Here is a 56976-nt window from a genome sequence, read left to right as displayed (position 1 = left end):
GCTGGGCGCCATGGCACCGCTGGCCTCGCCAGGGACGCCGGCATTGAAGCCATCGCTGGCGCTCAAGGCATTTTCCGGCGAGTCACCGACGTATTCATCAAAGCGCTCGCTCAGGGCCTCGGCCTTGATCTTGTCGAACTCGCCGGACAAACCCAGCAGCGCATGGCGCAGGCTCGGTGTCTTCAAGATGCCCAGCACCAGATAACCGGTGCGAACCTGGCTTTCGCCGAACATCAGGCTGCCATACACCCAGCCGCGTTCTACGGCTTCTTCCACGTGGGACGACAGGTCGGTGATCGACGTCGAGCCACGCGGCAGGCGATCCAGGGCTTCGGTGAGGTCGCGGGCCAGGCGCGCCGGCTCCACGTTGAACTGGCGGATGATGCGGTGCAGATCCGAGTCCTGCAGTTGCAGCAACTGGTGAAACCAGTGGGCCAGTTCCACATACGGATTGCCCCGCAACTTGCAGAACACGGTGGCGGCTTCGATGGCTTTGTAGGCCACGCTGTTGAGTTTGCCGAACAGTGCGGCGCGACTGATTTCACCCATGCTCTGGATTCCTTGAGGTGGTGGCGTGGTCGGCGTAATGCCGGGCCAGGATTAGGTCGTTGGCGTCATGCGCAGGTTGGCCGAGCCAGGTGTTGAAGCCCAGGCGGAACTGGCCGTTGAGTTGCAGCGCCGGAACTTCGGGTTGTTGCAAAACCAGGTTCAAATCCCAGTCCAATTCATGGCCCAGGTACTCGGCCACCCACGCCACCAGCTCGTTGAACGGCTGTTGGCCGGGCAGCATGCCCATGTAGTCATCCAGCGTGAGCGGGCCCAGGCGGATGCGGAATTTGTGCTGGCGGTCCCACACGTGGCTGCCCAGGCAGAAGTCCACGCCCAACTGGTTGGCGCTGACCCCCACGCGGCTGCGTTCGGGCAGCTCCAGCCATTGGCCGACGTATTCCTCGATCTCTACCGGCAGGCCGAAGTACTCGCTGAGGATCGCTTTCAAACCATCCGGGTAGCGGGTTTGCGCCGACAGATGGCCGCTGTAATGCAGCTTCGCGGTATCGGGGATCAGCCCTTGATTGAGCAGGCTCGGCATCCCACGGCCACTCAGGGCGGCGAGGCGGGCGGACCAGTAGTCATCGTCCGGGCGGTCGTGGCTGACCGTTGGCCGCGCCTCGGCCCAGGCCCGATAGAACAGGGTCAGCAGGCGATGGTGGAACACATCCAGGAACTGCTTGCTGGTGCTGTCGGCGTTGTTGCGTTGGCGCTCGCGCACGTACTCGGTGATGTGCAGCGGCAGCGGCCCGTTGGGGCCGCCGAGGCCGAAAAAGAACTGCTCCAACCGCGCCGGCTTGCCGTCGCCACCGGGGTCGACCGAGGCAAGGGTGGCGGGTGCGAAGGTGCAATCGGCCTGCTGCCCCAGGCGCAGCGGATCATCGGCCAGGCGCAGGGAATGGCCCAGGCGTGGCAGCTCGGGTGTTTCGCACTCGATGCGCCGCAATGCCTGGAAGAAGTCATATTCCCAGGGCTCCTGGTGCATCGCGTCCAGGGTTCTCACAGGGTCGGACGCCGTCCGGGCTTGGCTTTCCATCGCATGATCTCGCCGCGTTCGGTGGTACGGATCACCGTCTCGGTAAAGCTGTTGATCGACACGTAGCGTGCCAGGAAGCGCTCCAGCACTGCACCGAGCAGGAACACGCCGGTGCCGCGAAACGCGTTTTCATCGAACTCCAAGGTGATTTCCAGGCCGCGGCCAAACACAATCGGGCCAGGCATCGGCAGGCGTCGGGTCACCGCCTTGCTGCTGACTTCGCGCAGGCCTTCGATCTGCAATTGCAGGGCGGCGTCATTGCTGTCGCCGTACAGGCGCAGCAGTTCGCGCAAGGCGCCGGCGCCCTGGCCCTCTTCGCTCAAGGACAGGTAGTTGAGCGACAACTGGCTGATCAGGCGCCAAGCCTTGGCGTCATGCGCATGGCTGGCACGCGGGCGGCTTGGCCCGGCGACGCACCGCACGGCCAGTACCGGCGCACTGTCGGCCAGGGTGAAGTCGGTCTTGCCGTTGCCCACGCTCATGAACAGCGGCAGGTCCCGGTTGGTGCACAGTGCCGTCACGCCCAACTGGCGCAGGTCATGGCGATACGGCGCCTGGCGGCTGTCCACCAGGCTGACGAAGGTTTCACTGCCTACATAAGTGGAGCGCGGGCCATTGCGGCGCTGATCGCTGGACAGCACCCGCGGCTCGCGGCGCACGCTGTAATACGCCTGGTCGCGGCCATAGCGCGACGGATCGCGCACTGCATAGAACGGCAAGAACGGCTGCTCCGGTCCGGTGCCATGGCCAGTAATGCCGCTCAAGGAGTGAATCTCGAAATCCATCGGCCGCGTACGGTCGGCGATCACGTGGTGTTCATTGACCCGGTCGGACAAATGGATACGATCCACGCGCTTGGGGAACAGGTTGATGGCGGGCGTGCAGAACGGCAAGAACTGCGCCGCGCCGACACTGCCTTCCAGGCTCGGTTCGTGGCGGTCGAACAGCACGATCAGTTCCAGCTCCTGGCCGTCACACCGTTTGACCGCACGGCTCAACTCGGCGAACTCAACGAACAGGAAGCGATGGGGCAGGGCGAAGTACTCCTGCAACAGGCGATAGCCCTGGAACGCCCGCGCTACCACCGGCATGGCCGCATCGGCATCATCGAACCCCCGCGAGCGCAACGCGCCCTGGGGCAGGCGCTCGACCCAATCGCCACCGGGCTGGCGCGCAAACACCGCGCAGGCGTTGCCCAGCAGTTGTTCGTAGAGGCGAAACGGTTGTTCATCAGCGCCGCTCAGGTACAGCGGCAAGGTATCCAGGTCGAGGCTGTTGAACGGCAGCTCGGCACCGGTGCGCAGGGTCAGGCGCAGGCCGGCCTTGGCTTTCGGTTCGCTGGCGGCCAGGCGCCCGAGCACGGCGGCGGGGTTGCCGAAATATTCGGCGTTGCTGACCTGCAAAGGCCACAGCGTCACCGGGTGCGCGGTGCGGTACTCGCAGCAGGTCTGGGTTTCACGGCCCAGGGCGGCACGCAGCACCGTGTCACGGGGCAGCGGGAAACCGCCGGCCAGGGAGCCTTCATCGGGGTCGGTCTGCAGTTGCACTACGGTCATCGACGGCGTCGGTGCCAGGTAGTGCGGGTAGGCGATTTCTAGCAAGTTGTGGGTGAAGGTCGGGTACTCGGCGTCGAGCTTGAGCTGCACACGGGCCGTGAGATAGGCGAAGCCTTCAAGCAAACGTTCGACGTACGGGTCGGCGCAGTCCATACCGGACAGGGTCAGCCGACTGGCGATCTTCGGGTATTCCTTGGCGAACTCAGCGGCGCTTTCGCGCACGTGGTGCAGTTCCTGGTTGTACAGCTCCAGCAGGCGCGGGTTCATGGGCGTCTCCGCTGGTCGGCATTGAGCACGCGCACATGGCCGGACTCCAGGTCCACGTCGGTCTGCAACAGCAAACGCAACGGCACCGGCTGTGCCCACAGGTCGCCTTCAATTTCGAAACTCAGGGCGTTGTGATTCATCTCGCCATGGCCCATGCGCGCCTTGACTCGCAATGTGTGGCGCAAAATACGCGGCTCGAAAGTGGCGATGGCCTGGTAAATCAAGGCTTCCAGGGCTTTGATATCGACGCTCGAAGCGCTGTTGCCCGCCAGTGCCGGCAGGCCGTAATTGACCACCGAAGTGCCGGCCGGGGTGTGCAGCGTGGCATCGGTATCGAGTAACGAGGTGGTGTTAAGCAACCACGCCAGGTCACGCAGCACCGAGGCCTTCAATTGGGTCAGGGACAGCACGCGTTTGTCGGCGCTTTCCTTGGGGTTGGTCGGGTCGTCGTCGGTCAACCGGTCCAGCAGGGACGGTTGCAGACGGTCGCGGGAAGCGATTTCAGTTACCACCAAAGCAGCTCCACGGACGGGTTGCGAGAGGGACACAATGGCCGTGGCACCGGGCCACGGCCACACGGGCTATCAGCGTTTGGTGTTGGAGCGGATGTTCCAGCCAAACTTGATGGCGCCGCCGTCTTTGGTGCCGTCGGCTTTCTGCGGCTGGTAGTCGACCATCACTTGGGCAAAGTTCAGGGTGACGTTTTCGGTCAGGCGATCATCGCTGCCCGAACCGCCGGTGCTCAAGGAGGTGACCAGCACTTCTTCCAGGTTGATCACCATGTACTCGACCTGGCTCTCGCCACCGGCCTTGCGCACGGTCAGCTTGACCTTGTCGATGTGCTTGCCGCTGGCGCAGTGCATCATCAGGTTGGGCGAAGCCTTGTCGACGTATTTGGTCAGCGACAGGTCCTGGATATTCACCTTGCCCGCGCCACCGCCACCGCCGACGTGCATGTTGCCGGACTGGGACATGCCCCAGCTCCAGTTCAACACATCGATTTCGTCCTTGTGGGCCTTGTCCATGGACTCGCCCTTGATGTCGCCGATCTTGATGAAAATATCAACAGCCATGTTTTCTCCCTGTGTGGCTCAGGCCACTGAATGGGTTATGCCCAAAGGGCAGTGCTTTTCTGTGGGAGCTGGCTTGCCTGCGATTGCATCAACGCGGTCTGACTGGCAGACCGCATCGCCCGCATCGCGGGCAAGCCCGGCTCCCACAGAAGAGCTAGCTCAATCGTTACTTATGCGCTTTTTGCCGAAGGCAGTTTCGATACCAGGCGCAGCGACACCGTCAGCCCTTCAAGCTGATAGTGCGGGCGCAGGTAGAACTTGGAGTTGTAATACCCCGGGTTGCCTTCGACTTCTTCCACGATCACTTCGGCCGCCGCCAACGGGTGCTGGGCCTTGGTGGTTTCGGTGGAGTGCGCCGGGTCGCCGTCGACGTAGTTGAGGATCCAGTCCTGCAACCAGCGCTGCATTTCGTCCTTCTCTTTGAAGGAGCCGACCTTGTCGCGCACGATGCACTTCAAGTAGTGGGCGAAACGGCAGGTGGCGAACAGGTATGGCAGGCGTGCGGCCAGGTTGGCGTTGGCGGTGGCGTCCGGGTCGTCGTATTCGGCAGGTTTCTGCAGCGACTGGGCGCCGATGAACGCGGCGAAGTCGGTGTTTTTCTTGTGGAGCAGCGGCATGAAACCGTTCTTCGCCAGTTCCGCTTCACGGCGGTCACTGATGGCGATTTCGGTCGGGCACTTCATGTCCACGCCACCGTCATCGGTAGGGAACGTGTGGGCCGGCAGGTTTTCCACTTCGCCGCCAGACTCGATGCCGCGGATGCGCGAGCACCAGCCGTAGTGCTTGAACGAACGGTTGATGTTCACTGCCATGGCGTAGGCGGCGTTGGCCCAGGTGTACTTGGAGCTGTCGGCGCCGTCGGTGTTTTCTTCGAAAGCGAAGGCTTCCACCGGATCGGTCTTGGCGCCGTACGGCAGGCGTGCCAGGAAGCGCGGCATGGTCAGGCCGATGTAGCGCGAGTCTTCCGATTCACGCAGCGAGCGCCAGCCGGCGTATTCCGGGGTGGTGAAGATCTTGGTCAGGTCGCGTGGGTTCGACAGTTCCTGCCACGAACCCATGCCCATCACGGTCGGCGAGGCCGCAGCGATGAAAGGCGAGTGCATGGCGGCGCAGACTTTCGACAGCTCGCCCAGCAGTTCCACGTCGGGCGGCGACTGGTCGAAGTAGTAGTCACCCACCAGGCAGCCGTAAGGTTCGCCACCGAACTGGCCGTATTCTTCTTCGTACATCTTCTTGAAGATCGGGCTCTGGTCCCACGCGGTGCCCTTGAATTTCTTCAGGGTCTTGTGCAGGTCTGGCTTGGAGATGTTGAGCACGCGAATCTTCAGTTGCTCATCGCTCTCGGTGTTATTGACCAGGTAATGCAGGCCACGCCAGGCGCTTTCCAGTTGTTGGAAATCCTGGTGGTGGATGATCTGGTTGACCTGGGCGGTGAGCTTGGCGTCGATGGCGGCGATGATCGATTCGATCGACTTGATCGCGTCGTTGGACACCAGGTCGGTTTGCGCCAGGGCCTGTTCAGCCAGGGTGCGCACCGCGGTTTCAACGGCTTCGCGGGCACGCTCGGTCTTGGGCTTGAATTCTTGCAGCAGCAGGTTCGCGAACTCGCTGGCTTCTTCGGTGGTACCCAGGATCTGGCTGCCTTCGCGGGCGGTATTGTCCGTCATGATTACTGCTCCCCTGCAGGCTTGGGCGCGCTGGCAAGTGCCTGAAGCAATGCCGGGTCCTTGATCGCCTTCATGATGATTTCTTCAGCGCCAGTCTTGCCGTCCATGTAGGTCAGCAGGTTGGCCAATTGGGTGCGGGCTTCGAGCAACTGGTTCAGGGAGTCGACCTTGCGGGCCACGGCGGCCGGGCTGAAGTCGTCCATGCTCTCGAAGGTGATGTCCAGGCTCAGGTTGCCTTCGCCTGTCAGCTCATTGGGTACGTGGAACGCGACGCGTGGCTGCATGGCCTTGAGGCGTGAGTCGAAGTTGTCGACGTCCACTTCAAGGAACTTGCGGTCGGCCACGGGTGCCAGCGGCTCGGCAGGCTTGCCGGCGAGGTCGGCCATCACGCCCATCACGAAGGGCAGCTGGACCTTTTTCTCGGCGCCGTAAAGCTCGACGTCGTACTCGATCTGCACTCGAGGCGCACGGTTGCGCGCGATGAATTTCTGAGAACTTTGCTTCGCCACGTTGCTGCTCCTGGTCGCTTGAGCGACGGTGTTGTTACTGCACGGTCCGGCGGCTTACTCGCTGTCGGGGCCGCGCAGGTTTTCAAATTGGGACATGCCATCGGGAATCAGATTGCGCACGATGGCCGCAAAGTCGGCATGCACCAGATTCTTGGCTCGGTTCAACAACACCGGCAGCGGGCTCGAAGGCTCGTGGCGGGTGTAGTACGCGAGGATTTTGTCGAGGCTGCGCAGCACATCGTCGCGGGTGGCGATGTCGCCCGTCGGGCGAGGGGCTGCGGGCGCGGCGGCGTCGACCGAGGGGGCATTGTCTTCACTGACGGCCTCGGGATCGCTGCTGCTGTCGGTGCCTGGCACCGCTTGATTGAGAAGTTGCAGGGCCTGTTTGAGCGGCTGCTTCAAGGCGCTTAGGTCCACGCCCTGGGCGGAACCGACTTGGTCATTGACCTGTTGCTCAATGGCCTCGCACGCCGCACGCGCCGCGCTCAAGGCGTCACGGGTGGCTTGCAGTTGTTCGGGGTCGCTGTCCAGGAACGCGGCGTTGAGTTGCTGGTTGCCCAACTGCTCATCGGCAAAACTCTGCAGGCCGCTGGCGTTGAGTGCTGCGCGCAAGGTCACGGGCCCGAAGGTGCGCGAGCGCGTCAGGATGCTTTCGCGCAGCAGACGAATATTGGTGTCGCAGGTCAGGCCGGTAAGGGCGTTGATGCGCACGGTGGGGTCGTTGTCATCGTCGGCATCCAGGCGCGGGTGCAGATCGGCCCAGTATTGGCGCAGCAAGGCGTCGATCAGCGTGAGGACTTCGGCCAGCCCGGCCACACCCTGGAGGGCGAGGGTGCTTTGCAGCAGAAAGTGGGTGATGCGCAGGTCTTTGCTGCGCTGCAACAGGTCGAGGCTTTGCTGCTGGATGCTGCGCCACTCGGGCGGCTCAGCGGGCAGGATCGAGTCGCCCATGCTGCGTTCGGGTTGGCCCTTGGCATCACGTTCCAACTGCAGAAATTGCGCGTCATATTCCATGTCCTCGCCACAGGGCGACGTCGCGGAAACGGCGGTGAGCAGCAACGGCACATCCACTGAATTCGATCTCCTTATCGGCCCGCTGGATGGCGGGCAATTCATGCACTAGTTGCGTAATGAACTTTGCATGTTTTCTTGGTCATACACTCAGCGCGCCACTACTGTGCCATCACTGATGTTCAAGAAGTTGTGCATTTTTGGTGTAGTACTTATGGCTTGTCAAGGTAAGCTATTCGCCCTCTGTGACAGATGTGCGGTGTTTAACAACCTGCGCGACTGGCGAGTCGAAAGGCGCGCCCAGAGCGGATTTTTGTCATGGAAGCCAGTTAAGATCAGCGATCATGCTGGTAAAAGCAGATTTTGGCGGTCGTTTGTACGACAGGACGGGACTCTCCAGGGCGGTGCTGCCTCCTGGGTAGACTGCGCGCGATGTATCAGCAAGGAGGCAAGATGTCGCTGTGTTTGACTATCACTAGTTATCACAAGATCACCCCTGGGCAATGCCCCGAAAAGTCCATGGATCAGGGCGTGATGGCTATTGGCCGTAGTTCTGACAATGACTGGGTATTGCCCGATCCTGAGCGTCTCGTCTCTTCGCAACATTGCGTTATTCAATACAAAGATGGCCGTTATTATTTGACCGATAACAGCACCAATGGTGTGGAGTTGGTCAAGGCGGGTATTCGTATGCGTCGGGGTAACAGCGAGCCGTTGCAAGATGGCGAGTTGATCCGCATCGGCGATTACGAAATCCAGGCGCGCATCGACTTTAACGTGCAGGCCATCGACAGCCAGCCATTTGCCGGTGACTCACCCAACAGCTTTGAAGCGCTGATGGGCGCCGTGGCGAGCCAACCTGTGCCCACGCCGATGATCGCGCCGCAGTTCCAGGGCGCCTCGTCCATGGAAACCTTGCCAGACCTATTCGATTTCCTCAGCCCCACCGCCGTGCCGCCGCCCACCGTGGCGGACCATGTGCCGTCCGAGCAACACGATTTTCGCCCCCCGGCTCCAGTGGCCGTACCGGCGCCCGAAAAGCCATTGGTGCAAGGCTCGGTGATTCCCGAAGACTGGGACCTGTTCAGCGACGCGCCCGCACCCGCCGTCAATGCTGCGCCCGCCCCAGCACCGATCATCCCGCCGCCGCCCGTGGTCGAGCCTGTTGCGCTCCCCGTGGCCAATGCCGAGCCACCACCGGACCTCCTGCAAGCCTTCCTGCGCGGTGCGGGCCTGGACCAGTTGCGCCTGGACAAAGCCGACGCCTGCGCGCAGATGGAAAGCATCGGCCGCAGCTACCGGCTGATGGTCGAGGGCCTGATCGACGTGTTGCGCGCCCGTGCCAGCCTCAAGGGCGAGTTCCGCATGCAGCAGACGATGATCCGCCCCGCCGAAAACAACCCATTGAAATTCGCCCCGAATGCCGATGAAGCGTTACTGCTGTTGCTACGTCATGGCAACCAGGCGTTCATGGCGCCGGACCTTGCCGTACGTGACAGTTTCGACGACCTGCGCGCCCACCAATTGGCCGTGATGGCTGGCGTGGAAGCGGCGATCAAGCACCTGCTCACGCGATTTGAACCGGCGCAATTGGAGGAGCGCATGGGCAAACCCGGCGGCCTCTCCAGTCTGTTCAACGGTTCGCGCCAGGCCCAGTACTGGCAGCAGTTCACCGAGCTCTACAGCAACATTTCCCGTGAGGCCCAGGAAGATTTCCAGGACCTGTTCGGTCGCGAATTCAGCCGGGCCTACGAAGAGCACAGTGCACGACAGCGACGCTGAAAACGCCTCGCACTAATGGATAAAACGGATAGCTAAATACGTCATTGAGGACGCAGGATGATTCCCAGGTTTTTACTCGCAGCCGCCACCGCGCTGCTGCTGACGGCGTGTGCCAACGACACTGCCAAACCCCAGGTGGCCGCCGAGGCCGAAGCCGACACGGCCGCCATCGAGTTGCACTTTCACGCGATTGCCGGGCTTAACCCCGGTGCCAACGGCCAGGCCGCGCCGGTGCGAGTGCGCATTTTCGAATTGAAAAACGCCGCGACCTTTTCACGCTCCGATTACTTCGCCCTGGCTGACCGTGCGCAATCCACCCTCGGCCTCGACCTGCTGGACCAGGACGAAGTGATGGTGCAGCCCGGCCAACAACTGAGTCTGCAGCGCGATCTTGACCCGTCAACGCGCCATATCGGCTTGCTGGTGGGCTACCGCGAGTTGGACCGTGCGCAATGGCGCACGGTCATCAACGTGCCGCCGCGCCAATACAGCGAATACCAGATCAGCCTCGACGTGCATGCCGTGCGTGCCGACGTCGTGGCTTCCCCATCCAGCCCAGCCCAATAACAAGCAATCGGAGCCCCCATGTCCTGGAACAATCGCGTGGTCTGGTCGGAAGGCATGTTCATCGGAACGCAGCACTTCCAGCAGCATGACCGTTACCTGGAAAACCTGATCGACGCCCGCAGCCGCCCGTTGTCGGCGGGTGCCTGGGGGTTCTCCGAGCTGCTGATCGACCAGGGCCTGCTGGCCCAGGGCAAGCTGGCGATCGTGTCGGCCCGCGGCCTGTTGCCCGATGGCACGCCGTTCAATATTCCCCAGGACGACCTGGCGCCGAGCCCGTTGAACATCGACGACAACCTGCGCGACGGCCTGGTGTACCTGGCCCTGCCGCTCAAGCGCGCCGGCGCCCGTGACACGGTGGACGAGGGCGAGGCCCTGGAAGCCGCGCGCTACGTGAGCCAGGTGCGTGAAGTGCGCGACGACAACGCCCCGTTCGAAAACCGTGCACCGGTGGCCGTGGGGTCGCGGGCGTTGCGCCTGCTGACGGCGCAGGACGGCATCAGCGACTACGCCGCCATCGGCCTGGTACGCATCAAGGAAAAGCGTGCCGACCGTGCGTTGGTGCTCGATGACACTTACATCCCGCCCGTGCTGGACGTGGCCGCGAGCAAACCGCTGACGGCCTTTCGCAGCGAACTGCTGGGCCTGTTGCACCAGCGTGGCGAAGCCCTGGCCGGCCGCGTGGTGGCCTCGGGTGCCGGTGGTGCCTCGGAGATCGCCGACTTCATGCTGCTGCAACTGGTCAACCGCGCCCAGCCGCTGATCCAGCACTTCAGCCAGTTGAGCCCGTTGCACCCGGAGCGCTTCTTCAGCGAACTGGTCAGCCTGGCCGGTGAGTTTTCCACCTTCTCAACCTCCAGCCGTCGCCCCCAGGAATACCCGCAGTACCAGCACGATGACCTGGCCCTGAGCTTCATGCCGGTGATGGCGGCCTTGCGTGAGGCGCTGTCGATGCTCATCGACAGCAAGGCCACGCCGATCCCGATTGTGGAGAAAGCCTACGGCATCCATGTGGCGATGTTGGCCGACAAGACCCTGCTCGACAACGCCAGTTTCATCCTCGTGGTACGCGCCGATGTGCCCGGCGAAACCCTGCGTGCGCGTTTCGGCCAGCAGAGCAAGGTCGGCTCGGTGGAGCACATCCGCGACATGGTCAACCTGCAACTGCCGGGCATCGGCCTGCTGCCGTTGCCGGTGGCGCCGCGCCAATTGCCTTACCACGCCGGCAGCACCTACTACGAGCTGGACCGTGGCAGCGAGCACTGGCAGCAGCTGAATAATTCCGGCGGTTTCGCTTTCCATATCGCCGGGCAGTTCCCGGGCTTGAACCTGGCCTTCTGGGCGATCCGAGGATAATTGGCGATGCATCCCAATGATGATGACCGCACCCAGTTCATGCCGCGCCCGGGTGGCCGAGAGCCTGCACCCGCGCGTGCCGAACCTGCGCCGCTGTCGATGCCGGCTGCGCCGATCCTTACCGGCAAGAGCCAGGGCCTCAACCCGCTGGAAAGTGCCGCCGGCCCGTTGCTGGCGTTGTTGACGCGGTTGCGCAACACCATCGCCCATCCCGCGCCGGCCAGCCTGCGTGCGCAGTTGCTGGCGTACCTGCGCCAGTTCGAAGAACGCGCCGAAGCCGCCGGTGTGGCACGCAATGAAGTGCTGTTGGCCCGTTACGCGCTGTGCACTGCCTTGGATGAAGCGGTGCTGAGCACGCCGTGGGGCAGCACCAGTGACTGGGGTAAGCAGAGCCTGCTGATCACCGTGCACAACGAAGCCTGGGGTGGCGAAAAGGTTTTCCAGTTGCTTGACCACTGTCTGCAAAGCCCACGGGAACGCCTGTACCTGCTGGAGCTGTTGTACCTGTGCATGTGCCTGGGTTTTGAAGGGCGTTACCGCGTGATGACCGACGGGCGCAGCCAGTTGGAAGCCTTGCGTGAACGCACCGCCGCAGCGATACGCAGCGCCCGTGGCGAGCACGAGCGTGAGCTGTCGCCGCACTGGCGCGGTGTGACCGTGGCCCGTGATCGCCTGGCGCAATTCATGCCGCCATGGATTGCCGTGGCGATTGGCTTGGCGCTGCTGTTGGCGTTGCTGTTCGGCCTGCGCATGAAGCTGGCCTCGGACGCAGAGCCGGTGTTCAAGAATATTCATGCCCTGGGCGAGATCCCGGTGCAGGCCATCGACCGTCCGGTGGCGCAGCCCAAAGTGATTGAGCGCCCGCGCCTGGCCGGGTTCCTGGCCGATGACATCAAGGCCGGCCGCGTGGCCGTGGAAGACAAGGTTGACCGCTCTGTGGTGACCATTCGTGGCGATGAGCTGTTCGCCTCGGCCAGCTCCAGCATCGTCGATGACTACCAACCGCTGATGCTGCGCATCGCTGACGCCATTCGCAAGGTCAAGGGCCAGGTGCGTGTCACCGGGCACAGCGACAACCGCCCGATTGCCACGTTGCGCTTCCCGTCCAACTGGGCGTTGTCCGAAGCCCGGGCCAAGTCAGTGCTGGAAATTCTCGCGGCCAAGACCGGCCAGGCCGAGCGCTTCAGTGCCGAAGGCCGCAGCGACACCGAGCCGTTGGCCACCAACAGTACTGCCGAAGGCCGTGCCCGCAATCGTCGGGTTGAAATCACCGTATTGGCGGAGGGCGTCGAGTGAAGGCGTTTTTCAGTTTCATGATTCGCTGGGTGATCCCCGTGCTGGGCCTGATTGCCCTGAGCCTGATCATCTGGTTTGTTGGCCCGCTGCTGGACGTGCTGGTGCCCGAAGGGCGCCGTTGGGCGCTGATCGTGCTGGTGTTTGCGCTGTGGGTGGCCTACCGCGTGTTCCGCATTATCCAGGCCAGTCGCCAGGCCGCCGAAGTGATGCGCAGCCTGGCCGCAGAAACCCCGGTCGACCCCAACAGCGTTGCGACCGCCGAAGAGCTGTCCACGCTGCGCCAGCGCATGGACGAAGCCCTGGCACTGCTGAAAAAGGCCAAGCTGGGCGGCGATGAGCGCCGCAACCTCTACGAGTTGCCGTGGTATGTGATCATCGGTCCGCCGGGCTCGGGCAAGACTACCGCGCTGGTCAATTCCGGGCTGCATTTCCCGCTGGCGGCGCAATTGGGCGCCGGTGCGGTGCGGGGCGTGGGTGGTACGCGCAACTGCGACTGGTGGTTTACCGACCAGGCCGTATTGCTCGACACCGCTGGCCGCTATACCACCCAGGACAGCAACTCCACGGTGGACAAAGCCGCCTGGCTGGGCTTTCTCGATTTGCTGAAAAAGCAGCGTTCGCGCCGTCCGATCGACGGGGCGTTTATCGCCATCAGCCTCTCGGATCTGCTGCTGGGCACCGACGCCGAGCGCGCAGCCCATGCCGCCGCGATTCGCCTGCGCATCCAGGAGCTGTATACGCAGCTGGGCGTGCGTTTCCCGATCTACCTGATGCTCACCAAGCTCGACCTGGTGCCGGGCTTCATGGAGTTCTTCGACAACCTGAGCAAGGAAGAGCGCGCCCAGGTGTGGGGCATGACCTTTGCCCTGGACGACGGCAAAAACAGCGACAGCCCGCTGGCGCACCTGCAAAGCGAGTTCGCGGGCTTGGAGCAGCGTCTCAACGAACGCCTGGTCGAGCGCTTGCAGCAGGAACGCGACCCGGCACGACGCGATCTGATCTACGGCTTCCCGCAGCAGTTCGGCGCGCTGAAAGATTGCCTGCAAAGCTTCCTCGAAGGCGTGTTCAAACCCAACGCTTTTGAAGAGCGCGTGTTGCTGCGTGGCGTGTACTTCACCAGCGGCACCCAGGAAGGCAGCCCGATTGACCGCCTGATCGGTGCCATGGCCCAGAGTATGAACCTGGACCGCCAGCACCTGGCGCGCCAGAGCGGCACCGGGCGCAGTTACTTCATCGAAAGACTCTTCACCACCGTGGCCTTTGCCGAGCGTGGTTTGGTGGGTGTGAACCCGAAGGTCGAACGGCGTCGCAAGTGGATTGCGCGTGGCGTACTGGCGGCCACCGTCGCGCTGGTGGTGGTGGTCAGCAGCCTGTGGTGGGTGAGCTATCGCGCCAACCAAGCGTATATCGCCCAGGTCGATCAGAAGGTCGCGCCACTGGGCCAGACCGTACAGAACCTGAGCCCGGCACAACGGGAAGTGCTCGCCGTGCTGCCGTTGCTCAACGCGGTGAAGAACCTGGCGGGGGACTCACCGAGCTGGTCCGAAGGGCTGGGGCTGTACCAGGGCGATATGCTCGAAGCCGAGTCCGCCAGCGTGTACCGCAAACTCTTGATCGCCGTGTTCGCGCCACGCCTGGTGACGCGTATCGAAGAGCAACTGCACGGCGGCGGCAACTCGGACTTTCTCTATGAGGGCCTCAAGGCTTACCTGATGCTCGCCGACACCGAGCATTACGACCCGGACTTCATCAAGGCCTGGATCGCCCTGGACTGGGACCGCAACCTGCCCCGCGACCTGCCGGCCGACCAGCGCCAGGCCCTGGCTGGGCACTTGCAAGCGCTGTTCGAACGTCACCCGCCGAGCGCGCGCCTGGACCCACGCCTGATCGACGACCTGCGTCGCCAATTGCAGCAATTGCCGGTAGCCCAGCGCGTGTACGACCGCGTCAAGCGCCAGAAGCTGCCCGAGGGTATCCCGGACTTTCGTCTCAATGAGGCCGCCGGTCGCGATGCCGCACTGGTGTTCAGCCGCAAGAGCGGCAAGCCGTTGGGCGAGCCGTTGAGTGGTTTCTTCACTGCCAAGGGCTATCGCCAGGCGTTCTTGCTCAGCAGCCTGAACCAGGCCGGCACCCTGGCCGAAGAGCAATGGGTGCTGGGCCATGAACAGGCCGACCAGCAGAACGTGGTGAGCCTGGCCGCCGACGTGCGCCGCTTGTACTTCCAGGATTACCAGCGCCAGTGGGACGCGTTGCTCGCCGACATCGACTTTGTGCCGATCACCAGCGTGGCACAGGCCGCCGATGTGCTGCGGGTGATTTCCGGGCCGACTTCGCCGCTGAAAAAGCTGTTGGTGGCGGTCGCCAGGGAAACCGACCTGCAAGCCGAAGAACGCCAACTGGCCGCCAAAGGCGTGCCGGTGGAAGGCGGCGTGGACAAGCTCAAGGAGCGCCTCGGCAGTTTGCTGGGCGAGGCACAACCGACGGCGAATGCCCCGGCACCGGCGGATGATCCGGTGACCGCGCACTTTGCCGAACTCAACAGCATCGTCAGCAAAAACGAAGGCGAACTGGCGGCCATCGACGGCCTGCTGTCGGATATGAATGCGCTGTATGTGCAGGTCAGCGCCATGGTCGGTGCCAGCGGCGATGCCTTGCTCGGCGAGGCCAAGAACCAGGCGGCGGCTGCCGCCACGCGGGTCAGCCTGAACGCCGAGCGCCAGCCGCCGCTGGTGCAGGGCATGGTCAAGTCGGTGGTCAATTCCACCACCAACAGCATGATGGGCGGGGTGCGTAACCAGCTGAACGCGGCCTGGGTCAGTGAAGTGGTCAACGTGTATCGCCAGTCGTTGGCCGGGCGCTACCCGATGTCGCCGGGCAGTGCGCGGGACGCCACCCTGGATGACTTCGGCCAGTTTTTCGGTGTGGGCGGGGTGATGGACAACTACTTCCGCAAATACCTGCAGCCCTATGTGGACACGTCGGCACAGACCTGGCGCTGGCAACCGGGGGCGGCGCAGAAGCTGGGAATTGCTCCTGGCGTGCTGCAAACCTTCCAGCGGGCGGCGACGATTCGGGACGCGTTCTTCCGCTCCGGTGGCACCCAACCCATCGTGCGTTTCGAACTCAAGCCGGTGTCGATGGACCCCACCATCACCCAGTTCCTGCTTGATCTGGACGGCCAGCAATTGAGCTACGACCACGGCCCGAGCCGGCCGGTGGCGATGCAATGGCCGAACCCCGGCAGCATTGGCGTGGTGCGTATTTCCATCATGCCGCCGTCGGCCAGTGGTCGCTCCGGTATCACCCTGGACGGCCCGTGGGCCTGGTTCCGTCTGCTGGAGCAATCAGACCTCACGGCAGGCAACTCGCCGGACCGTTTCAACCTGCGCCTGCGGGTCGATGGTTCGAGCATCGCCTACGAGTTGCGCGCCAACAGTGCGTTCAACCCATTCAAGAGCCGCGTGCTCAGCGGCTTCAGCCTGCCGGAGCGGCTATGACGGCCCTGGGTTTCTACGGCAAGTTGGCCAGCCGCGGGGACTTCGTCAGCCGCGCCTTGCCCCAGAGCTTTATCGGCCCGTGGGACAGCTGGCTGGCAGCGGGTTTGCTCGCCAGCCAGAACAGCCTCGGCGCTGACTGGCTGAATGCGTACCTGGTCAGCCCGTTGTGGCGTTTTGTGCTGGCGCCGGGCGTGTGCGGGCCGGATGCGGCAGCGGGCGTGGTGATGCCGAGCATTGACCGGGTTGGGCGGTATTTTCCGCTGGCGGTGGTGACCTTGCTGGATCACGACACCAACCCGGCGTCGCTGGTGGGCGGTTCGGACGCCTGGTTCGAGCAGGCTGAAACCTTGTTGCTCAGCACCCTCGACAGCGGCGCGACCTTCGAAAGCTTCAACGCCGGGCTCGACGAGTTGGGCGTGCCGACCAGCGAGCCGCGGGCGGTGGACAGCCGTTTCGCCGGCCTGCAAAGGGTGGCAGCCACCGTGCCGCACCAGCGTATGACCGCGCTGGCCGAACAGGCGTGCGAGGGTGCAAGCCTGTGGTGGGGGCGAGGTTCGCAGCGTATCTCCCCCGGTTTATTACGGTGCCAGGGCTTGCCTGCCGCCAGCGATTTTGCGCAGTTTTTGCTCGGACAAGAAGGTGTGGTGTAGATGGGCGTGACGTACAAATCCGCGAGCAAAAGCCATGTGGGCATGGTTCGCCAAGTCAACGAAGATGCCTTTCTGGACCTGCCGGAAAACCGCCTGTGGGTGGTGGCCGATGGCATGGGCGGGCACGCGGCGGGGGACTATGTCAGCAGCTTGATCGTCGATAGCCTGCGCCATGTGCCGCTGGGCCGCTCCCTGGACGAATACTCGGCGGCGCTGCGCAATGACCTGCTGCGCATCAACGCGGCCGTGCGCGAAGAAACCGCCAACCGTGGCGTGACCATGATGGGCAGCACCGTGGTGGTGTTCGCCGCGCGCGGCTTGCGCGGGGTGTGCCTGTGGGCGGGCGACAGTCGCCTGTATCGCTTGCGCGACGGCGTGCTGGAAAGCATTTCCCGCGACCACAGCTACGTACAAGACCTGCAAGACAGCGGCCTGCTCAGCGAAGCCGACGCCCGCACCCACCCGCGCTCCAATATCGTCACCCGCGCCATTGGCGTTGAGGCCCAGTTGAACGTCGCCTCGGTGGACCTGTTGATCGCTCCCGGCGACAGCTATTTGCTGTGCAGTGATGGCCTCAACAAAACCGTCGAAGACCACGAAATCCGCGACGTGCTCAGCCATGACGCGCCGGATGAAATCGTGCGCAGCCTGGTGCACCTGGGCCTCAACCGAGGCGCACCGGACAACATCACCACCCTCGTTGTGAAGGTCTCGTCATGAACATCGTCATTCCGGGTTATGACATCGAAGGCGAGATTGGCGAAGGCGCCATGGCCAGCGTGTACCTGGCGACCCAGCGCTCGCTGGAGCGCAAGGTGGCGCTGAAGGTGATGGCGGCGGCGCTGGCGGCCGACCCGAGTTTCTGCGAACGCTTCCTGCGCGAGGGCAAGACCCTGGCGCGCTTGTCACACCCGCACACGGTGACCATCCATGACATCGGCAACGTCGGTGAGCTTTATTACATGGCCATGGAATACCTGCCCAACGGCACGCTCAAGGAGCGCATTGCTGCTGGGCTGACCCCGGAGCAGGGCGTGACGCTCATCCGCCAGATTGCCTCGGCCCTGGGCTATGCCCATGCCCAAGGGCTGGTGCACCGCGACGTCAAGCCGGCGAACATTCTGTTCCGGGCCGATGGCACGGCGGTGTTGTCGGACTTCGGGATTGCCAAGTCGCTGGACGATCGCACCCAATTCACCCAGGCCGGGTTTGCCGTGGGCACGCCGAGCTACATGAGCCCCGAGCAGGCGCGGGGCCAGGAGATTGATGGCCGCGCCGACCTCTACGCGCTGGGCGTGGTGCTGTATGAAATCCTCGTCGGCAAGCTGCCTTACAACGGCACCGATGCGCTTTCCACCGCTCTGGCGCACTTGACTGAACCCTTGCCGGAATTGCCGGTGCATCACGGGCGCTACCAGGGTGTGCTGCGCAAGTTGTTGGCCAAGGACCCGGCGGAGCGTTATCCGGATGCGGCAGCGTTGTTGTTGGCGCTGGATCAACTGCCGGCTGATGAATCGGATGCCACGCTGGTACGGCCGCTGCCGATTCCACTGAGCGTTGATCTGGCGGGCATCACGCCTGTCACCATCGATATCCCGACGGATACACCGCAGCCGCAGCCAATAGTGCGTCAGCCGGTGGTCACGCCGACACAGCACAATGCCCCGTCCGAGCAGCGCCGAGGGCCGGTATTGGCCTTGGCCGCCGTGGCGGTCGCCGTCGCGTTGGCCATCGGTGTCGCCAGCTACTGGTGGTTGAGCGGCGGCGATGAACCGGCCCAGCCGCCAGCAGCCGTGGTGCCCAAGGTGACGCCGCCCGTGGCTGTCGCTGAAGTGGATGGCGGTCAGCGCCCGTTGCTGATGGCAGGCAAGAAAACCTTGTTCCAGCGTGTACTCAGCAAACCCGGCGCCCAGCTTTCAGTGGACGCTGGGAGCCCGCCGGGTAAAGCGCTGCCGGCGTTTTCCGTGCTCTACGTGTATCAGCGCAAAGAGGTCGATGGCAGCCAGTGGGTACGCGTCGGCGCCGCTACCGATGGTCGCAGCGACGGTTGGCTGCCGGCCTCCCAGGTCAGCGACTGGAAACAAAGCCTGGTGCTCAAGTTCACCGAGCGTTCGGGGCGTGCGCCCGTGATGTTCCTGCGCCAGCCCGGTGAGGTGGAAAAACTGCTGGCCGACCCTGCCGCAGCGAAAAGCGCCTTGGCCAAGGCGCAGAACAACCGTGAAGACAACCAGCAAGTTCTGGCCCTGGAACCCACTGCCAGCGCGGTGCCGCAGAACCAGTTCTACCTGTTGCCGATCTTCGATTCCAAGGAGAGCTTCGACGACAACGGCCAGCCGGTGCAGTTGCTCAACGTGGCCTCCATCGACCCAGGCAGCCGCGCCGCTGCCAAACCGGCCAGCCCGACGCTCAGCGCCAATGCCGACGCGTTCCGCACGGCGGTGGTGCTGGTGGTGGACACCACCGTGTCGATGCAGCCCTACATCGACCAGATTCGCGACGTGGTGCATGAGCTGCAAACCCGCATTGCCGAGCGTGGCGAGTTGGACAGCGTCAGCTTCGGCATGGTCGGCTTTCGCAGCAGCATCCAGAAAACCCCGGGCCTTGAGTATGTCGCCAAGACCCTGATCAGCCTCGACCAAGGCCGCGACCCGCAGCGCTTTCTGGATATGGCGCGCCAGGTCAAAGCGTCGACGGTGTCCAGCCACTCGTTCAACGAAGATGCGTTTGCCGGGGTGATGCAGGCAGTGGACGGCATGGATTGGTCCGGCTACGGCGGGCGCATCATCCTGCTGGTCTCCGATGCCGGCGCGCTGCGCAAGAACGACCCGTTCGCCGCCACCCAGATGAACGAAGCGGAAGTGCGCCAGGCGGCGCTGGGCAAGCAGATCAAGATCTACGCGCTGCACCTGCGCACCGACGCTGGCAAGAAAACCCATGCCGGCGCCGAGAGCCAGTATCGCGTTCTCACCGCCGACGCCAACCCGCAGATCGGCGACCTGTACACGCCAGTGCCAGGGGGCGATGTGCGCAAGCTGGGTGAGCGCGTCGATGAGATCGGCACGGTGTTCGCCAACCTGGTGCATCAGGTGCGCAGCAACACGCCGCAGCCAGTGCCGTTGCTCAGTGCCGCGCCGAGTCTGACGGACAAGTCCGCCGCTGTCGGCTATGCCATGCACATGGACTTTCTCGGGCGCAAAACCGCGAGCCAAGCACCGCAATTAGTCAGCGCCTGGACGGCGGACCGCGACCTGACCAACCCGGCGCTGCCAGCGTTCCAGGTGTGCGTGATGCTGACCAAGCTGCAACTCAACGACCTGCAACAATCGTTGAAGTTGATCGTGGATGCGGCGCGCAAGACCCAAAGCTCGCCCAAGGATTTCTTCCAGGAAATCGCCAGCGCCTCGGCCTATATGAGCCGCGACCCGCAGGCCCTGCGCAAGGGCGGCAACCTGGCTGACGGCGGCCTGCTCGGTGAATACTTGGAGGGCCTGCCGTACCGCAGCAAGTCGCTGAACATGACCCAGGACCTGTGGTTGTCATTGAGCGTGGCCGAGCAGGAAGACTTTATCGACGAGCTGGATTCGAAAATCCGTCTGTATGAAACCTTCCATAACGACGTGACCAACTGGGTCCGTTTCGGCGATGCCGAACCGGGCGATGCGTTGTACCGCGTGCCACTGTCGACGCTGCCGTAATGCTGAACCTGAGTGCGGTGCACAAGAGCCGGGGCGTCGGTAGCCAGCGCTACAGCCTGGTGATCCCTGCGTTGCAGCTGGGCGCGGGTGAGCAACTGGCAATTGTCGGTCCCAGCGGTTGCGGCAAGAGCACCTTGCTCGACGTGCTGGCGCTGGTGTTGGCGCCGGATCAGGTGGGGCAGTTTGCATTCAACCAACACGACATCGGCGCGCTGTGGCGTGCCGACCGGCAATCGGCGCTGGCTGCGTTGCGCAGCCAGCATCTGGGCTATGTGCCGCAGACCGGGGGGTTGCTGGGGTTTCTGGATGTGCGCGGCAATATCGCGCTGTCGCGCCAACTGCTGGGCTTGCAGGACGACGGCCGCGTGGCGCGCCTGGCTGAGCAGTTGCAGATCAGCGATCAGTTGGCCAAGCGCCCGGCCGCGTTGTCGGTGGGCCAACGCCAGCGGGTCAGCTGTGCGCGGGCTCTGGCCCATGGGCCGCAACTGGTGCTGGCCGATGAGCCGACGGCGTCCCTGGACCCGCTCAACGCCGAGCGCGTGATGCAGGCGCTGCTGGCCCAGGCGCGCGAACACCGTACGGCCTGTGTGATCGCCACCCATGACGAACCGCTGGCCCGCGCCAGTGGCTTGCAGGTACGACGTATCAGTTGCCAGCGCGACCCAGACGGCGGCGTCACCGCAACCCTCGGGGAGGCGTGCTGATGCGCATCGGCCTGGTTGCTTCGCTTGCGTGGCAGGACTACCGCAACGATGGGTGGCTGTCGGCCTGTTCGGTGTTGGCATTGGTGGCGGTTATCGCGCCATTGCTGGTGTTATTCGGGCTGAAATTTGGACTGGTTAGCAGTTTGACCGAACGCTTGGAGACCGACCCCGCCAGCAGTGAAGTCATCCCGTTGGGCGGTGGTCGATTCAGCGCGGCGTTTATCGCGCAGCTGGGTGAGCGCAGCGATGTCGCGTTTGCTGTGCCGCGCACACGGCAGATTGCGGCCACGGCGCAGGTGGGCACCTTGACCCTGGAAATGCTGCCGACTGCCGCAGGCGACCCGTTGTTGGCAGGCTTGCCGATGCCCCACGGCCTGGACCAGATCGTGCTCAGCCATACCGCCGCCGAAAAGCTCGCGGCAAGGCCCGGTGACTGGCTGGAAACCAGCTTTGCGCGGCAAGTGGCGGGGCGCGTTGAGGCCCAGCGCACGCGGTTGCAGGTGCTGGCGGTGTTGCCGCTGGAGGCGTTCGCTCGCGAGGGTCTGTTTGCCGATCTGGCGTTGCTTGAGGCAGCGGAAGATTACCGCGATGGCCGTGCGGTGCCGGCGTTGGGTTGGGCCGGTGAAGCGGCAAGCGTGAGTGAACAGCGTATCTACCCGGCGTTTCGCCTGTATGCGCGCAGCCTCAGTGATGTGGAACCGTTGCGGGTGTATTTCGCCGGGCAGAACCTGTTGGTTTCAACCCAGGCGCACACCATCGCTCAAGTGCAATCGTTGAGCCGCAACCTGTCGATTGTGTTCTGGATCATCGCCGGGTTGGCGTTGGCCGGGGCGTTTGCGGCGATTTTCGCGGGCACCCTGGCGGCGGTGGCGCGCAAGCATCGGGAACTCTCGGTGTTGCGCCTGCTGGGGTTTTCCACCGCCGCGTTGTTGCTGTTTGTGCTGCTGCAAGCGCTATACAGCGCGGGTTTTGCCGCTGTGCTCAGTGTTGGGTTGTATGGCCTGGCTGAGGCGGCGTTGAACAAGCTTTTTGTGCAGGTGCCAGGCGAGTACGCCAGCCATCTGTTGGCGCGCCATTACGGCCTGGCCCTGGTGGCGGTGCTCGGCGTCAGCGCCGTGGCGGCCGCATGTGGTGGTTGGCGGGTGGCCCGTATCCAGGCTTCTGAAGGAATCAGAGATGTATAAATTATTGGGCGCCTGCGTGGCGCTGAGCGTGGCCTCGCTGGCCTGGGCCGATGAGGCAAGTGACAAGCTCGACAACCCCAAGCCGTTGCCGGACGACGTGAGCCTGCCGCTGCCCTGCGAAGGCAACATGGTATTCCGCTACGCCTACATTCTGGCCCAGGGCACCCTGGATGACCGTGAAATCAACCTGGGCTACCCCTTTGCCGAAGGCGAGGCGGGTTATCAGCAGTCGTTTATTTCCGGCTACCGCCGCGACTTCATCAACGGCCAGTTCACCCTCAAAGACTTGCCCAAAGACTGGAGCAAGGTCATCGCGCCGCAGATGCCGAAGACCGACGCCAAGACCCCGCTCAAGCCCATGCTGTACTTCATTGGCAAATACGAAGTGACTGCTCGCCAATACGCCCAGGTGATGGCCCAGGCGCAGTCCCTGGCCAGCGGCGAACCGGCGCCGGCGTGTGAGGCGCCCACCGGTATGGCCGGACGTTTGCCCAAGGTGAAACTGTCGCGCTTTGAAGCCGAGCGTTTTTCGGCGGTGTACAGCGCCTGGCTGATGAAATACCACCGCGAACTGCTGCCGGTGAGCGGGCGCGGTGCGTCGGCCGAAGACGGTGGCCTGGGCTTTGTGCGCCTGCCCACCGAAGTGGAGTGGGAGTACGCCGCGCGCGGCGGCCAGGCGGTGAGCCGCCAGGACCTGGAAGGCCGCCTGTATCCACGGCGCGCCGAGGGCAGTGAAAGCGATGGCCCGCTGGCCGATTACGCGGTGTTCAACCAAGTGGCCGGCGGCACCGGCCAGGCGGCGCGGTTGATGCCCATCGGCACCAAATTGCCTAACCCCATCGGCATGTTCGACGTGATCGGCAACGCCGCGGAAATGGTCCAGGAATCCTTCCAACTGGTACACGCCGGCCGCCGCCAGGGCACCTACGGCGGCTTTGTGGTCAAGGGCGGCAACTACCTGGAAGGCGAGGGCACGTTGTTCACCGGCATGCGCCGCGAATACCCGCTGTTTGCTGCTGATGGCACCGAGCAAAGCAACGAGACCACCGGTTTTCGCGTGGCGATTGGCGCGTTGTCGGCGCCGCGCTCGCGCTACAAGGAGCTGTTCGCCCAGTGGCAGAAGGAGGGCCGCCTGGCCGCGCTGACCGATGCCATCGACGACGCCCAGGACCCGACCAAACGCCTGGACAGCATCATCGCCGCCAGTGTCGATCCCAAGCTGCAAGCCGAACTGGGCCTGGTTAACGAAGAGCTCAAGCGCAACGTGTCGCTGATCGCCCAGCAACGCGAAGAAGCGGCGGGCAATTTGATCCAGTCGGCGGCGTTGGTGGCCGAGACCATCAGCAACTACAACATCCGCCTGGCCAACCTGCGGAAGAGTCGCCAGCAGGCGGTGGACAGCAAGGACGAGGCCAGCACGCAGCTGTTCGACATGGCCATCACCAATGGACGCAGCGCGTTGGATGGCGCGGTGGCGATTTACATCGACAACCTGGCCACCGGCACGCGCTACACCGATGCGGTGATCCAGGCGCAGTTTCAACGGATCAAGGAAGAGTTGGATCGCAAGCCAGTGCTCGGCAAGAGCCTGGTGACGCGCGCGACACTGTTCGTTCGCCATGTCGGCAACTACCGCAAGCAACAGCGGGCCGACCCGGCAACGATCTTGAAGGAATTGCTCGCAGCGAGCGGTCAGCGGTCTTGATCGTTGGCTGTCTAGCGAGCTTGGAAGGGACTCAGGCGGCGGTGGGCCGTGCTGGGCAAGTCAAACTTAACAGAGATCACATCTATGCTTTTTTCCCGTAAGGCGGTTTCCAAGCGTCACCTGCTGCTGATCGCAGCTGGTTTCAGCACCGTGTTGACTGGTTGCGCTACGTCGCCTGCGTCCAAGGTGGCGTCGAGCACCAAGGTCGAGTACTACCCCAACTGCTACGAGCCGGTGCAGCACCTGCGCGCCACCGATTCGGACATGACCAAGTCGGTCGTCACCGGTGCTGCGATCGGCGCGGCCGGCGGTGCCCTGCTGGGCGCGCTGACCGGCGACAAGGACAGCCGTGGCCGCAATGCCGCGATCGGTGCCGCAGGCGGCGCTCTGGCTGGCGGTGCGGCGGGTTACTACACCGAGCGCCAGAAACAGATCACCGATGACAACCAGCGCATCGCGTCCTACTCCACTGACTTCAACAAAAGCGCCTCGGACATCGACCGCAGCACCGCCTATGCCAAGGCGTCGCAGCAGTGCTACCAGAGCGCATTCACCAAGCTGGTGGCTGATCGCAAGGCCAAGACCGTCAACGACACCGAAGGCCGCAAGCGCCTGGCGGAAATCGTCGCGGGCCTGAAGGAGTCCAATGACCTGATCGTGACGGTCAACGGCAAAGCCAGCGAAGACCTGAACAACTACACCCAGGCCTACGAGAAAGACCTGCAACAGGTCGGCGTACAGCGCAGCGATGTGGTGACCGTGGCCACCGCCGATACCACGCCAGTGGTCGCTCCGGCCAAGGGCAAGAAAGCCGTCAAGCCAGCCAAGAAGCCGGTTCTGCCGACAGTGCCGAAAGAAGCGGTCACCACCGAGCGCAGCATCCAGACCGTGCAGGCCAAGCAAGCTGAAAGCAAGCAGGTCGCCAGTGCGGGCAAGACCCAGATCGAAGCAACCTGCCGCAATCCAAACCTGGCCGACTGGGCGCCAGTGCCTTGCCCTAACGTTTAAGTACTTGTTGCTATAAGCGTTAAACGCCAACCGATCTGCGCCTAAAGCGCGAGATCGGTGGCGTTCCTTTTGCAAATCGTTACACTGCTGCGGCCACTCCAATAAATACACCGAGGCCGTGTGCATGAAATTTCGTCTTCTCCTGTGGGTGCTGGGCCTGATGATGGGCAAAGCCAGCCGCACCAACCCCGCCTTCCAGCAGCAACTGGGTGACAAAGACCTGGCCTTCCAGCTGCAGACCCTCGACGGCAAGGTTGCCCGTCACTTCATCGTCAAAGACCAGCGCATCACCAGCCGCTCAGGTGTCCACCCGGCGCCGGCCTTCGCGATTGCCTTCAAGGATGCCGCCTACGGCTTCGCCACGATGCAGGCAAAGAACAAGCAACTGGCGTTCATGACGGGGATTCAGGACAAGTCGATCCAGATCAAGGGCAACCCGGCACTGGTGATCTGGTTCCAGGGCCTGACCAAGTATTTGAAGCCGAAGAAAAAGAAGTAGGTGGTCAGGTAGACCGAGTTGACTTCATCGCAGGCAAGCCAGCTCCCACAGTTGACCGTATTTCAACGTTGGAACGCGGTCACTGTGGGAGCTGGCTTGCCTGCGATAGCGGTGCAACAGGCGCCAGATTTACCCCTGGCTGAACTGCGAAGCCAATTCGCGCAACAGCACTTCGGCATCCAGCACTTTACCCACCACGTCCTCGGCCTTCTCGCGGCTCAGGCCCAGGCGCTCCAGCAATGCGTCCGGAATGGATTCATCCGGCCCGGAGCCGATCCCCCGGCTGCGCAACAGGCGCACCGCCAGGCACACCAGGTTTGGGTACTCGGCGTATTGCCCGTCATACGTGGGGTCGTGCTGGAAGCGCAGGGCGGTGCACAGTTCGTCCGGCATGTCCCAGTAGCGCATCAGCCAGGCGCCGATCTGTTCGCGGCTGATGCCCAGCAAATGTTGCTCGACGTAGCTGTGGCACAGGTGCGGGTTGACCTCCAGGTGGCGGCAGATCAGCGAGAAGTGCGGCGGAAACACGTGGGCCAGCAGCAGGTAGCCGAAGTTGTGCAGCAAACCTGCCAGGTAGGTCAGGCCGGCTTCCGGGCGTTGGGCGCGGGGCATGGCGCGGGTCAGGCCCTCGATCACGGCGGCGGTGTAGATCGACTGGTGCCAGTACGGCGTGGACAGGTGCGGGCGGTCCTTGGGCAGACTCAGGGTTTTGCCCAGGGCCAGGCCCAGCGCCAGGTTGATCACAAGATCAAAGCCCAGCACGCGCACGATGGCGTCTTCGACTGAGCGGATCTTGCCCGGCGAGGCGTAGTAGGGCGACGCGGCCCAGCTTACGACCTGGGCGGCAAGGGCCGGGTCGGTTTCCACCACGCCAGTAATGTCGTCGATGGTGGCGTTGGGATCCACGCGCAGCTTGATGATCTTCTGCGCCGTGTCGGCCAGCGGCGGAATTTCGATGGTCGCTTCCAGGCGTTGCTGGATACGGCGAGCGGTGAAGGCTTGCATCGCCTGGGTGATTTCCTCGCGGTCATCATTGGGGCGGTCGAGGTTCGGACGGATGTTGCTCAAGGGCTCACCGAACTGCGCGGCGCTGGCCTTGGTGAGCAGGCTCTTGAAGGCGTCGGTGGGGATTTCCAGCAACAGCCCGGCTTCGCCCGAATGCACCAGCAGGCTCGGCTCATTGAGCAAGCGGCCTTCGTACAGGCACGGCGAACTGGTCAGGGGCGGCAAGCCCGGCAGCAGGCTCAGGTCATGCTTGCCCAGCATGCGCTCGACCCGCTCGGGGGCGACGGCCGTGAGGCGGCGACCGGTGAGTTCGGCGAGGCGGTTGAGGTCCAGCAATTGGCTTTGGGGGAACAGCACCATGAGCGCGCCAACCGCATCTTCAAGCAACACCGCCTGGACCTTTCGGGCAGGGTTCAGGCCAGGCTGTTCGATAACTTCCGTGTAGGGGATGGCGAGCTTTGCGAGCAGCGCCCGAATGACCGGCGGGGCGGTCAGTGGGGCTGTGGCGAGGGCAACTTCTGACATGGCCTGATCCAATTTCTTACATTCATTGGAGTATAACCAGCTTGATACGGGTGTTGGTCGGATAAGTGCGTCAGGCGTCACACTTGGCCGTATTGCTGGCCGTGGCGCAGCCAGCGGTTGAGCAAGGGGCTGACGTGATCGGGCCAACGTTCGAGCAATGCTTGCGCAGCATCGCGCACGGCGGGCAGCAGGTCGGCATCGCGCATCAGGTCGGCGACCTTGAATTGCAGCAGGCCGGTCTGGCGGGTGCCGAGCATTTCACCGGGGCCGCGCAGTTCGAGGTCTTTTTCGGCAATGACAAAACCGTCGTTGGTTTCGCGCATGATGCCCAGGCGCTGTCGACCGATCTGCGACAGCGGCGGATGATAGAGCAGCACGCAGTGGCTGGCTGCACTGCCCCGGCCAACCCGCCCGCGCAACTGGTGCAGTTGCGCCAGGCCCAGGCGCTCGGGGTTTTCGATGATCATCAGGCTGGCGTTGGGGACGTCCACGCCCACTTCAATCACGGTGGTAGCCACCAGCAATTGCAGGTTGCCGGCCTTGAACTCGGCCATTACCGCGGCTTTTTCCGCCGGTTTCATACGGCCATGGATCAACCCCACCTTGAGCTCACCCAAGGCACTGGTGAGGTCTTCATAAGTGGTTTCGGCGGCCTGGCAGGTCAGTTCTTCGGACTCTTCGATCAGGGTGCACACCCAGTACGCCTGGCGGCCTTCGGCGCAGGCACCGCGCACGCGCTCGATCACTTCGACGCGCCGGGTGTCGGTGACCAGCACGGTGTTGACCGGGGTACGCCCCGGCGGCAGTTCGTCGAGGATCGAGGTGTCGAGGTCGGCGTAGGCGCTCATGGCCAGGGTGCGTGGGATCGGCGTGGCGGTCATGATCAACTGGTGCGGGTTCATGCGCCCGCCCACGCCTTTCTGGCGCAGGGCCAGGCGCTGTTGCACGCCAAATCGGTGCTGTTCGTCGATGATCACTAGCGCAAGGTTCTTGAACTGCACTTCGTCCTGGAACAGCGCATGGGTGCCCACCACCATCGGTGCGCCGGCGGCGATCTGCTCCAGGGCGGCCACGCGGTTCTTGCCTTTGAGCTTGCCAGCCAGCCACGCCACCTCCAGGCCCAGCGGTTCGAGCCAGCGCTTGAAGGTGATGAAGTGTTGTTCGGCGAGGATTTCCGTCGGTGCCATCAGCGCCACTTGATAGCCAGCTTCCAGGGCTTGCAGGGCGGCCAGGGCAGCGACCACGGTTTTGCCTGCCCCTACGTCACCCTGGATCAACCGCAGCATCGGTTCTTGCTGGCTGAGGTCGTAGGCGATCTCATTGCCCACGCGCTGTTGCGCGCCGGTGGGCGCAAAGCCGAGGTTGGCCAGGTATTGTGCGGGCAGCCGCGTGGCCCTGGGCATCGCCGGGGCGCGCAGGGAACGCATGCTTTCGCGCAGGCGTTGCTGGGACAGCTGGTGCGTGAGCAGTTCTTCAAAGGCCAGGCGATGTTGGGCCCAATGATGACCGAGGGCGAGTTCGTCCACATCGGCATCGGCGGGTGGGTGATGCAAATACCGAATCGCATCGGCCAGGGGCGCCAGCTGATAATCGCGGGCCAACTCCAGGGGCAGCCAATCGGGCAGGCTTTGCGGGCCGAGCATCGTCAGGGTTTGCATGCACAACTGGCGCAGGCGTTGCTGGGTCAGGCCCTCGGTCAGCGGGTAGATCGGCGTGAGCGTGGTGTCCACCGGTGGCGGCTCATCGCCGGTAATGGCGCGGTATTCCGGGTGGTAGATTTCCAGGCCCGATGCGCCAGGGCGTGCCTCGCCGTAGCAGCGCACGCGGGTGCCACGCTTGAGGCCTTCCTTCTGCGCGTTGCTGAAGTGGTAGAAGCGCAGGCTCAAGCCGCCAGTGCCGTCCTGCAGGCGCACCACCAGGCTGCGGCGCTTGCCCATCACCACGTCGGCGCCACTGACGGTGCCTTCGATCACCGCGTCTTGCCCAGGGCGCAAATGGCCGATGGGCACCACGCGGGTGCGGTCCTGGTAGCGCAGGGGCAGGTGGAACAGCACGTCCTGAAGGTTCTCCAGGCCGACCTTGGCCAGCTTCTCGGCCATGGCCTCACCGACACCCTTGAGTGCCGTCACCGACACCTGCGACAGCTCAGTCATACCGTGGCTTAGCTCGCAACGGGCGGCTTGGCCACCGAACACAGGCGGATCGAGTCCGCGAGGATCTCAATCGCTTTGGGGCGCGGGAAGCTGGCGCGCCAGGCAATCGCTACGGTACGGAACGGCACCGGCGGCGTGAGTGGGCGCACTTCGATCACGCCCTGGGCGTAGTGATGGCTGTCTACCGCAGACAGCGGCAGGATCGAGATACCCAGGCCGGAAGCGACCATATGGCGAATGGTTTCCAGGGAGCTGGATTCCACCGTGGTGTGCTTGGCGCCGTCGTTGCCCTTGGTCAGGGTCGGGCAGGCTTCCAGCACCTGGTCGCGGAAGCAGTGGCCTTCACCGAGCAGCAGCAGGCTCTTGTCATTGAGCAGGCCGGCGTCGATGGTGTCCTTCTTGGTCCACGGGTGGGAGGCTGGCATCAGCACGTAGAACGGCTCGTCGTAGAGCGGCAGGGTCAGCACGTCCGCTTCGTTGAAGGGCAGGGCGATGATGATCGCGTCCAGCTCGCCGTTGCGCAGTTTATCGCGCAGCACGTGGGTGAAGTTTTCTTCGATATACAGCGGCATCTGCGGTGCGACGCGATGCAGTTGCGGGATCAGGTGCGGGAACAGGTAGGGGCCGACCGTGTAGATCGCGCCGACCTTGAGCGGCGCGGTCAGCTGGTTCTTGCCGGCCTGGGCCAGTTCGCGAATGCTTTGCGCCTGTTCCAGGACCTTCTGGGCCTGGGCAACGATGCCTTCGCCCACCGGGGTGAGGCGCACGGCGCTCTTGCTGCGCTCGAAAATCAGCACACCGAGTTCGTCTTCAAGCTTTTTCACACCCACCGACAGCGTCGGCTGGCTCACGTGGCAACGCTCGGCTGCATGGCCGAAGTGCTGTTCTTGGGCGAGGGTCACGATGTAGCGTAATTCTGTAAGAGTCATAGCGGGCGTCCATGAGGTTGCGGGCCAAGCATACCGGCTGCAATCGATAGACGCACGTTATCAGAACTTTGCTGGGGATTGAGTGGGGAGTGTCGGAATTTTACTGAAGTAATAAAGCGAATGTGGGAGGGCACCAGTCCCTCCCACAGTGCTCTGTCAGCGGCGACGCTTGTCGATGTTGTAAACGAACGGCGCGACCAGTTCGACGCTGCCGTTTTTCAGCAGATCGGCGGGTGGCTTGGGTAGCGGCTGAGCCTTGCGGATCATCTCCAGGGTTGCACGGTCCAGGTCGGCGTTGCCGGAGCGGCCTTCCAGTTCGTAGGACAGCACATTACCTTCGCCATCGACCACGAAGCGCAAGCGGTTCATACCTTCCTTGCCACTGCGTTGGGCGCCGGGCGGGTACTTCTTGTACTTCTGCAGATGCGCCAACAACGTGCTTTGCCAGGATGCCTGGGCGGCCAGCTGCTGTGCCGACGGGCCTGGCGTAGGCTGGGCGGACTTCTGCGCAGGTGCGTTGCTCGGCGGCGTTTCGCTCGGCGGCTCCTCGGAAGGTTTCTCCTTGGGTGGCTCGGGCTTCTTCTCCACCGGCTTTGGCGGTTGTGGCTTGGGTTTGGGCTTGACCGGCTTGGGCACCTGGATCGTTGGCTTGGGCGCCTCGGCCAGCTTCGGCAGGGGCAGCTCTTCGACCGGTGGTGGCGGCGGCGCAACGACCTTGGGCGGTGCTGGAGGCGGCGGCGGTGCTGGCAGCGGCGCCAGGTCGATGACCATGGCGGCGGGTGGCAGCTGGATCGCCTGCGGCGCGGACCATTGGAGCGCGATGATGATCGCGACGGCATGCACGCCCAGCACGACGGCGAGGCTGGTGCCATAACGCGTCAGTTTGTGGCGCGTCGTGATCATTTCTTGGCTGCCGTCTCAAGTCCGACCAGGCCTACCTTGAGGTAGCCGGCTGCCCGCAGGGCATCCATCACGCTCATCAGGTCGCCATAGTCCACGCCTTTGTCGGCCTGGAAGAAGATGGTCGTGTCTTTCTTGCCTTGGGTTTTGGCATCCAGCACCGGGCCCAGGGTTTCGGCTTTGACTTCTTCTTCGCCCAGGAACAGGCGTTGGTCCGCCTTGACGCTGAGGAAAATCGGCTTCTCCGGCCGCGGCGCCGGCTTGGCGCTGGACGCGGGCAGGTCCACCTTGATGTCCACGGTCGCCAGCGGTGCCGCCACCATGAAGATGATCAGCAGCACCAGCATCACGTCGATAAACGGCGTGACGTTGATTTCGTGGTTCTCGACGAGTTCGTCGTCGCCTTGATTCAAATGCAGGCCCATGGCCGATTACCCCACTTTCACCATGTGCGGTTGCGAGCTGCGCTCGGTAGGCAGGTGATCGAGGTCACGGCTGACGAGCAACAGGACTTCTGCCGACGCATCCGACACCTGGGCCTTGTAGCCGGCAATCGAACGGGCGAAGACGTTGTAGATGACCACCGCAGGAATTGCGGCAACCAGGCCCAGGGCGGTAGCCAGCAGGGCTTCGGCGATGCCGGGGGCAACGACGGCGAGGTTGGTGGTCTGGGTTTTGGCGATGCCGATGAAGCTGTTCATGATGCCCCACACGGTACCGAACAGGCCGACGAAGGGTGCGGTGGAACCGATGGTAGCGAGTACGCCGGTGCCGCTGCTCATGTTACGGCCACAGGCGGCTACCAGGCGCTCAAGGCGGAAGCTGACGCGCTCCTTGATGCCTTCTTTTTCACGGGTGTTGGCCGACAGGCGCATTTCTTCCAGTGCGTCGTGCACCAGCAGGTTGGCCAGGGTGCCCTTCTTGGTCGCGGTTTCGCTCGCTTCCTTGAGGGTGGTGGCTTTTTTCAGATGGACGATTTCAGCGCGCAGACGACGCTTGGCGCCCAACAGCTCGAAGCCTTTGGCAATCCAGATGGTCCAGGTGATGATCGAGGCAATGGCCAGGCCGATCATTACGGCTTTCACCACCACGTCAGCATTCTGGTACATGCCCCATGGCGACAAGTCGTGGGCCATGCCCAGGGTGTTGTCTTCTTCCAGCACCACGCCGGTTTCGTCGGCAGGTGCGGCGGCGCCGGCGGCCTGGGCCGGGTCGGTGGCCACTGGCGCGACGGCAGGCGTTGCCGCAGTAGCGGCATTTTGCTCGGCAGCTGCCGGAGCGGCTGGGGCAGTGGCGTCAGCGAATGCGGCGGTCGGTGCCAGCAGTACGCTGAACAGCATCGCAGCAATCGCACGCCAGGCGCGGGAGGGGCTGTGAAGCTTGGTTGGCGAAGCGGGGGTTGTAAGACGTGTCATGCTGGCCGGACCTGAGAGAAAAAATGGGTGATCGTCCTTCCAGACCATTTAGGGTCGAGGACAAATGGGCGGTTATTATTGCAAGTAATTCTTGTTAACTAAAGTGGCACTGTTACTTTATTTCGCTTTTTACTGGCCGTTGATCCACTCGCGCGGCTAATCTGCGCCTTTGAGAATGGAGTTTTATGATGTCTGCGCCTTCTGTTGTGATTGCCGGTTGCGGTGATGTGGGTAGTCGGCTGGCTAGCCAATTGCTGGCCTCGGAATGGGAGGTCCACGGCCTGCGCCGCGATATTTCACGCTTGCCCGACGGCGTGATCGGCATTGCCGGCGATCTGTTCAAAAAGGACTGCCCGGACACCTGGCCGATCGGCGGGGTGGATTATCTGGTGTACTGCGCCGCTGCCACCGACCACGACGAGGCCGGCTATCGCGCCGCCTACGTGCAAGGGTTGCAGCATGTGTTGGAGTGGTTGGAAGACTACGGCCAGACGCCCAAGCATTTGCTGTTTGTCTCCAGCAGCAGTGTGTATGGGCAGCAAAACGGCGAGTGGGTCGACGAAACGTCCGAGACGCAAGCGAAGGGCTATTCCGGGCAGGTGATGCTGGAAGCTGAACAGGTGGCGCTCAACAGCGGTATTCCAGCGACCATCGTGCGACTGACCGGGATTTACGGCCCGGGTCGGGAATGGCTGCTCACTCAAGTTCGCCAAGGCTATCGCGTAGCGGTTGACCCGCCGTTGTATGGCAACCGTATCCACGCCGATGACGCCGCGGGCCTGCTCGCCTTCTTGCTGCGACATGTGGAAAAGGGCGGTTCGCTGGACAAGGTCTATATCGGCGTTGACGATGCACCGGCACCGCTGGCCGAGGTGGTGGCCTGGTTGCGCGAGTACCTGGGTGTGACCGAATGGGCCGAGGACGCCAGTGTGCGGCGTGCGGGGAGCAAGCAGTGCAGTAATGCACGTATCAAGGCGCTTGGCTGGACGCCGACATACCCGACTTACCGGGAAGGCTATGCGGCGATTCTGAAAGGCTGAAGCGCGGCAAAAAATGTGGGGGCTGGCTTGCCTGCGATAGCGGTATATCAATCACATCTTTGTTGGATGTAATACCGTCATCGCAGGCAAGCCAGCTCCCACATTTGGATTTGGGCGAGGCTTTTATTACTTCTCAAGCAACCATTGGCGAGGGCCTGGCGTAAACGAAGGTACTTCATCGGCCTGCGCGGTATTGATCGCCTGGAAGATCTCCAGTTGTTTACCCTTGCGCGTGAAGATCCATGGGTTGCCCTGGCCGTCCAGTTGCAGCCAGATGCTGTCGTAGCCGCCGCTCATGGAGGCGCAATCGCCTGCCAGGCAGAGTGAGTAGCGATCAACCCCCGGCAGGCCGGCGACCTTGCCGTCTGCCTGGAACTGCACCGTGGCACCGCTGCCGGTGCCGTCGCTGATCTTCCAGTCGCCGCCCATATAGGCCGCATACAGCGCGCGCTCGAAGGTGGCGCCCAGTGGCGCGCCTTCCGGTGCGGGTTCTTTGGCGCGAGCAAACAGCTGTTCGGGCTCATTGTCGTTGGCCACTTGCAGCAGTTGCCTGCCTTTGCGCTTGAGTTCGGTGGCTGAGCTGCCATAGAAGTCCACGCTCCACGCGCCGGGTTTTTCACCCGACAACTTGCCTTCCGCCACTTCAAAACCGTTGTAGTAGCGCGCCTGCAAGGCCTTGGTGTTGACCTCCCACTCGAGGTTGGGGCCATAGGACTGCAGGGCTTCACGCAAAGGGCCGCCCTTGGCTGCCGCGTCGATGGCGGCCTGGTTGATCCAGGTACCGCTTACATCCAGGTCGGCGGGGTTGCTGGCACAGCCGCCGAGCAACAGGGCGAGCAACGAGGAGGCTACAAGCGCTTTGCGCATTACGAAATCCTTCTGAAACGAAGTCGGCGCAGCCTGTTTGGGCTGCGCCGGGTGTTTTACTCGATGACCAGAATGGCGTCCATCTCAACCTGTGCGCCCTTTGGCAGGGCGGCGACGCCGATGGCGGCGCGGGCTGGGTAAGGTTGTTCGAAGTACTTGCCCATGATCTCGTTGACCTTGGCAAAGTGGCTGAGGTCGGTGAGGAAGATGTTCAGCTTGACGATGTCCTTGAACGAACCACCGGCAGCTTCAGCCACGGACTTGAGGTTTTCAAAGACCTGCACGGTCTGGGCTTCGAAGCCTTCAACCAGTTCCATGGTCTTTGGGTCCAACGGGATCTGGCCGGACATGTAGACGGTGTTGCCCGCCTTGATCGCCTGGGAATAAGTGCCGATGGCGGCTGGAGCTTTATCGCTGGTGATAACTGTCTTGGTCATGAATGACTCCTTGTAATGGATCGGTTATGCACGCATGCGGGTGATGCGGATCACACCGGTCAAGGCGCGCAACTTTTTGATCACGCGGGCCAGGTGCACGCGGTCGTGCACGCTGACCACCAGTTGGACCACGCTGATGCGACCATCGCGTTCGTCCATGCTGATTTTCTCGATATTGCCGTCGGCTGCGTTGACACTGCTGGCCAGCAGGGCGATGAGGCCGCGCTGGTGTTCCAGCTCAACCCGCAGTTCGACGTTGAATTCGCCGGTGACATCTTTGGCCCACGAGAGCTGGATGCATTTTTCCGGGTTGTGGCGGATTTCGGTGATGTTGCGGCAGTTGTCCAGGTGCACCACCATGCCTTTGCCTGCGGACAAGTGGCCAACAATCGGGTCGCCCGGGATCGGCGTGCAACATTTGGCGTAGCTGAGCACCAGGCCCTCGGTGCCGCGAATCGCCAGTGGGCCTTCGGGGCTCGGCAACTGTTCGCCTTCGCCCAGCAGGCGGCGTGCAACCACGTAGGCCATGCGGTTGCCCAGGCCGATATCTTCCAACAGGTCTTCGATGGTTTCCTGGCGGTACTCGTGGAGCATCGCTTGCACGCGCTCTTGCGGGATCTTGTCCAGGGCGCTGTCGAAGCCGTTGAGCACCTTGTTCAGCAGGCGTTCGCCCAGGCTGATGGACTCGGAGCGGCGCTGCAATTTCAGTGCGTGGCGAATATGCGTACGCGCCTTGCCGGTGACCACAAAGTTGAGCCAGGCCGGGTTCGGGCGAGCGCCCGGTGCGCTGACGATCTCTACCGTGGAACCGCTTTGCAGCGGTTCGGACAGCGGGGCCAGGCGCCGGTTGATGCGACAGGCGATGCAGCTGTTACCGACATCGGTGTGCACCGCGTAGGCAAAGTCGACCGCCGTGGAGCCTTTGGGCAGCTCCATGATCCGGCCTTTGGGCGTGAATACGTAGACCTCGTCCGGGAACAGGTCGATCTTCACGCTTTCGATAAATTCCAGGGAGTTGCCGGCACGTTGCTGCATTTCCAGCACGCCCTTGACCCATTGGCGCGCGCGAGCATGGGTGCCTTTGGGCTGCTCGTCGCCGCTGGACTTGTACAGCCAGTGGGCGGCGATGCCGTTGTTGGCCATCTCTTCCATTTCGCGGGTGCGGATCTGGATCTCGATCGGCACGCCGTGCATGCCAAACAGGGTGGTATGCAGCGACTGGTAGCCGTTGGCCTTGGGAATTGCGATGTAGTCCTTGAAGCGGCCCGGCAGGGGCTTGTACAAATTATGTACAGCGCCCAGTACGCGGTAGCAGGTATCGACTTTGTCGACGATGATCCGGAACGCATAGACGTCCATGATCTCGTTGAAGGCCCGACGCTTGCCGCGCATCTTTTTATAGATGCCGTAGATGTGCTTCTGCCGACCGCTGACCTCGCCCTCGATCTCGTCGATCGCCAGGCAATGGCTCAGGGACTCTTCGATCTTGTTGACGATTTCCTTGCGGTTGCCCCGTGCGCGCTTGACCGCCTGGTAGATGCGCGCCGAACGCATGGGGTGCATGGCTTTAAAGCCCAGGTCTTCGAATTCGATACGAATGGCGTGCATGCCCAGCCGGTTGGCGATGGGTGCATAGATTTCCAGGGTTTCCTTGGCGATGCGCCGGCGCTTTTCGCCAGACAGCACTTCCAGCGTGCGCATGTTGTGCAGCCGATCGGCCAGCTTGACCAGGATCACCCGAATGTCTCGGGCCATGGCCATGGCCATCTTCTGGAAGTTTTCCGCCTGGGCTTCGGCCTTGGTCTCGAAGTTCATCTGGGTCAGCTTGCTGACCCCATCGACCAGTTCGGCCACGGTTTCGCCAAATTGCGCACTGAGCGCTTCCTTGGCAATGCCGGTGTCTTCGATCACGTCATGCAGCATCGCGGCCATCAGGCTCTGATGGTCCATGTGCATGTCGGCAAGAATATTGGCCACCGCAAGAGGATGGGTGACATACGCCTCGCCGCTACGTCGGCGTTGGCCGTCGTGGGCTTGTTCGGCGTAGAAATACGCTCGGCGAACCAGGTTGACCTGGTCTGCGCCGAGGTAGGCCGATAAGCGATCGGCGAGGGCGTCTATGCTCGGCAAAGTGTGAACTCCTGCCGATGGCTGTGACCCCGCGCCGTGCTACGTCGACCAGGCATAGGCTTAGACGTCCTCGTTGGACTCGCCTTCGAACGCTGCAAACAGCGGTTCGTCTTCAACGATTTCGGCGTTGGCGATGAACTCGTAGCTCATCAGGCCTTCAGCGATTTCACGCAGGGCTACAACGGTAGGCTTGTCGTTTTCCCACTGGACCAGAGGCTCTTTGCCGCCAGTGGCCAGTTGACGGGCACGCTTGGTAGAGAGCATGACCAGCTCAAAGCGGTTATCCACGTGTTCTAGGCAGTCTTCAACGGTTACGCGGGCCATGGTATTCCTCGGAGCGAATGCAAGATGCGCGCTGCCCGGTTGGGCGAGCGGACTGAGCAGTTTAAAAAATCACCAGCGTTTAGGGAAGCGCTGATTTTTCGCAGGCCTTCGCAAAACCGCTACAAGTGCCAATGTAAGGCCCTTGCAGCTGTTTTGGGAAGAGTCAATCAGCCGAGCAATTCGGCGAGTAATTTGCCGAAACGCTGCTGTTGGCGCTTTTGCTGCAGTTGGTTGGCGCGGAAAATCGCCTTCAAATCATCCAGGGCGTGGGTAAAGTCGTCATTGATGATCAGGTAGTCGTAGTCGACGTAGTGGCTCATCTCGCTGACGGCTTCACGCATGCGGCCCTCGATGATCTCATCGCTGTCCTGGCCGCGGTTGGTCAGGCGTTGGTGCAGGGCTTGGAGCGATGGCGGCAGGATGAAGATGGAGCGCGCCTTGGGCATCAGCTGGCGCACTTGTTCGGCGCCCTGCCAGTCGATCTCCAGAATCAGGTCGTGGCCTTCGTCCAGGGTCTGTTGCAGGTGGCTCTGCGAGGTGCCGTAGAGGTTGCCGAACACTTCGGCGCGCTCCAGGAAATCCCCGTGTTCGATCATCTTGACGAATTCGGTACGCTCGACAAAGTGATAGTGCACGCCGTCCACTTCGCCCGGGCGCATGGCGCGGGTGGTATGCGAGACCGAAATGCGGATCTGCTCGTCAGCGTCGGTCAAGGCCTTGACCAAGCTGCTCTTGCCCGCGCCCGAAGGGGCGGAAATGATGTAAAGGGTGCCGGTGCTATGGGTCATGGAGGGTGCCTTACTCAATATTCTGTACTTGTTCGCGCATTTGCTCGATCAACACTTTGAGGTTGACCGCCGCCGTGGTGCTGCGCGGGTCGAACGCCTTGGAGCCCAGTGTATTGGCTTCGCGGTTGAGTTCCTGCATCAGGAAGTCCAGGCGCCGACCGGCGGCACCGCCGGACTTGAGTACGCGGCGCACTTCAAGGATGTGGGTGCTCAGGCGGTCGAGTTCTTCGGCCACGTCGCTCTTCTGCGCGAGCAGGACCATTTCCTGTTCCAGGCGCGTCGGATCGAGGTCGGCCTTCATGTCGGTGAAGCGGTCGAGGACCTTCTGGCGCTGCGTGGCGAGCATCTGCGGTACCAATTCGCGCAGGGTCACTACGTCGGCTTCGATCGATGTCAGCCGCTCGTTGATCAGGCGCGCCAGTTCGGCGCCTTCGCGTTCACGGCCGGCCTTGAGCTCCTTCAGGCCCTGGTTGAACAGGGCGAGGGCTTCGGCATTCAAGGCCTGTGGGTCTGCCGCGTCGGCCACCAGCACGCCGGGCCAGGCCAATACTTCCAGAGGGTTCAATGCGGCTGGCTGTTTGATCAGGCCGGCGATGGTTTCGGCCGCGGCCACCAGTTGGGCGGCGCGGTCTCGGTCGACCTGCAGCGGCTTGCCGGTGGTTTCTTCGGTAAAGCGCAGAGTGCATTCCAGCTTGCCACGGGAAATGCCCTGGCGCAGCGCTTCACGAACCGCGCCTTCAAGGTCGCGGAATGACTCTGGCAGGCGCAGGTGCGGCTCCAGGTAACGGCTGTTGACCGAGCGCAGTTCCCAGCTGAGGGTGCCTTGAACCCCGGCTTTTTCGACACGGGCGAAGGCGGTCATGCTGTGCACCATGGAGGTACCTCGCGATGCAGTCCCGCAAATACGGGCTGATGGGTAAATTGAAGCCGACAGGCTGCGAAGGCGCAGGAGTGTAGCGCAGTGGGGCGGGTGCGCCAAAACAATGGCCGAGCGCCTGACCATTCGTAACCGAATTTTTTAGAAGTGCCTCGAACCGGCTTGCGGCTCTATAATGCTCGGCAGTTTTTCGTCCTCAGTACAGGTATCCCCTATGAAACGTCCAAGTGGTCGCGCTGCCGATCAGCTCCGCTCGATCCGCATCACCCGCAACTACACCAAACACGCCGAGGGATCCGTACTGGTCGAGTTTGGCGATACCAAGGTCATCTGCACTGTCAGCGTCGAAAACGGCGTGCCGCGCTTCCTCAAGGGCCAGGGCCAGGGTTGGTTGACCGCTGAATACGGCATGCTGCCGCGCGCCACTGGCGAGCGTAACCAGCGTGAAGCCAGCCGTGGCAAGCAAGGCGGGCGTACCCTGGAAATCCAGCGCCTGATCGGCCGTTCCCTGCGTGCCGCCCTGGATATGTCCAAGCTGGGTGACGTCACCCTCTACGTCGACTGCGACGTGATCCAGGCTGACGGCGGTACCCGCACGGCGTCCATCACCGGCGCCATGGTGGCCCTGGTCGACGCTTTGAAAGTCATCAAGAAGCGTGGCGGCCTGAAAGCGGGTGACCCGCTCAAGCAGATGATCGCCGCTGTGTCGGTTGGCATGTACCAGGGCGAGCCTGTGCTGGACCTGGACTACCTGGAAGACTCGGCCGCCGAGACCGACCTCAACGTGGTCATGACCAGCACCGGTGGTTTCATCGAAGTGCAGGGCACTGCTGAAGGCGCGCCATTCCAGCCGGCTGAGCTCAACGCCATGCTGGCCTTGGCCCAGAAAGGCATGACCGAAATTTTTGAATTGCAGAACGCCGCGCTGGGTGACTGAGTCGGCCCAAGGAGAAACGCCATGAATGACAGCCAGTTGCCGGTTCCGGCACCGTCCAAGGAAGTACGCCAGTGGGCAATGTTGTGTCATTTTGCGGCATTTCTGGGGTTGGTATTCCCCTTCGGCAGCTTGCTGGGGCCGTTGATCCTGTGGCAGTTCAAGAAGGACATGGACCCGCTCATCGATGACCAAGGCAAGGAGGCGCTGAATTTCCAGATCACCGTGGCGATCGCCTGGCTGGTGTGCCTGTTGCTGGGCTTCGTGGTCGTTGGCTTCTTGCTGATGACCGTGCTGGTGATTGGTGCATTGATACTGACGATCATCGCCGGTATCAAGGCCAACAAAGGCATTGCCTATCGCTATCCGTGGACCTGGCGTCTGGTCAAGTAACCGAGCGGCCACAAAAAAACCGACATCACTGTCGGTTTTTTTGTGCCTGGAAAACGACCTCAGATGGTCAATGTCCAGTCGTAGTCCACGATCAGCGGCGCGTGCTGCGAGAAGCGCGGCTGGCGCGGCAGGCGTGCACTGCGTACGAACCGGCGCAGACCTGGGGTCAGCAGCTGGTAGTCGAAACGCCAGCCCAGGTTGAGCATCTCAGCCTGTTCGTTATCTGGCCACCAGCTGTACTGGTCGCCTTCGCGGCTGACTTCGCGCAGGGCATCGACATAGCCCATGTTGCCGACAATCTCGTCCATCCAGGCGCGTTCTGGCGCCAGGAAGCCCGGGGATTGCTGGCTGTCGCGCCAGTTCTTGATATCCAGCTTCTGTTGCGCCACGTACAGCGAGCCACAATAAATGTACTCGCGACGTTTGCGTCGCTGTTTATCCAGGTAACGGGCGAAATCGTCCATTAGCTTGAATTTCTGGTTCAAGTCTTCATCGCCGTTCTGCCCGGAAGGAAGCAGCAAGGTCGCGATGCTGACCTTGTCGAAATCGGCTTGCAGGTAACGCCCGTAGCGGTCGGCTGTCTCGAAGCCGAGGCCGCTGATGACCGCCTTGGGTTGCAACCGCGAGTACAAAGCCACGCCACCTTGGGTGGGCACTTCGGCATCGCAGGCATAAAGGAAGTAGCCATCCAGTTGGAAGGCTGGGTCGTCCAGTTCAAAGGCGGAGGCACGGGTGTCCTGCAGGCAGATGACGTCGGCATTCTGTGCTTGCAGCCAACTGAGCAAACCACGCTCGACTGCAGCCTGAATACCATTAACGTTCACACTGATGATCCGCATAAATGGCCCCAAAAATCGCGTGCGTGTATGATACACGCCGTCCACCCAATTAGCTAAATCCGTGGTATCTGAGGCTTTTTTCATGCAGGCGTATCAGCGCGATTTCATTCGTTTTGCCATCGATCGCGGCGTTTTACGCTTCGGTGAGTTCACCCTCAAGTCCGGGCGCACCAGCCCGTACTTCTTCAATGCGGGCCTGTTCAACTCAGGTTCGGCCCTGGCTCAGCTGGGCCGTTTCTATGCGGCAGCCATCGTTGAGAGCGGTATTTCCTTCGACGTACTCTTTGGCCCGGCCTACAAGGGTATTCCCCTGGCAGCGGCGACGGCGGTAGCCCTGGCGGAGCATCACGGGCAGGACTTGCCGTGGTGTTTCAACCGTAAGGAAGCCAAGGCCCATGGTGAAGGTGGCAGCCTGGTCGGCGCGCCATTGGCCGGCGATGTGCTGATCATCGATGACGTGATCACCGCGGGTACTGCTATCCGTGAAGTGATGCAGATCATCGCTTCCCAGGACGGCGCCAAGGCTGCCGGTGTGCTGATCGCCTTGAACCGCCAGGAGCGCGGCAACGGTGAGTTGTCGGCGATCCAGGAAGTGGAGCGTGACTTCGGCATTCCGGTGGTGAGCATCGTGTCGTTGAACCAGGTGTTGCAGTTCCTGGAAGACGACCCGCAGCTCAAGCAACATTTGCCGGCTGTGCGTGCATACCGCGAGCAGTTCGGCGTCTGACACTGAATCCTGTGGGAGCGGGCTTGCCCGCGATAGCGGTGTGTCAGGCGGTGCATTTTTGCATGTACTGCCGTCATCGCAGGCAAGCCAGCTCCCACATGTGAACTGTTTACAAACAAAAGGCCCCGCTCAATTCAATTGAGCGGGGCCTTTTGCTTTGCAGCGATCAAGGACGCTTGCGGTTACTGATCAGCGTGCCCACACCGGTATCGGTGAAGATTTCCAACAGGATTGCATTTGGCACGCGGCCATCCAGGATCAGCGAGCTGCCGACGCCGCCCTGCACCGCTTCCAGTGCGCAACGGATCTTCGGCAACATGCCGCCGTAGATGGTGCCGTCGGCGATCAGGTCGTCTACCTGCTGGGTAGTCAAGCCGGTCAGTACCTTGCCTTCCTTGTCCATCAAGCCGGCGATGTTGGTCAGCAGCATCAGCTTTTCAGCCTTCAGTGCTTCCGCCACCTTACCGGCTACCAGATCGGCGTTGATGTTATAGGACTCGCCATTAGCACCCACGCCGATCGGCGCAATTACCGGGATGAAGTCGCCCTTGACCAGCAGGTTGAGCAAATCGGTGTTGATGCCGATGACTTCGCCCACCTGGCCGATATCGATGATTTCCGGCTGGGTCATTTCGGGTGTCTTACGGGTAACGGTGAGCTTTTTCGCGCGGATCAGCTCGGCATCCTTGCCGGTCAGGCCGATGGCGCTGCCGCCGTGGCGGTTGATCAGGTTGACGATGTCTTTGTTGACCTGGCCGCCGAGGACCATTTCCACCACGTCCATGGTTTGCGCGTCAGTGACACGCATGCCATCGATGAAGTGACTCTCGATCGACAAACGCTTGAGCAGGTCGCCAATTTGCGGGCCGCCGCCGTGGACGACCACGGGGTTGATCCCCACAGCCTTCATCAGCACGATGTCGCGGGCAAAGCCGGTTTTCAGCTCATCGCTTTCCATGGCATTGCCGCCGTACTTGATCACCAGCGTCTTGCCGACGTAGCGTCGAATGTAAGGCAACGCTTCGGACAGGACCTTGGCGGTGTTGGCAGCGGCTTCGCGTTCGAGGGTCATTCAGGGCTCCGGGCAAAAATCAGAACGGTAATTGGAGATCAGGGGCAACACGTTTCAACTGGGCGTGGAACACGTCCTTGATGCGCTGCAACTCAGCCTCGGTATCCGCCTCGAAACGCAGGACCAGCACCGGTGTGGTGTTGGACGCGCGAACCAGGCCCCAGCCTTTGGCGTAATCGACTCGCACACCATCAATGGTGGTCAGGTTGGCGCCTTCACCCCATTGCGCATCGTGCAATGCGTCAATGATGCTGAATTTGCTCTCCTCGGTCACATGGATATTGATCTCTGGTGTAGAAATATCATTCGGGAAGGTCTGAAACAGCTCTTCGGCCGTGGATTTCTCCTTGCTGAGGATCTCCAGCAGGCGAGCGGCACTGTAGATACCATCGTCAAACCCGAACCAACGTTCTTTGAAGAACACGTGACCGCTCATTTCACCGGCCAACAGCGCGCCGGTTTCCTTCATTTTCTTTTTGATCAACGAGTGACCGGTCTTCCACATTAGCGGGCGACCACCGTATTCCTTGATCAATGGCGTCAGGCGACGAGTGCATTTCACATCGAAGATGATCTCGGCGTTGGCATTGCGTGCAACCACGTCTCGAGCAAACAGCATCAACAGGCGGTCCGGGAACACGATCTCGCCGGTTTCGGTCACCACGCCCACACGGTCGCCGTCGCCATCGAAGGCCAAGCCGACGTCGGCGCCCACTTCCTTGACCTTGGCAATCAGGTCTACCAGGTTTTCCGGCTTGCCTGGGTCCGGGTGATGGTTGGGGAAGTTGCCGTCCACTTCGCAGAACAGTGGGATCACTTCGCAGTTCAGGGCTTCAAGCAATTGCGGGGCAATCACACCCGCTGCGCCGTTGCCGCAATCCACCACGACTTTCAAGCGGCGGGCGAGCTTGACGTCGCGAGTGATTTCATCGGAGTAGCGTTGCAGGATGTCGACTTTGGTGATGCTGCCGGTGCCGCTGGTCAAGTCGTTGGTCTTCAGGCGGGTGTGCAGGGCCTGGATCTGTTCATTGGCCAGGGTGTCGCCAGCGATGACGATCTTGAAGCCGTTGTAATCCGATGGGTTGTGGCTGCCCGTGAGCATGACCCCGGATTTGCCCGCCAGTACGTTGGCGGCGTAGTACAGCGCGGGGGTTGGCACCAGGCCGACGTCGCTGACATGGCAGCCGCTGTCAGCCAGGCCCTGGATCAGTTGCTCGACCAATTCCGGGCCGGACAAGCGGCCGTCACGGCCTACCGAGACGTTGGGTTCGCCTTGGGCGAGGCTCTGGGAGCCGATGGCGCGGCCGATCCAGTAGGCGGTTTCGGCGGTCAGGGTCTTGGGGACCACACCACGGATGTCATAGGCGCGAAAAATGCTGTCGGGAAAGGTCGGGGCTACGCGGGCTGCGGTACTCATTGCGGGGGAAACTCCATCTGAAAGGGGGCAAGGCGGGCCTGATGTGGCTGGCCGGCAGGCTCAAACTGAAGGGTATGACGGCGTTTTCGGCAGAGAGTTCGTGGTGTAAAAATGCCATCGGCGCTTCGGTCTCGGCATTATTTTTACGTAATCCTTTGATTTCATTATAGAAATCTCGATGATCATTTCCGCGCATTCTTTATCCTGAAAGGCCGGGCGGCGGTGCGTGGCCGGACGATTGCGCCCGGCCACGTTCAGCTTAGTCAGTGACTGCCGGAATGCCCAAAACCGCCTGCACCACGTTGGGTTTCGTCGAATTCCTGTACCAATTCGAAATGCGCCTGCACCACCGGCACCAATACCAACTGGGCAATGCGCTCGCCGACGGCGATGTTGAAAGCAGTCTGGCCACGGTTCCAGCACGACACCATCAACTCGCCCTGGTAGTCGGAGTCGATCAGGCCGACCAGGTTGCCGAGCACGATGCCATGTTTGTGACCCAGGCCGGAGCGCGGCAGGATCAGCGCCGCCAGGCCAGGATCGCCGACATAGATCGACAGGCCAGTGGGAATCAGGATGGTCTGGCCCGGCTCAAGGACGGTGTCTTGCTTGAGCATGGCGCGCAGGTCCAGGCCGGCGGAGCCCGGCGTGGCGTAGGCCGGCAGCGGAAAGTCGTTGCCGAGGCGTGGGTCGAGAATCTTGGCTTGCAAAGCGTGCATGGACATTAAACCTGGTTCAGCCGTTGGGCGATAAAAGAGATCAGTTGGCGGGCAATCTTGCCCTTGCTGGTCTGGGCGAAAAGGGTGGCGTGCAGTTCACGGTCGATCACGCTGCACGCATTTTCCTCGCTGTTGAAGCCGATGCTCGGGTTGGCGACATCATTGGCAACGATCAGGTCGAGGTTTTTGTCTTTCAGTTTGCGTGCGGCGTAGTCCAGCAGGTGCTCGGTCTCGGCAGCGAAGCCGACGCTGAACGGACGGTCCGCACGGGTAGCGATGGTGGCCAGAATGTCCGGGTTACGCACCATTTGCAGGAGCAGGCCGTCGCCGCTCGTAGGGTCTTTCTTGAGCTTCTGCGGGGCCACGACCTCCGGGCGGTAATCCGCAACCGCTGCCGAGGCGATAAACAGGTCGCAGGGAATGGCGGCTTCGCAGGCCGCCAACATGTCCCGGGCGCTGACTACGTCGATACGCGTAACGCGATCAGGGGTCGGCAAATGTACCGGGCCGGTGATCAGTGTGACCCGTGCGCCTGCCTCGACCGCAGCTTCTGCCAACGCGAAGCCCATTTTTCCTGAGCTATGGTTGGTGATGTAGCGCACCGGGTCGATGTTTTCCTGGGTCGGGCCGGCGGTGATCAGCACGTGCTTGCCGGTCAGGGCCAGATGCTGGAAGCACTCGGCGGCGCATTGCGCGAGGTCCGTTGCTTCGAGCATGCGGCCCAGGCCGACGTCGCCGCAGGCCTGGCTGCCGGAAGCCGGGCCGAACACCTTGAGGCCGCGGGTTTGCAGGAGTTGGGTATTGGCCTGGGTGGCCGGATCGCGCCACATGGCCTGGTTCATGGCCGGTGCGATAGCGACGGTGGCGTCGGTGGCCAATACCAGGGTGGTGAGCAGGTCATCGGCAATGCCCTGGGCCAGGCGGGCGATCAGGTCGGCAGTGGCCGGGGCTATCAGCACCAGGTCGGCCCATTTGGCCAGTTCGATATGGCCCATGGCGGCTTCTGCGGCCGGGTCCAGCAGGTCGAGGTGAACCGGGTGGCCGGACAACGCTTGCATGGTCAGCGGGGTGATGAACTCACTGCCACCACGGGTCATGACCACGCGCACCTCGGCGCCCTGGTCCAGGAGCCTGCGAACCAACTCTGCGCTCTTGTAGGCGGCAATGCCGCCGCCGACGCCGAGAACGATGCGTTTCCGATACAGACGCTGCATTGGTTTGCCTTTCCAGTTCAGTGATGCCAGTTCAATGACACCTGCGATGACCCCTCCCCAGGTGAAATCGCAGGCAAAAAAGAGGGCCCTACGATAACACAGCGCCCGCCGGGCAACAGCGGAGCAGATACAGGGAGGTGGGATGAGTATTCGTGATTGGCCCGTGGCAGAGCGTCCACGGGAGAAGTTATTGGAAGGCGGCGCGGCGAGCCTGTCCGATGCCGAGCTGTTGGCGATCTTCCTGCGTACGGGGGTGGCCGGCCGAAGTGCGGTGGATCTGGCGCGCCATCTGTTGGCGCAATTCGGTGGCCTGCGCCCGTTACTGGAGGCCAGCCAGACGCTGTTCAGCCAGCATCTGGGGCTGGGGCCGGCGAAGTTTGCCCAGTTGCAGGCGGTGCTTGAGATGTCCCGGCGCCACCTGGCCGAGCGCTTGCGGACTGACTCTGTGCTGGAAAGCCCGCTGGCCGTGCGCGAGTACCTCAAGGCACTGCTGCGCCATGAGCCCCATGAGATCTTCGGCTGCCTGTTCCTGGACTCCAAGCATCGGGTGCTAGGGTTCGAGGTCATGTCCCAAGGCACGATCGACGCTGCGATTGTCTACCCGCGACAGGTGGTCAAGCGCGCCTTGGCGTACAACTCGGCGGCATTGATCCTGTGTCATAACCATCCGTCGGGAAGCACGGAGCCCAGCGCGGCTGATCGAAAATTGACCAAGCTGCTGCAAAAGGCGCTGGACGTGGTGGATGTGCGGGTGCTGGACCACATCATCGTGGGGGATGGTGACCCCCTGTCGATGGCTGAATACGGTTGGCTTTAGAGCGGCAGCGGCCAGGTTCAAGCTGCAAGCTTCAAGTGGGCTTGCAGCTTGCTGCTTAGGGCTTGAGGCTGACTTTCGAATAGTCCTGGCGCCCGAACGGGCTTACCTGGTACCCCTGGATGTTCTTGCGGGTCAAGGCAAACGCCGTCGGATGCGCCAGTGGCAGCCACAGCGCCTGTTGCTGGATCTGCGCCTGGGCCTGCTGATACAGCTTGCTGCGCACACCTTGCTCACTGGTGGTTTTGCCCGCATTGATCAACTTATCCAGGGTGGGGTCGCAATAGCGGGCAAAGTTGGTGCCGGACTTCACCGCGGCGCAGGAGAACTGCGGCGTCAGGAAGTTATCCGGGTCGCCGTTGTCCCCAGCCCAGCCCATGAACAGCAAGTCGTGCTCGCCGGCCTTGGCGCGGCGGATCAACTCGCCCCATTCGATCACGCGAATCTCGGCCTGGATGCCAACCTTGGCCAGGTCGGCCTGCAACAGTTGGGCGCCTAGGTTCGGGTTGGGGTTCAGCAGGCTGCCGGTAGGGCGGGTCCATATCGTGGTTTTGAAACCGTCCTTGAGCCCGGCGCGGCCCAGCAACGCCTTGGCTTTGGCGAGGTCCTGCGGGTAGCCTGGCAACTCTTTGGCATAGCTCCAGGTGTTCGGCGGGTAGACACCGTTGGCCGCTTCGGCGGTGCCTTCGAACACGGCCTTGAGGTAGCTGCCCTTATCAAAGGCCAGGTTGATCGCCTGGCGCACTTCGGGCTTGTCCAGTGGTGGGTGCTGGCTGTTGATGGCGACGAACGCGGTCATGAAGGCTGCGGTTTTTTCCACCTTCAGCGCCGCGTCTTTTTCGGCCTCGCCCACATCCAGAGGCTTGGGTGACAGGGCGATCTGGCATTCATCGCGGTGCAGCTTCTGCAGGCGTACGTTGGCGTCCGGGGTGATGGCGAAAATCAGGTTGTCCACCGCCGGTTTGCCGGCGAAGTAGTCCGGGTTGGCCTTGTAACGCACCACGGCATCTTTCTGGAAACGCACGAACACAAACGGGCCGGTGCCGATTGGCTGGCTGTTGAGCTTCTCGGGTGTGCCGGCCTTGAGCAATTTATCGGCATATTCAGCCGGATAGATCGACGCAAAGCCCATGCTCAGTGCTGGGAGGAAGGTGGAATCGGCATGGTCGAGGGTGAAGCGCACGGTCAGTGGGTCAAGGGCGTCGATTTTCTTGACCAGTGCCGGCAATTGCAGGGATTGGGCGTGAGGAAAGCCGCTCTGGGCGATCTTGTGCCACGGGTTGGCCGGGTCGAGCATGCGCTCGAAGCTGAAGCGTACATCTTCGGCCGTCAGGGTGCGGCTTGGGCTGAAATAGCTGGTGCGATGGAATTTCACATCGGGGTGCAGTTTGAAGGTGTACGTCAGCCCATCGGGCGACACTTCCCAGCTATCTGCAAGGCTCGGTACCAACTTGCCACTGGCCGCGTCGAATTCCACCAAACGGTTCATCAGCACGTCGGCCGAGGCGTTGGTGGTGGTCAGTGAGTTGTACTGCACCACATCGAACCCTTCGGGGCTGGCCTCGGTGCATACGCTCAAGTTGGTGGCCGCAACGGCCATCGGCGCAATAAAGAGAGGGGCAAGCAATAGCGGTAGGGCAGCGAGGCGCATATTCGGTTTCCTGTGCAGATCGAAGGCCCATCTGCGAGTGCAGTCTGGAAAAAGCCTACCGTAGAGGTCTGATTGATAAATGACTAGCCCATTTTTGCCTGTGCTTTTGGCCAAAATGCTGTTTTGATGGCGCCTCAGCGTGTTTCGCCGTGCACTTCCCTGTGACCGCAGGCGTTGTAAATCATTCTGTGCGACGAGCGGTCGGCTGTTACAGCGGCCCCTCCTGGCAGCGGTTCAGGCACTTGTGGCCAAGATTTACGCTGCTAAAAGTACACAGGTTGTTGTTGCACTGGGGTCTTTCTGGTATAAAGCAGCGCTCTTTTCTAGGGGCCCGGTTCCTTCACTGTAGGTGTAGCCGGTAAGACCCTAAAGAAACGCGGCGCCTGGCGCCAAATGACTGAGAGATTAAGCGGCCAACCCATGCCGGGTTGGGCATGTGGTTTTAGAGGGCTGAGGCATGTCGAGAGTCTGTCAAGTTACCGGTAAGGGTCCGGTGACTGGGAATAACATTTCCCACGCAAATAACAAAACCCGTCGTCGTTTCCTGCCGAACCTGCAGCATCACCGCTTCTGGGTTGAAGAAGAGAAACGTTTTGTTCGCCTGCGTGTATCTGCTAAAGGCATGCGTATTATCGACAAGCGTGGCATCACTGTCGTGCTGGCCGAAATCCGCGCCGCTGGCAAGATCTAAGGAGCTCTATCATGCGTGAATTGATTCGAATGATCTCTAGCGCCGGTACTGGTCACTTCTACACTACCGACAAGAACAAGCGTACTACCCCGGACAAGCTCGAAAAGAAAATGTTCGACCCGCGCGTTCGCAAGCACGTGATCTACAAAGAAGGCAAAATCAAGTAATTGATTTTCTTCCTTGTGAAAAAAAGCCCGTATCTCACGATGCGGGCTTTTTTTTGCCTGGGGTTTGGTGATCAGGCTTTCTCTTCAAACACCACGTAGATCTTGCGGCACGCTTCCAGCACTTCCCAGGTACCGCTGAAACCGGCAGGGACCACAAAGCGGTCGCCGGCGCGCAGGGTCTTGGCATTCCCCTCGGCATCGCGCAACACCGACACGCCTTGCACGATCTCGCAGTACTCATGCTCGGTGTAATTGACCTTCCACTGGCCCACGTCACCTTCCCAGACGCCAGCGTTCATCTGGCCGCATGGGCTGTTGTAGTGGTTGTAGAGTGTCTGCTCGGGATCGCCCTTGAGGATTTTCTCGGCGGCAGGGCGGTAGCGTTCGGGGGCGGTGTTGGCTTGGCTGAAATCGACGATGTCCTGGATGCTCATGTGCATTTCCCGTCTGGCCTGCGGTTGGAGAGCCCAAAGTCTATGTTTATTAAAATGAACATCGCAAGGGCGTTTGCCGCCGTTCTGTCAAATATATTGAAACATCCCCAGCCGCTGGTTTAGGGTGGCAGTTGCCTTGAGCCGAACAGCAGGCTGGCCGGGCAAGCATTCGTGATGGCGCCGGGATAAACCTCCCAGGCCCTTGTATTCAATAAGAGGAGGACACTCGCATGACCACCCTGACCCGTGCCGACTGGGAACAACGCGCCAAGGCTCTGAAAATCGAAGGCCGCGCCTATATCAATGGCGAATACACCGCCGCCGTTTCCGGTGACACCTTCGAATGCATCAGCCCGGTGGATGGGCGCTTGCTGGCCACTGTCGCCAGCTGTGATGCCAGCGACGCCCAGCGCGCTGTGGAAAATGCGCGTGCCACCTTCAATTCCGGTGTGTGGTCGCGCCTGGCGCCGGCCAAGCGCAAGTCCGTCATGATCCGTTTCGCCGCGCTGCTCAAGGCTAACGCCGAAGAGCTGGCGCTGCTCGAAACCCTGGACATGGGCAAACCCATCAGCGATTCCCTGAACATCGACGTCCCCGGCGCGGCGCAAGCCCTGAGCTGGAGCGGCGAGGCGATCGACAAGATCTACGACGAAGTCGCCGCCACGCCCCACGATCAACTGGGCCTGGTGACCCGCGAGCCCGTCGGTGTCGTTGGCGCCATCGTGCCGTGGAACTTCCCGTTGATGATGGCCTGCTGGAAACTCGGCCCGGCGCTGTCCACCGGCAACTCTGTCATCCTGAAGCCGTCCGAAAAGTCCCCGCTCACCGCCATCCGCATCGCCGCGTTGGCCGTTGAGGCTGGTATTCCAAAAGGCGTGTTCAACGTGCTGCCTGGCTATGGCCACACGGTAGGTAATGCTCTGGCGGTGCATATGGACGTCGATACCCTGGTGTTCACGGGCTCGACCAAGATCGCCAAGCAACTGTTGATCCGCTCCGGCGAATCGAACATGAAGCGTGTCTGGCTGGAGGCTGGCGGCAAGAGCCCGAACATCGTGTTTGCCGACGCGCCGAATCTGCAAGCGGCGGCCGAATCTGCCGCCAGTGCGATTGCCTTCAACCAGGGCGAAGTCTGCACCGCCGGCTCGCGCCTGCTGGTCGAGCGCTCGATCAAGGACACCTTCCTGCCGCTGGTGATCGAGGCCCTCAAGGGCTGGAAACCCGGCAACCCACTGGACCCAGCCACCACTGTGGGTGCATTGGTGGATACGCAGCAGATGAACACCGTGCTTTCGTACATTGAAGCTGGCCACGCCGATGGCGCCAAGCTGGTCGCGGGTGGCAAGCGCACCTTGGAAGAGTCCGGCGGCACCTACGTCGAGCCGACGATTTTCGACGGCGTGACCAATGCCATGAAGATCGCCCAGGAAGAGATCTTTGGCCCGGTCCTGTCGGTGATCACTTTCGACAGCGCCGAAGAAGCCATCGCGATCGCCAACGACACCCAATACGGCCTGGCTGCGGCGGTGTGGACGGCGGATATCTCCAAGGCACACCTGACGGCCAAGGCTCTGCGCGCCGGCAGCGTGTGGGTTAACCAGTACGACGGCGGCGACATGACTGCACCGTTCGGTGGTTTCAAGCAGTCGGGTAATGGCCGCGACAAGTCGCTGCATGCATTCGACAAGTACACCGAGCTGAAGGCGACCTGGATCAAGCTCTAAGCAACACGGCTGATCCCCCCTGTAGGAGCGAGCCTGTGTGGGAGCTGGCTTGCCTGCGATAGCATCACTGAGGTGTGGCTGACACACCGAGGCTGTATCGCAGGCAAGCCGGCTCCCACATAAGCTCGCTTCTACAGTTCGTTTTGCGAACCAGAATTATCCACAGGAGCGTGGCAATGCGTTGGGCGACTTATTTCGCCGTGCTGGCGTCGGTACTCAGCGTTGGCCTGGCCCTGGGTGTCAGCATGCCGTTGGTATCCCTGCGTCTTGAAGGCTGGGGTTATGGCAGTTTCGCCATTGGCGTGATGGCGGCGATGCCGGCATTCGGCGTACTGCTGGGGGCCAAGGTCTCCAGCCGCATGGCGTCCTGGCTCGGCACTGCCAACCTGATGCGCCTGTGCCTGTGGGCCGGTGCGGCGTCCATCGGCTTGCTGGCGATCCTGCCCAGCTACCCGGTGTGGTTGGTGCTCAGGCTGATGATCGGGGTGATCCTGACCATCGTATTTATCCTGGGTGAAAGCTGGATCAACCAATTGGTGGTCGAGCAGTGGCGTGGCCGCCTGGTGGCGCTCTACGGCTGCAGTTATGCCTTGAGCCAACTGTCGGGGCCGTTGCTGTTGGGCCTGATTGGCACCGACCATGACTACGGATTCTGGGTCGGCGCGGGCCTTTTGGTGCTGGCGCCGCTGCTATTGCTGGGACGTACCGGCGCGCCGACGGCGGATTCGTTCAGCGTGACCTTTGGCGACCTGTGGCGCTTTTGCCTGGGCCTGCCGGCGATTGCCTGGGCCGTGGCGTTGTTTGCTGCGTTTGAAGCGATGATCCTGACGCTGTTGCCGGTGTACTGCCTGCAGCAGGGTTTTACTGCCGAGATCGCCTTGGCGATGGTCAGCACGGTGGTGGTGGGCGATGCGTTGCTGCAATTGCCCATTGGCGCGCTGGCCGACTATCTGCCGCGACGTACCCTGTTTCTGGCCTGTGCACTGCTGTTGCTGGCGTCGAGCCTGGCGGTGCCGTTATTGATGCACACGTTGCTGATCTGGCCGGTGTGGGTGCTGTTCGGTGCCAGTGCCGGTGGGTTGTTCACCTTGTCGCTGATTTTGATTGGCGAGCGCTACCGCGACGATGCGTTGGTGCGTGCCAACGCTCACGTGGCGCAGCTGTGGGGTATTGGCTGTCTGATCGGGCCGTTGGTGGCGGGGGCGGGCAGCCAGTGGATCAGCGGGCATGCGCTGGCGCTGTTGATGGCGGCCGGGGCGCTGGGGTTGGTGGTGCTGTTGCTGCGCCAGGGGGCTTTCGGCGCTACGCAGCCGGCCTGACCTCGAAATGCAATCAATTGTGGGAGCTGGCTTGCCTGCGATAACGGGTTGCCCGTCGCTTATGTGTTACCTGGCACACCGCTATCGCGGGCAAGCCCGGCTCCCACAGGTGATGTGCAGTGTTTTTTAGAGCATGCGTTCCAGGCCAACGCGTGTGGCGAACCAGGCATTGAACCGTCTCCACCAACTGCCCGGTTCGCGGGTCAGGGTGTGCATCTGGCCGTTGTCTTCTGTCACCCACACCACTTGGCCGTCCTGCAGTTTGGCCTCATAGCTCAACGCCGGCGCCATACCTTCCAGCGCCAGGTTGCGCACGTGTTCGGCCAGCTCTGGGCTGTCCACCAGTACGCCGACTTCGGTATTCCACAACACTGAGCGCGGGTCGAAATTGAACGAGCCGATAAACGACTTTTCTCGGTCGAAGATCATCGCCTTGCTGTGCAGGCTGGAGTCCGAGCCGCGCAAGCTGCCATGCCGAAACAGGTGCGGGCCGCTGCTTGCGCTGGGGTCGCCCGGTTGCCGGCGCAGCTCATAGAGCTTTACCCCGTGCTCCAGCAGCGCCTTGCGATACGGCGCATAACCGCCGTGCACGGCCGGTACGTCGGTGGCTTCGAGGGCGTTGGTCAGCAGGCGCACCGAAACACCCGCATCGGCACGCCCTGTGAGGTAGACCAGCCCAGGTTGGCCCGGTACGAAGTAAGCCGAAATCATGATCAGCTCATGGCTGACACCCGCCAGCTCTGGCGCCAGCTGAGTGGTCAGCAGCAGTCGGGGGTCGGGGTCGGCCTTGGCCAGTACCTTGCTCGGCGCGTCCCACAGCGCCTGGTTCCAGGCCCAGATCAACTCGCGGCGCCAGATGTCCATGCGGGGCTGGGTCTGGTAAGTGCGCAGGCGGTTATACAGCGTGTGGTTCTGCTGACGGGACTGAGCCAGGGAGGCTTCAAGGCGCCCGCGGGCGACGGCGAGGTCGACTTTGGAGGGTTTGTTCGAGACGAAGTCATCGATAGGTTTGCTCAAGGCGCTGTTCCAGTACTGGTCGAAGCTGTGACCCAATTGCTCGGCCACCGGCCCGACGCTGAGCATGTCGATATCGGTGAAATTCAGGTTCGGTTCGGCGTCGAAATACTCGTCGCCCAGATTGCGCCCGCCAACGATGGCCACGCTGTTATCGGCCAGCCACAGCTTGTTATGCATGCGCCGGTGTTGCAGTGACAGGTTGAATACACGGCCCATGGCGCGCGTGACGCCGGTGCTACGGCCCAGATGCAGCGGGTTGAACAGGCGTATCTGCACCTTGGGATGGGCGGCGAGGGTGGCGATGATCTGGTCGAGGCCATCACTGGTGGTGTCGTCCAGCAAAATCCGCACGCGCACCCCGCGGTCGGCGGCCTTGAGCAGTTCGTCCACAAGCATGCGTGTGCTGATGCCGTCGTGCACGATGTAGTACTGCAAGTCGAGGCTGGTCTGGGCGTTGCGAATCAACTCGGCGCGAGCCATGAAAGCCTCACTGCTGTTGGGCAGCAAGCGGAAGCCTGAGCGTCCTTGGTAGGGGGCGGCCTGGGCCTGGATCGAGCGACCGAACGAGGAGTCCTTCGCCGGCAGGGCATCGCTTGGGACGCGCGGGGTGTCGACCGTGGCGCAGCCGCCCAGGGCCAGGGCGCCCAGCAGGAAAAACGGTAAAAGCCGTCGAATCATCAAGGAAACTGCTTCCAGGTCAGGGCGGTTGTGGCATATGACGGCATTTGCTCGGGAAAGGTCAGTCCGCCGTCTCTTGCAGCATCTTGCGTGCAGCGGCACCTACCTTGCGCACGGCCTCTTCAATCTGCGGCGTTGGTTTGGCAGCGTAGTTCATGCGCAAGCAGTTACGGTACTTGCCGGAGGCGGAGAAGATACTGCCTACCGCCACCTGTACACCTTGTTCCACCAGCACGCGGTTTAGCTTCAAGGTGTCGAAGCCCTCCGGCAGCTCAATCCATAGCATGAAGCTGCCCTGGGGCCGGCTGGCGCGCGTGCCAGCGGGGAAATAACGGCTGACCCAATCAAGCATCAAGTCGCGATTACGCTGGTATTGGGTACGCATCCTACGTAAATGAGGCTCGAAATGACCGCCTTTGAGGAATTCGGCAATGGCAATCTGCGGCTGTGTGGCTGTAGAACCGGTGCTGATGTATTTCATGTGCAGCACCCGCTCCAGATAGCGTCCCGGTGCTACCCAACCAATGCGCAGGCCGGGCGCCAGGGTTTTGGAGAACGAGCTGCACAGCAGCACACGGCCGTCTTCATCGAAGGATTTGATGGTGCGCGGGCGTGGGTAGCTGTAGGCCAGCTCGCCATACACATCGTCTTCGATAATCGCCACGTCAAAGCGCTGGGCCAGGGTCAGCAAGGCGCGTTTACGGGCTTCCGGCATGATGTAGCCCAAGGGGTTGTTGCAGTTTGGGGTGAGCTGGATGACTTTGATCGGCCACTGTTCCAGCGCCAGTTCCAAGGCCTCCAGGCTGATGCCGGTGAGCGGGTCGGTGGGGATTTCCAGGGCTTTCATGCCCAGGCCCTTGAGGGTCTGCATGGCGCCGTGGAAGCTGGGCGAATCCACCGCGACGATATCGCCGGGCTCACAAATCGCGTGAATGCTGGCGGAGAGGGCTTCGTGGCAACCGGTGGTGATCACGATGTCTTCGGCGCTCAGTTGGCAGCCGGAGTCCAATGACAGCCGGGCGATTTGCTCACGCAGTTCCATACAGCCGAGGATATTGTCGTAATACAGCCCCGGCAGGTCTTGGCGCCGGCTGACACGGGCGAGGCTACGCAGCAGCGGCTTCAAGGTAGGCGACAATACATCCGGCATGCCTCGGCCCATCTGTATGACGTCTTTGCGCGGTACCGCACGAATCAGTTCCAGCACCAGGTCCCATTGGGAGATTTCCACTGGTCGTTGGGCCGGGCGGCCTATCTCGGGCAGTGCCGGCAGTTCACGGCCCACCGGAACAAAATAGCCCGACTTGGGCTTGGGCATCGCCAGGCCGTTGTCTTCGAGCAACCGATACGCCTGCTGCACGGTGCTCAGGCTCACCCCATGTTCCACACTCAAGGCCCGCACCGAGGGCAGTCGATCGCCCGGACGATAGAAGCCCTGTTCAATACGGGTGCCGAGCAATTCGGCGAGGTTGACGTAAAGGGTCATGGTGGTCGCTCCCGAGGGACCAGTACAGATAGGGGGAAAATACAGGATTCAGCCACGCAGAGGCAGCATCTGTATGTATTTATTAAAAGTTGGCTGAATCTGTAATGGTTCTGGCCGCCCGCGCATGCTGATCACTCAAGACAACAGGCCAATGAGGGGCAGTCAAATGAGCGGCATGAGCGATGTACGGCTGGCGTTACGCAGTCAGGAACTGGACGTGGCGCAGGAGCAGGTGATCACTGCCTCGGCGCCTGGCCGCTGGAGTCTGTTCTGGCGCCGTCGCCATACGCGCAAGGCCCTGCTGGACCTGAGCCGCGAGCAGTTACGCGACATCGGGCTGACCGCCGAGCAGGCGCGCCGTGAGGGTTTGAAACCCTTCTGGCGCGATTGATCAGAGCAGTTCTTTGAGGCGGTGCCAGAGCATCCCCAGTGCCAGCAGCGGCGAACGCAGGTGTTTACCGCCGGGGAAGGTGATGTGTGGCACCTGAGCGAACAGATCGAAACGCCCCTGTTGCTGGCCGCTGATGGCCTCGGCCAGCAGCTTGCCCGCCAGGTGTGTGGCGTTGAGGCCGTGGCCGGCATAGGCCTGGGCGTAATACACGTTGGGTTGATCGGCCAGGCGGCCAATCTGCGGCAGGCGGTTGGCGCCGATGCCGATCATGCCGCCCCATTGGTAGTCGAT

The 56976-nt window shown here is 62.2% G+C and carries 52 protein-coding genes and 1 pseudogene (2 of these 53 running past the window's edge); 23 read left to right on the top strand and 30 right to left on the bottom strand.

Annotated elements, in window-relative coordinates; all coding sequences use genetic code 11:
* The 8 genes from tssH to tssA form a co-directional block, all read right to left on the bottom strand.
* Positions 1-549, bottom strand: the beginning of a protein-coding gene (gene tssH / locus CLM72_RS27870; protein WP_105228976.1) for a type VI secretion system ATPase TssH. 2106 nt of this gene lie to the left of the window's left edge; the window shows 549 of its 2655 coding nt (coding positions 1-549); the start codon lies at positions 547-549; the stop codon falls past the left edge of the window.
* On the bottom strand, positions 542-1585 hold the full coding sequence (gene tssG, locus CLM72_RS27865; RefSeq protein WP_034129114.1) for a type VI secretion system baseplate subunit TssG: 1044 nt from the start codon (positions 1583-1585) through the stop codon (positions 542-544). Before tssG ends, tssH begins: the two co-directional genes overlap by 8 nt.
* Positions 1549-3408 (bottom strand): type VI secretion system baseplate subunit TssF, encoded by a 1860-nt coding sequence (gene tssF, locus CLM72_RS27860; RefSeq protein WP_054919759.1) that lies wholly within the window; start codon positions 3406-3408, stop codon positions 1549-1551. Before tssF ends, tssG begins: the two co-directional genes overlap by 37 nt.
* Complete coding sequence (tssE, locus tag CLM72_RS27855; protein ID WP_003195563.1) at positions 3405-3920, bottom strand: type VI secretion system baseplate subunit TssE; 516 nt, start codon at positions 3918-3920, stop codon at positions 3405-3407. Before tssE ends, tssF begins: the two co-directional genes overlap by 4 nt.
* Before the next feature lie 72 nt (positions 3921-3992).
* Positions 3993-4481 carry a type VI secretion system tube protein Hcp gene (locus tag CLM72_RS27850; RefSeq protein ID WP_003195562.1) on the bottom strand — a complete coding sequence of 163 codons (489 nt, stop codon included), beginning with the start codon at positions 4479-4481 and terminating at the stop codon, positions 3993-3995.
* Between the two features lie 170 nt (positions 4482-4651).
* A complete protein-coding gene (gene tssC, locus CLM72_RS27845; protein ID WP_003195559.1) occupies positions 4652-6148 on the bottom strand; it encodes a type VI secretion system contractile sheath large subunit in 1497 nt (498 codons plus the stop codon).
* Positions 6149-6150: 2 nt separating this feature from the next.
* Complete coding sequence (gene tssB, locus CLM72_RS27840) at positions 6151-6657, bottom strand: type VI secretion system contractile sheath small subunit (RefSeq protein ID WP_003195557.1); 507 nt, start codon at positions 6655-6657, stop codon at positions 6151-6153.
* Positions 6658-6711: 54 nt separating this feature from the next.
* A complete protein-coding gene (tssA, locus tag CLM72_RS27835) occupies positions 6712-7728 on the bottom strand; it encodes a type VI secretion system protein TssA (RefSeq protein ID WP_105228975.1) in 1017 nt (338 codons plus the stop codon).
* A 393-nt stretch (positions 7729-8121) separates the two neighbouring features.
* Here tssA and tagH point away from each other — a divergent pair, with 393 nt between their 5' ends.
* From tagH to CLM72_RS27770, 13 genes are all read left to right on the top strand, one after another.
* Positions 8122-9450, top strand: coding sequence for a type VI secretion system-associated FHA domain protein TagH (gene tagH, locus CLM72_RS27830; RefSeq protein ID WP_105228974.1), 1329 nt, complete (start codon positions 8122-8124; stop codon positions 9448-9450).
* A 57-nt stretch (positions 9451-9507) separates the two neighbouring features.
* Complete coding sequence (tssJ, locus tag CLM72_RS27825) at positions 9508-10017, top strand: type VI secretion system lipoprotein TssJ (RefSeq protein ID WP_105228973.1); 510 nt, start codon at positions 9508-9510, stop codon at positions 10015-10017.
* An 18-nt stretch (positions 10018-10035) separates the two neighbouring features.
* A complete protein-coding gene (tssK, locus tag CLM72_RS27820) occupies positions 10036-11370 on the top strand; it encodes a type VI secretion system baseplate subunit TssK (protein ID WP_003195550.1) in 1335 nt (444 codons plus the stop codon).
* 6 nt (positions 11371-11376) lie between these two features.
* Positions 11377-12666 (top strand): DotU family type VI secretion system protein, encoded by a 1290-nt coding sequence (locus CLM72_RS27815; RefSeq protein ID WP_054896050.1) that lies wholly within the window; start codon positions 11377-11379, stop codon positions 12664-12666.
* The gene (tssM, locus tag CLM72_RS27810; protein ID WP_105228972.1) at positions 12663-16163 is read left to right on the top strand and encodes a type VI secretion system membrane subunit TssM; all 3501 of its coding nucleotides are present in this window, start codon (positions 12663-12665) and stop codon (positions 16161-16163) included. Before CLM72_RS27815 ends, tssM begins: the two co-directional genes overlap by 4 nt.
* Complete coding sequence (gene tagF / locus CLM72_RS27805) at positions 16160-16813, top strand: type VI secretion system-associated protein TagF (RefSeq protein ID WP_105228971.1); 654 nt, start codon at positions 16160-16162, stop codon at positions 16811-16813. The genes tssM and tagF overlap by 4 nt, the downstream gene beginning before the upstream one ends.
* Positions 16814-17533 carry a PP2C family serine/threonine-protein phosphatase gene (locus tag CLM72_RS27800; RefSeq protein ID WP_105228970.1) on the top strand — a complete coding sequence of 240 codons (720 nt, stop codon included), beginning with the start codon at positions 16814-16816 and terminating at the stop codon, positions 17531-17533.
* Positions 17530-20508: a serine/threonine-protein kinase gene (locus CLM72_RS27795; protein WP_105228969.1), complete on the top strand. Its 2979-nt coding sequence runs from the start codon at positions 17530-17532 to the stop codon at positions 20506-20508. The genes CLM72_RS27800 and CLM72_RS27795 overlap by 4 nt, the downstream gene beginning before the upstream one ends.
* Positions 20508-21212 carry an ABC transporter ATP-binding protein gene (locus CLM72_RS27790; protein WP_060763895.1) on the top strand — a complete coding sequence of 235 codons (705 nt, stop codon included), beginning with the start codon at positions 20508-20510 and terminating at the stop codon, positions 21210-21212. The genes CLM72_RS27795 and CLM72_RS27790 overlap by 1 nt, the downstream gene beginning before the upstream one ends.
* On the top strand, positions 21212-22396 hold the full coding sequence (locus CLM72_RS27785) for an FtsX-like permease family protein (RefSeq protein WP_105228968.1): 1185 nt from the start codon (positions 21212-21214) through the stop codon (positions 22394-22396). The genes CLM72_RS27790 and CLM72_RS27785 overlap by 1 nt, the downstream gene beginning before the upstream one ends.
* Positions 22389-24101, top strand: coding sequence for an SUMF1/EgtB/PvdO family nonheme iron enzyme (locus tag CLM72_RS27780; protein WP_105228967.1), 1713 nt, complete (start codon positions 22389-22391; stop codon positions 24099-24101). Before CLM72_RS27785 ends, CLM72_RS27780 begins: the two co-directional genes overlap by 8 nt.
* Positions 24102-24185: 84 nt before the next feature.
* Positions 24186-25109 (top strand): type VI secretion system-associated lipoprotein TagQ, encoded by a 924-nt coding sequence (gene tagQ / locus CLM72_RS27775; protein WP_003195532.1) that lies wholly within the window; start codon positions 24186-24188, stop codon positions 25107-25109.
* A 124-nt stretch (positions 25110-25233) separates the two neighbouring features.
* A complete protein-coding gene (locus CLM72_RS27770) occupies positions 25234-25608 on the top strand; it encodes a hypothetical protein (protein WP_003195530.1) in 375 nt (124 codons plus the stop codon).
* A gap of 129 nt (positions 25609-25737) precedes the next feature.
* Here CLM72_RS27770 and CLM72_RS27765 read toward each other — a convergent pair whose 3' ends face one another.
* From CLM72_RS27765 to exbB, 6 genes are all read right to left on the bottom strand, one after another.
* The gene (locus CLM72_RS27765; protein WP_032894530.1) at positions 25738-27138 is read right to left on the bottom strand and encodes an aminoacyl-tRNA deacylase and HDOD domain-containing protein; all 1401 of its coding nucleotides are present in this window, start codon (positions 27136-27138) and stop codon (positions 25738-25740) included.
* Positions 27139-27215: 77 nt separating this feature from the next.
* Positions 27216-29291 carry an ATP-dependent DNA helicase RecG gene (gene recG / locus CLM72_RS27760; protein WP_034129255.1) on the bottom strand — a complete coding sequence of 692 codons (2076 nt, stop codon included), beginning with the start codon at positions 29289-29291 and terminating at the stop codon, positions 27216-27218.
* A gap of 8 nt (positions 29292-29299) precedes the next feature.
* On the bottom strand, positions 29300-30220 hold the full coding sequence (locus CLM72_RS27755) for a hydrogen peroxide-inducible genes activator (RefSeq protein WP_003195523.1): 921 nt from the start codon (positions 30218-30220) through the stop codon (positions 29300-29302).
* Between the two features lie 156 nt (positions 30221-30376).
* Entirely contained in the window at positions 30377-31123 is a 747-nt protein-coding gene (locus CLM72_RS27750) for an energy transducer TonB (protein ID WP_003195521.1), read from the bottom strand.
* On the bottom strand, positions 31120-31545 hold the full coding sequence (exbD, locus tag CLM72_RS27745; RefSeq protein WP_003195519.1) for a TonB system transport protein ExbD: 426 nt from the start codon (positions 31543-31545) through the stop codon (positions 31120-31122). Before exbD ends, CLM72_RS27750 begins: the two co-directional genes overlap by 4 nt.
* Positions 31546-31551: 6 nt before the next feature.
* Entirely contained in the window at positions 31552-32535 is a 984-nt protein-coding gene (exbB, locus tag CLM72_RS27740; protein ID WP_105228966.1) for a tonB-system energizer ExbB, read from the bottom strand.
* 188 nt (positions 32536-32723) lie between these two features.
* Here exbB and CLM72_RS27735 point away from each other — a divergent pair, with 188 nt between their 5' ends.
* Positions 32724-33575 (top strand): SDR family oxidoreductase, encoded by an 852-nt coding sequence (locus CLM72_RS27735; RefSeq protein WP_060763898.1) that lies wholly within the window; start codon positions 32724-32726, stop codon positions 33573-33575.
* 126 nt (positions 33576-33701) lie between these two features.
* Here the strand turns inward: CLM72_RS27735 and CLM72_RS27730 are convergent, their stop codons facing one another.
* From CLM72_RS27730 to CLM72_RS27705, 6 genes are all read right to left on the bottom strand, one after another.
* Entirely contained in the window at positions 33702-34442 is a 741-nt protein-coding gene (locus CLM72_RS27730; RefSeq protein ID WP_105228965.1) for a hypothetical protein, read from the bottom strand.
* Positions 34443-34498: 56 nt separating this feature from the next.
* The gene (locus CLM72_RS27725) at positions 34499-34879 is read right to left on the bottom strand and encodes a RidA family protein (protein WP_003176922.1); all 381 of its coding nucleotides are present in this window, start codon (positions 34877-34879) and stop codon (positions 34499-34501) included.
* Between the two features lie 24 nt (positions 34880-34903).
* The gene (gene spoT, locus CLM72_RS27720) at positions 34904-37009 is read right to left on the bottom strand and encodes a bifunctional GTP diphosphokinase/guanosine-3',5'-bis pyrophosphate 3'-pyrophosphohydrolase (protein ID WP_003195510.1); all 2106 of its coding nucleotides are present in this window, start codon (positions 37007-37009) and stop codon (positions 34904-34906) included.
* A 60-nt stretch (positions 37010-37069) separates the two neighbouring features.
* Complete coding sequence (gene rpoZ, locus CLM72_RS27715; protein ID WP_003195508.1) at positions 37070-37333, bottom strand: DNA-directed RNA polymerase subunit omega; 264 nt, start codon at positions 37331-37333, stop codon at positions 37070-37072.
* 167 nt (positions 37334-37500) lie between these two features.
* Complete coding sequence (gene gmk / locus CLM72_RS27710) at positions 37501-38121, bottom strand: guanylate kinase (protein ID WP_019818119.1); 621 nt, start codon at positions 38119-38121, stop codon at positions 37501-37503.
* Between the two features lie 10 nt (positions 38122-38131).
* On the bottom strand, positions 38132-38995 hold the full coding sequence (locus CLM72_RS27705; RefSeq protein WP_105228964.1) for a YicC/YloC family endoribonuclease: 864 nt from the start codon (positions 38993-38995) through the stop codon (positions 38132-38134).
* Positions 38996-39212: 217 nt separating this feature from the next.
* Between CLM72_RS27705 and rph the strand changes: the two genes are divergently transcribed.
* Together rph and CLM72_RS27695 are read left to right on the top strand one after the other, a co-directional pair.
* The gene (gene rph, locus CLM72_RS27700) at positions 39213-39935 is read left to right on the top strand and encodes a ribonuclease PH (protein WP_105228963.1); all 723 of its coding nucleotides are present in this window, start codon (positions 39213-39215) and stop codon (positions 39933-39935) included.
* A 21-nt stretch (positions 39936-39956) separates the two neighbouring features.
* Entirely contained in the window at positions 39957-40325 is a 369-nt protein-coding gene (locus CLM72_RS27695) for a DUF4870 domain-containing protein (protein ID WP_003195495.1), read from the top strand.
* Positions 40326-40384: 59 nt separating this feature from the next.
* Here CLM72_RS27695 and CLM72_RS27690 read toward each other — a convergent pair whose 3' ends face one another.
* Positions 40385-41164: an exodeoxyribonuclease III gene (locus CLM72_RS27690; RefSeq protein WP_003195493.1), complete on the bottom strand. Its 780-nt coding sequence runs from the start codon at positions 41162-41164 to the stop codon at positions 40385-40387.
* Between the two features lie 82 nt (positions 41165-41246).
* On the opposite strand from CLM72_RS27690, the gene pyrE reads away from it, so the two are divergent.
* Positions 41247-41891, top strand: coding sequence for an orotate phosphoribosyltransferase (gene pyrE / locus CLM72_RS27685; RefSeq protein ID WP_105228962.1), 645 nt, complete (start codon positions 41247-41249; stop codon positions 41889-41891).
* A gap of 166 nt (positions 41892-42057) precedes the next feature.
* Here pyrE and argB read toward each other — a convergent pair whose 3' ends face one another.
* From argB to coaBC, 4 genes and pseudogenes are all read right to left on the bottom strand, one after another.
* Entirely contained in the window at positions 42058-42963 is a 906-nt protein-coding gene (gene argB, locus CLM72_RS27680) for an acetylglutamate kinase (protein WP_003213275.1), read from the bottom strand.
* A gap of 19 nt (positions 42964-42982) precedes the next feature.
* Positions 42983-44389 (bottom strand): annotated as a pseudogene (locus CLM72_RS27675) (phosphomannomutase/phosphoglucomutase); the annotation flags it as partial.
* A 254-nt stretch (positions 44390-44643) separates the two neighbouring features.
* Positions 44644-45099 (bottom strand): dUTP diphosphatase, encoded by a 456-nt coding sequence (dut, locus tag CLM72_RS27665; RefSeq protein WP_054919777.1) that lies wholly within the window; start codon positions 45097-45099, stop codon positions 44644-44646.
* A gap of 5 nt (positions 45100-45104) precedes the next feature.
* Positions 45105-46313, bottom strand: a complete 1209-nt coding sequence (coaBC, locus tag CLM72_RS27660) for a bifunctional phosphopantothenoylcysteine decarboxylase/phosphopantothenate--cysteine ligase CoaBC (protein ID WP_054919730.1) — start codon at positions 46311-46313, stop codon at positions 45105-45107.
* 142 nt (positions 46314-46455) lie between these two features.
* Here coaBC and radC point away from each other — a divergent pair, with 142 nt between their 5' ends.
* Positions 46456-47130, top strand: coding sequence for a DNA repair protein RadC (gene radC / locus CLM72_RS27655; RefSeq protein ID WP_034129091.1), 675 nt, complete (start codon positions 46456-46458; stop codon positions 47128-47130).
* 55 nt (positions 47131-47185) lie between these two features.
* On the opposite strand, the gene CLM72_RS27650 is transcribed toward radC, so the two are convergent.
* Positions 47186-48778 (bottom strand): ABC transporter substrate-binding protein, encoded by a 1593-nt coding sequence (locus CLM72_RS27650; protein ID WP_105228961.1) that lies wholly within the window; start codon positions 48776-48778, stop codon positions 47186-47188.
* Between the two features lie 457 nt (positions 48779-49235).
* Here CLM72_RS27650 and rpmB point away from each other — a divergent pair, with 457 nt between their 5' ends.
* Positions 49236-49469 (top strand): 50S ribosomal protein L28, encoded by a 234-nt coding sequence (gene rpmB, locus CLM72_RS27645; protein ID WP_003176907.1) that lies wholly within the window; start codon positions 49236-49238, stop codon positions 49467-49469.
* 11 nt (positions 49470-49480) lie between these two features.
* Entirely contained in the window at positions 49481-49636 is a 156-nt protein-coding gene (gene rpmG / locus CLM72_RS27640) for a 50S ribosomal protein L33 (protein ID WP_003176906.1), read from the top strand.
* Positions 49637-49707: 71 nt separating this feature from the next.
* Here rpmG and CLM72_RS27635 read toward each other — a convergent pair whose 3' ends face one another.
* On the bottom strand, positions 49708-50070 hold the full coding sequence (locus CLM72_RS27635) for a cupin domain-containing protein (protein WP_105228960.1): 363 nt from the start codon (positions 50068-50070) through the stop codon (positions 49708-49710).
* Positions 50071-50300: 230 nt separating this feature from the next.
* Here CLM72_RS27635 and CLM72_RS27630 point away from each other — a divergent pair, with 230 nt between their 5' ends.
* Positions 50301-51794 carry an aldehyde dehydrogenase gene (locus CLM72_RS27630; RefSeq protein ID WP_003195472.1) on the top strand — a complete coding sequence of 498 codons (1494 nt, stop codon included), beginning with the start codon at positions 50301-50303 and terminating at the stop codon, positions 51792-51794.
* A 176-nt stretch (positions 51795-51970) separates the two neighbouring features.
* A complete protein-coding gene (locus CLM72_RS27625; protein WP_105228959.1) occupies positions 51971-53113 on the top strand; it encodes an MFS transporter in 1143 nt (380 codons plus the stop codon).
* A gap of 126 nt (positions 53114-53239) precedes the next feature.
* Here CLM72_RS27625 and CLM72_RS27620 read toward each other — a convergent pair whose 3' ends face one another.
* Entirely contained in the window at positions 53240-54808 is a 1569-nt protein-coding gene (locus tag CLM72_RS27620) for a phospholipase D family protein (RefSeq protein ID WP_105228958.1), read from the bottom strand.
* A 61-nt stretch (positions 54809-54869) separates the two neighbouring features.
* Positions 54870-56294: a PLP-dependent aminotransferase family protein gene (locus tag CLM72_RS27615; protein ID WP_089041523.1), complete on the bottom strand. Its 1425-nt coding sequence runs from the start codon at positions 56292-56294 to the stop codon at positions 54870-54872.
* 166 nt (positions 56295-56460) lie between these two features.
* Between CLM72_RS27615 and CLM72_RS27610 the strand changes: the two genes are divergently transcribed.
* Positions 56461-56685, top strand: a complete 225-nt coding sequence (locus CLM72_RS27610) for a DUF1127 domain-containing protein (protein ID WP_105228957.1) — start codon at positions 56461-56463, stop codon at positions 56683-56685.
* Here CLM72_RS27610 and CLM72_RS27605 read toward each other — a convergent pair whose 3' ends face one another.
* Positions 56686-56976, bottom strand: the 3' portion of a protein-coding gene (locus tag CLM72_RS27605) for an FAD-binding oxidoreductase (RefSeq protein WP_105228956.1). Its footprint extends 1002 nt past the window's final position; 291 of the gene's 1293 nt are visible here — the last part of the coding sequence; its start codon lies off the right edge, out of view; its stop codon occupies positions 56686-56688.

It is taken from the genome of Pseudomonas sp. MYb193, assembly GCF_002966775.1.
Classification (GTDB): domain Bacteria; phylum Pseudomonadota; class Gammaproteobacteria; order Pseudomonadales; family Pseudomonadaceae; genus Aquipseudomonas; species Aquipseudomonas paracarnis.
This window is presented reverse-complemented; position numbering and strand designations above follow the sequence as displayed.

Coding starts and splice junctions, on each gene's coding strand:
- rph (WP_105228963.1), top strand. CDS start 39,213: ATGAAACGTCCAAGTGGTCGCGCTGCCGATCAGCTCCGCTCGATCCGC.
- rpoZ (WP_003195508.1), bottom strand. CDS start 37,333: ATGGCCCGCGTAACCGTTGAAGACTGCCTAGAACACGTGGATAACCGC.
- CLM72_RS27635 (WP_105228960.1), bottom strand. CDS start 50,070: ATGAGCATCCAGGACATCGTCGATTTCAGCCAAGCCAACACCGCCCCC.
- argB (WP_003213275.1), bottom strand. CDS start 42,963: ATGACCCTCGAACGCGAAGCCGCTGCCAACACCGCCAAGGTCCTGTCC.
- CLM72_RS27850 (WP_003195562.1), bottom strand. CDS start 4,481: ATGGCTGTTGATATTTTCATCAAGATCGGCGACATCAAGGGCGAGTCC.
- rpmB (WP_003176907.1), top strand. CDS start 49,236: ATGTCGAGAGTCTGTCAAGTTACCGGTAAGGGTCCGGTGACTGGGAAT.
- rpmG (WP_003176906.1), top strand. CDS start 49,481: ATGCGTGAATTGATTCGAATGATCTCTAGCGCCGGTACTGGTCACTTC.
- recG (WP_034129255.1), bottom strand. CDS start 29,291: ATGACTGAGCTGTCGCAGGTGTCGGTGACGGCACTCAAGGGTGTCGGT.
- CLM72_RS27730 (WP_105228965.1), bottom strand. CDS start 34,442: ATGCGCAAAGCGCTTGTAGCCTCCTCGTTGCTCGCCCTGTTGCTCGGC.
- CLM72_RS27795 (WP_105228969.1), top strand. CDS start 17,530: ATGAACATCGTCATTCCGGGTTATGACATCGAAGGCGAGATTGGCGAA.
- tssG (WP_034129114.1), bottom strand. CDS start 1,585: ATGGAAAGCCAAGCCCGGACGGCGTCCGACCCTGTGAGAACCCTGGAC.
- tagF (WP_105228971.1), top strand. CDS start 16,160: ATGACGGCCCTGGGTTTCTACGGCAAGTTGGCCAGCCGCGGGGACTTC.
- gmk (WP_019818119.1), bottom strand. CDS start 38,121: ATGACCCATAGCACCGGCACCCTTTACATCATTTCCGCCCCTTCGGGC.
- CLM72_RS27815 (WP_054896050.1), top strand. CDS start 11,377: ATGCATCCCAATGATGATGACCGCACCCAGTTCATGCCGCGCCCGGGT.
- coaBC (WP_054919730.1), bottom strand. CDS start 46,313: ATGCAGCGTCTGTATCGGAAACGCATCGTTCTCGGCGTCGGCGGCGGC.
- tagQ (WP_003195532.1), top strand. CDS start 24,186: ATGCTTTTTTCCCGTAAGGCGGTTTCCAAGCGTCACCTGCTGCTGATC.
- CLM72_RS27610 (WP_105228957.1), top strand. CDS start 56,461: ATGAGCGGCATGAGCGATGTACGGCTGGCGTTACGCAGTCAGGAACTG.
- CLM72_RS27650 (WP_105228961.1), bottom strand. CDS start 48,778: ATGCGCCTCGCTGCCCTACCGCTATTGCTTGCCCCTCTCTTTATTGCG.
- tagH (WP_105228974.1), top strand. CDS start 8,122: ATGTCGCTGTGTTTGACTATCACTAGTTATCACAAGATCACCCCTGGG.
- CLM72_RS27705 (WP_105228964.1), bottom strand. CDS start 38,995: ATGGTGCACAGCATGACCGCCTTCGCCCGTGTCGAAAAAGCCGGGGTT.
- CLM72_RS27695 (WP_003195495.1), top strand. CDS start 39,957: ATGAATGACAGCCAGTTGCCGGTTCCGGCACCGTCCAAGGAAGTACGC.
- radC (WP_034129091.1), top strand. CDS start 46,456: ATGAGTATTCGTGATTGGCCCGTGGCAGAGCGTCCACGGGAGAAGTTA.
- tssF (WP_054919759.1), bottom strand. CDS start 3,408: ATGAACCCGCGCCTGCTGGAGCTGTACAACCAGGAACTGCACCACGTG.
- CLM72_RS27765 (WP_032894530.1), bottom strand. CDS start 27,138: ATGTCAGAAGTTGCCCTCGCCACAGCCCCACTGACCGCCCCGCCGGTC.
- CLM72_RS27750 (WP_003195521.1), bottom strand. CDS start 31,123: ATGATCACGACGCGCCACAAACTGACGCGTTATGGCACCAGCCTCGCC.
- CLM72_RS27800 (WP_105228970.1), top strand. CDS start 16,814: ATGGGCGTGACGTACAAATCCGCGAGCAAAAGCCATGTGGGCATGGTT.
- CLM72_RS27615 (WP_089041523.1), bottom strand. CDS start 56,294: ATGACCCTTTACGTCAACCTCGCCGAATTGCTCGGCACCCGTATTGAA.
- CLM72_RS27690 (WP_003195493.1), bottom strand. CDS start 41,164: ATGCGGATCATCAGTGTGAACGTTAATGGTATTCAGGCTGCAGTCGAG.
- exbD (WP_003195519.1), bottom strand. CDS start 31,545: ATGGGCCTGCATTTGAATCAAGGCGACGACGAACTCGTCGAGAACCAC.
- dut (WP_054919777.1), bottom strand. CDS start 45,099: ATGCACGCTTTGCAAGCCAAGATTCTCGACCCACGCCTCGGCAACGAC.
- CLM72_RS27785 (WP_105228968.1), top strand. CDS start 21,212: ATGCGCATCGGCCTGGTTGCTTCGCTTGCGTGGCAGGACTACCGCAAC.
- CLM72_RS27725 (WP_003176922.1), bottom strand. CDS start 34,879: ATGACCAAGACAGTTATCACCAGCGATAAAGCTCCAGCCGCCATCGGC.
- CLM72_RS27620 (WP_105228958.1), bottom strand. CDS start 54,808: ATGATTCGACGGCTTTTACCGTTTTTCCTGCTGGGCGCCCTGGCCCTG.
- CLM72_RS27755 (WP_003195523.1), bottom strand. CDS start 30,220: ATGACTCTTACAGAATTACGCTACATCGTGACCCTCGCCCAAGAACAG.
- CLM72_RS27735 (WP_060763898.1), top strand. CDS start 32,724: ATGTCTGCGCCTTCTGTTGTGATTGCCGGTTGCGGTGATGTGGGTAGT.
- pyrE (WP_105228962.1), top strand. CDS start 41,247: ATGCAGGCGTATCAGCGCGATTTCATTCGTTTTGCCATCGATCGCGGC.
- tssK (WP_003195550.1), top strand. CDS start 10,036: ATGTCCTGGAACAATCGCGTGGTCTGGTCGGAAGGCATGTTCATCGGA.
- CLM72_RS27770 (WP_003195530.1), top strand. CDS start 25,234: ATGAAATTTCGTCTTCTCCTGTGGGTGCTGGGCCTGATGATGGGCAAA.
- CLM72_RS27630 (WP_003195472.1), top strand. CDS start 50,301: ATGACCACCCTGACCCGTGCCGACTGGGAACAACGCGCCAAGGCTCTG.
- exbB (WP_105228966.1), bottom strand. CDS start 32,535: ATGACACGTCTTACAACCCCCGCTTCGCCAACCAAGCTTCACAGCCCC.
- tssJ (WP_105228973.1), top strand. CDS start 9,508: ATGATTCCCAGGTTTTTACTCGCAGCCGCCACCGCGCTGCTGCTGACG.
- tssC (WP_003195559.1), bottom strand. CDS start 6,148: ATGACGGACAATACCGCCCGCGAAGGCAGCCAGATCCTGGGTACCACC.
- CLM72_RS27625 (WP_105228959.1), top strand. CDS start 51,971: ATGCGTTGGGCGACTTATTTCGCCGTGCTGGCGTCGGTACTCAGCGTT.
- CLM72_RS27790 (WP_060763895.1), top strand. CDS start 20,508: ATGCTGAACCTGAGTGCGGTGCACAAGAGCCGGGGCGTCGGTAGCCAG.
- CLM72_RS27780 (WP_105228967.1), top strand. CDS start 22,389: ATGTATAAATTATTGGGCGCCTGCGTGGCGCTGAGCGTGGCCTCGCTG.